At 61.6% G+C, this 53,258-nt stretch carries 38 protein-coding genes and 1 riboswitch; of the genes, 30 read left to right on the forward strand and 8 right to left on the reverse strand.

The features are described from left to right. Positions 1-182: 182 nt before the first annotated feature. Complete coding sequence (putA, locus tag ACF8RA_RS25630) at positions 183-4,136, reverse strand: trifunctional transcriptional regulator/proline dehydrogenase/L-glutamate gamma-semialdehyde dehydrogenase (protein WP_392519688.1); 3,954 nt, start codon at positions 4,134-4,136, stop codon at positions 183-185. A gap of 355 nt (positions 4,137-4,491) precedes the next feature. Here putA and putP point away from each other — a divergent pair, with 355 nt between their 5' ends. The 9 genes from putP (at position 4,492) to ACF8RA_RS25675 (ending at position 15,246) form a co-directional block, all read left to right on the forward strand. Continuing rightward, the gene (putP, locus tag ACF8RA_RS25635) at positions 4,492-5,970 is read left to right on the forward strand and encodes a sodium/proline symporter PutP (protein WP_176683103.1); all 1,479 of its coding nucleotides are present in this window, start codon (positions 4,492-4,494) and stop codon (positions 5,968-5,970) included. Between the two features lie 106 nt (positions 5,971-6,076). Next, entirely contained in the window at positions 6,077-6,913 is an 837-nt protein-coding gene (locus tag ACF8RA_RS25640; RefSeq protein WP_176683104.1) for a 23S rRNA (adenine(2030)-N(6))-methyltransferase RlmJ, read from the forward strand. A 192-nt stretch (positions 6,914-7,105) separates the two neighbouring features. Then, positions 7,106-8,863, forward strand: coding sequence for a carbamoyltransferase (locus ACF8RA_RS25645; RefSeq protein WP_003249431.1), 1,758 nt, complete (start codon positions 7,106-7,108; stop codon positions 8,861-8,863). Then, positions 8,847-9,977 (forward strand): glycosyltransferase, encoded by a 1,131-nt coding sequence (locus ACF8RA_RS25650; protein ID WP_209969666.1) that lies wholly within the window; start codon positions 8,847-8,849, stop codon positions 9,975-9,977. The genes ACF8RA_RS25645 and ACF8RA_RS25650 overlap by 17 nt, the downstream gene beginning before the upstream one ends. Beyond that, complete coding sequence (locus tag ACF8RA_RS25655; protein ID WP_176683106.1) at positions 9,977-10,873, forward strand: antimicrobial resistance protein Mig-14; 897 nt, start codon at positions 9,977-9,979, stop codon at positions 10,871-10,873. The genes ACF8RA_RS25650 and ACF8RA_RS25655 overlap by 1 nt, the downstream gene beginning before the upstream one ends. Next, the gene (locus ACF8RA_RS25660) at positions 10,870-12,273 is read left to right on the forward strand and encodes a PIG-L deacetylase family protein (protein WP_392488222.1); all 1,404 of its coding nucleotides are present in this window, start codon (positions 10,870-10,872) and stop codon (positions 12,271-12,273) included. Before ACF8RA_RS25655 ends, ACF8RA_RS25660 begins: the two co-directional genes overlap by 4 nt. A gap of 48 nt (positions 12,274-12,321) precedes the next feature. Next, positions 12,322-13,278: a glycosyltransferase gene (locus ACF8RA_RS25665; protein ID WP_176683108.1), complete on the forward strand. Its 957-nt coding sequence runs from the start codon at positions 12,322-12,324 to the stop codon at positions 13,276-13,278. 65 nt (positions 13,279-13,343) lie between these two features. Then, a complete protein-coding gene (locus ACF8RA_RS25670) occupies positions 13,344-14,117 on the forward strand; it encodes a glycosyltransferase family 2 protein (RefSeq protein ID WP_176683109.1) in 774 nt (257 codons plus the stop codon). Positions 14,118-14,154: 37 nt separating this feature from the next. Continuing rightward, on the forward strand, positions 14,155-15,246 hold the full coding sequence (locus ACF8RA_RS25675) for a glycosyltransferase (protein ID WP_176683110.1): 1,092 nt from the start codon (positions 14,155-14,157) through the stop codon (positions 15,244-15,246). Between the two features lie 3 nt (positions 15,247-15,249). On the opposite strand, the gene ACF8RA_RS25680 is transcribed toward ACF8RA_RS25675, so the two are convergent. Continuing rightward, a complete protein-coding gene (locus tag ACF8RA_RS25680; protein ID WP_176683111.1) occupies positions 15,250-15,855 on the reverse strand; it encodes a toluene tolerance protein in 606 nt (201 codons plus the stop codon). A gap of 100 nt (positions 15,856-15,955) precedes the next feature. Between ACF8RA_RS25680 and ACF8RA_RS25685 the strand changes: the two genes are divergently transcribed. The 3 genes from ACF8RA_RS25685 (at position 15,956) to hldE (ending at position 20,507) form a co-directional block, all read left to right on the forward strand. After that, a complete protein-coding gene (locus ACF8RA_RS25685) occupies positions 15,956-17,131 on the forward strand; it encodes an O-antigen ligase (protein WP_176683112.1) in 1,176 nt (391 codons plus the stop codon). A 15-nt stretch (positions 17,132-17,146) separates the two neighbouring features. After that, positions 17,147-18,955, forward strand: a complete 1,809-nt coding sequence (msbA, locus tag ACF8RA_RS25690; RefSeq protein WP_084850259.1) for a lipid A export permease/ATP-binding protein MsbA — start codon at positions 17,147-17,149, stop codon at positions 18,953-18,955. Between the two features lie 130 nt (positions 18,956-19,085). Continuing rightward, positions 19,086-20,507, forward strand: a complete 1,422-nt coding sequence (hldE, locus tag ACF8RA_RS25695; protein ID WP_021783834.1) for a bifunctional D-glycero-beta-D-manno-heptose-7-phosphate kinase/D-glycero-beta-D-manno-heptose 1-phosphate adenylyltransferase HldE — start codon at positions 19,086-19,088, stop codon at positions 20,505-20,507. A gap of 81 nt (positions 20,508-20,588) precedes the next feature. Here hldE and ACF8RA_RS25700 read toward each other — a convergent pair whose 3' ends face one another. From ACF8RA_RS25700 to ACF8RA_RS25715, 4 genes are all read right to left on the reverse strand, one after another. Beyond that, entirely contained in the window at positions 20,589-21,557 is a 969-nt protein-coding gene (locus ACF8RA_RS25700; protein WP_209969682.1) for a metal ABC transporter ATPase, read from the reverse strand. Between the two features lie 58 nt (positions 21,558-21,615). Then, positions 21,616-22,428: an aldo/keto reductase gene (locus tag ACF8RA_RS25705; protein ID WP_084850260.1), complete on the reverse strand. Its 813-nt coding sequence runs from the start codon at positions 22,426-22,428 to the stop codon at positions 21,616-21,618. After that, positions 22,425-23,600 (reverse strand): FAD-binding oxidoreductase, encoded by a 1,176-nt coding sequence (locus ACF8RA_RS25710; RefSeq protein WP_176683115.1) that lies wholly within the window; start codon positions 23,598-23,600, stop codon positions 22,425-22,427. Before ACF8RA_RS25710 ends, ACF8RA_RS25705 begins: the two co-directional genes overlap by 4 nt. A gap of 88 nt (positions 23,601-23,688) precedes the next feature. Beyond that, on the reverse strand, positions 23,689-24,021 hold the full coding sequence (locus tag ACF8RA_RS25715) for a multidrug efflux SMR transporter (protein WP_176683116.1): 333 nt from the start codon (positions 24,019-24,021) through the stop codon (positions 23,689-23,691). Between the two features lie 86 nt (positions 24,022-24,107). On the opposite strand from ACF8RA_RS25715, the gene ACF8RA_RS25720 reads away from it, so the two are divergent. The 7 genes from ACF8RA_RS25720 to ACF8RA_RS25750 all read left to right on the forward strand — a co-directional run bounded on the left by ACF8RA_RS25720 (position 24,108) and on the right by ACF8RA_RS25750 (position 37,544). Continuing rightward, positions 24,108-24,998: a LysR family transcriptional regulator gene (locus ACF8RA_RS25720; RefSeq protein WP_003249460.1), complete on the forward strand. Its 891-nt coding sequence runs from the start codon at positions 24,108-24,110 to the stop codon at positions 24,996-24,998. Between the two features lie 11 nt (positions 24,999-25,009). Next, a complete protein-coding gene (waaA, locus tag ACF8RA_RS25725) occupies positions 25,010-26,281 on the forward strand; it encodes a lipid IV(A) 3-deoxy-D-manno-octulosonic acid transferase (RefSeq protein WP_176683118.1) in 1,272 nt (423 codons plus the stop codon). Between the two features lie 238 nt (positions 26,282-26,519). Next, positions 26,520-28,664: a type I secretion system permease/ATPase gene (locus tag ACF8RA_RS25730; protein WP_392519689.1), complete on the forward strand. Its 2,145-nt coding sequence runs from the start codon at positions 26,520-26,522 to the stop codon at positions 28,662-28,664. Next, positions 28,661-30,079, forward strand: a complete 1,419-nt coding sequence (locus tag ACF8RA_RS25735) for an HlyD family type I secretion periplasmic adaptor subunit (protein WP_392519690.1) — start codon at positions 28,661-28,663, stop codon at positions 30,077-30,079. The genes ACF8RA_RS25730 and ACF8RA_RS25735 overlap by 4 nt, the downstream gene beginning before the upstream one ends. Before the next feature lie 244 nt (positions 30,080-30,323). Then, positions 30,324-31,130: a hypothetical protein gene (locus ACF8RA_RS25740; RefSeq protein WP_176683121.1), complete on the forward strand. Its 807-nt coding sequence runs from the start codon at positions 30,324-30,326 to the stop codon at positions 31,128-31,130. Positions 31,131-31,437: 307 nt separating this feature from the next. After that, positions 31,438-32,109 carry a hypothetical protein gene (locus ACF8RA_RS25745; protein ID WP_392514157.1) on the forward strand — a complete coding sequence of 224 codons (672 nt, stop codon included), beginning with the start codon at positions 31,438-31,440 and terminating at the stop codon, positions 32,107-32,109. A gap of 77 nt (positions 32,110-32,186) precedes the next feature. Beyond that, entirely contained in the window at positions 32,187-37,544 is a 5,358-nt protein-coding gene (locus ACF8RA_RS25750) for a S8 family serine peptidase (RefSeq protein ID WP_392519691.1), read from the forward strand. Positions 37,545-37,672: 128 nt separating this feature from the next. Here ACF8RA_RS25750 and ACF8RA_RS25755 read toward each other — a convergent pair whose 3' ends face one another. After that, positions 37,673-39,106, reverse strand: coding sequence for a TolC family outer membrane protein (locus ACF8RA_RS25755; RefSeq protein ID WP_021783855.1), 1,434 nt, complete (start codon positions 39,104-39,106; stop codon positions 37,673-37,675). Between the two features lie 160 nt (positions 39,107-39,266). Further along, a riboswitch (TPP riboswitch) is annotated at positions 39,267-39,373 on the forward strand. 154 nt (positions 39,374-39,527) lie between these two features. Here ACF8RA_RS25755 and thiC point away from each other — a divergent pair. Next, on the forward strand, positions 39,528-41,408 hold the full coding sequence (gene thiC / locus ACF8RA_RS25760) for a phosphomethylpyrimidine synthase ThiC (RefSeq protein WP_021783856.1): 1,881 nt from the start codon (positions 39,528-39,530) through the stop codon (positions 41,406-41,408). A 144-nt stretch (positions 41,409-41,552) separates the two neighbouring features. Further along, positions 41,553-42,836, forward strand: coding sequence for a putative hydroxymethylpyrimidine transporter CytX (gene cytX, locus ACF8RA_RS25765; RefSeq protein WP_332730669.1), 1,284 nt, complete (start codon positions 41,553-41,555; stop codon positions 42,834-42,836). On the opposite strand, the gene ACF8RA_RS25770 is transcribed toward cytX, so the two are convergent. Then, entirely contained in the window at positions 42,805-43,551 is a 747-nt protein-coding gene (locus ACF8RA_RS25770) for an RsiV family protein (protein WP_176683123.1), read from the reverse strand. The genes cytX and ACF8RA_RS25770 overlap by 32 nt on opposite strands. Before the next feature lie 185 nt (positions 43,552-43,736). Between ACF8RA_RS25770 and ACF8RA_RS25775 the strand changes: the two genes are divergently transcribed. The 9 genes from ACF8RA_RS25775 to ACF8RA_RS25815 all read left to right on the forward strand — a co-directional run bounded on the left by ACF8RA_RS25775 (position 43,737) and on the right by ACF8RA_RS25815 (position 53,127). After that, positions 43,737-44,354, forward strand: coding sequence for an NUDIX domain-containing protein (locus ACF8RA_RS25775; protein ID WP_003249478.1), 618 nt, complete (start codon positions 43,737-43,739; stop codon positions 44,352-44,354). Further along, positions 44,345-44,797: a DUF1249 domain-containing protein gene (locus tag ACF8RA_RS25780; protein WP_176683124.1), complete on the forward strand. Its 453-nt coding sequence runs from the start codon at positions 44,345-44,347 to the stop codon at positions 44,795-44,797. Before ACF8RA_RS25775 ends, ACF8RA_RS25780 begins: the two co-directional genes overlap by 10 nt. A gap of 85 nt (positions 44,798-44,882) precedes the next feature. Then, complete coding sequence (cpdA, locus tag ACF8RA_RS25785) at positions 44,883-45,683, forward strand: 3',5'-cyclic-AMP phosphodiesterase (protein WP_176683125.1); 801 nt, start codon at positions 44,883-44,885, stop codon at positions 45,681-45,683. A 242-nt stretch (positions 45,684-45,925) separates the two neighbouring features. Then, positions 45,926-46,534, forward strand: a complete 609-nt coding sequence (locus tag ACF8RA_RS25790; protein ID WP_176683126.1) for a YqiA/YcfP family alpha/beta fold hydrolase — start codon at positions 45,926-45,928, stop codon at positions 46,532-46,534. A gap of 35 nt (positions 46,535-46,569) precedes the next feature. Beyond that, positions 46,570-48,474: a DNA topoisomerase IV subunit B gene (gene parE, locus ACF8RA_RS25795; protein WP_392514155.1), complete on the forward strand. Its 1,905-nt coding sequence runs from the start codon at positions 46,570-46,572 to the stop codon at positions 48,472-48,474. Further along, entirely contained in the window at positions 48,471-49,457 is a 987-nt protein-coding gene (locus ACF8RA_RS25800) for an esterase-like activity of phytase family protein (protein ID WP_209969703.1), read from the forward strand. The genes parE and ACF8RA_RS25800 overlap by 4 nt, the downstream gene beginning before the upstream one ends. Beyond that, positions 49,454-49,972, forward strand: coding sequence for a TIGR02281 family clan AA aspartic protease (locus ACF8RA_RS25805; protein ID WP_176683129.1), 519 nt, complete (start codon positions 49,454-49,456; stop codon positions 49,970-49,972). Before ACF8RA_RS25800 ends, ACF8RA_RS25805 begins: the two co-directional genes overlap by 4 nt. Before the next feature lie 13 nt (positions 49,973-49,985). Further along, on the forward strand, positions 49,986-52,244 hold the full coding sequence (parC, locus tag ACF8RA_RS25810) for a DNA topoisomerase IV subunit A (RefSeq protein ID WP_014859646.1): 2,259 nt from the start codon (positions 49,986-49,988) through the stop codon (positions 52,242-52,244). 172 nt (positions 52,245-52,416) lie between these two features. Next, positions 52,417-53,127, forward strand: coding sequence for a membrane integrity-associated transporter subunit PqiC (locus tag ACF8RA_RS25815; RefSeq protein WP_176683131.1), 711 nt, complete (start codon positions 52,417-52,419; stop codon positions 53,125-53,127). Positions 53,128-53,258: the final 131 nt, after the last annotated feature.

The raw sequence follows: 53,258 nt of genomic DNA on the forward strand, positions 1-53,258 counted from the left end.
TTTACCCGCGAATACGGTAGCGGCGGCAACGGTGAGCGGCAGGTGGAGATTGGCCAGCAGCCCCGGCCCTTTCGCGGGTAAACCCGCTCCTACGACGGCCTGTGTCCAGCCCCTGCTTCGGGACATGCACCCATAAAAAAAGGAGAACCGAGGCTCTCCTTTTTTTCAACAACCCTCAGCCATTAGCCAATGGTCATCAGGCTGGCGTTACCGCCTGCCGCTGCAGTGTTCACACTCACCGCGCGCTCGATGACCAGGCGTTCCAGCGCAATCTGGTGATCACCGCTGGACAGCCCGTGCACCCCAACGATCGCCCCGGCACGCTTGGCTACCTGCTGGCATACGCCGCGCAGCTGGTCCGAGTCGCCATGGTGGATCACGGCGTCGAACGCCACTTCATCCTTGTTCCAGTCCGCGACCAGCTTCACCTTGGCCTGCAGCTCACGCGGCAGGCGGGCGCGCAGGGCCTTGCCCGGTTCACCGTCAACCCACACCGCCGAGCTGCCAACGGCCAGGACTGCGGCGAACTGCGCCAGCAGGTCGGTTTCGTTGTCGGCCAGGCACAGTACGTGCTCACGCGGCAGGATGGTGTAGCTGTTGCGCTCGCCGGTCGGGCCTGGCAGCAGGCGGGCGATGCCGCTCTGCGACTGGCTGGCGAACTGGCTGCACAGCGCGGCCAGGTCGGCCAGCTGGTTGTTCTCGGCCCAAGCCTTCAGGCCGTGCAGCGGCTTTACCAGCTGTTCGTGCAGGGTGCGGTCCGGCGTGCCTTCGCCGTCCTGCTGCTGGAAGTGGCGGCCAATGGCGTCGGCCGGGCGGGTCGACAGCAGGCGGTACAGGTACAGCGGGCCGCCGGCTTTCGGGCCGGTGCCGGACAGGCCTTCACCACCGAACGGCTGCACGCCCACCACTGCACCCACAATGTTGCGGTTGACGTACATGTTGCCGGCATTGGCGGTTTCCACCACTTTGGCAATGGTCTCGTCGATGCGGGTGTGCACGCCCAAGGTCAGGCCGTAGCCGGAGTTGTTGATCTGCTCGATCAGTTGGTCCAGATTGCGGCGGTTGTAGCGCACAACGTGCAGTACGGGGCCGAAAATTTCGCGCTTCAGCTCGTCGAAGCTGTCCAGCTCGATCAGGGTTGGCATGACGAAGGTGCCGCGCTTGATCTCGGCAGCATCGGCAATGGCGACTTGGTAGACCGAGCGGCCTTTCTCGCGCATGCCCTGAATGTGCTTCTCGATGCCGGCCTTGGCTTCGGCGTCGATCACCGGGCCGATGTCCACGGCCAGGCGGTCCGGGCAGCCCAGGCGGCTTTCAGCCATGGCGCCCTTGAGCATTTCGATCACGCGGTCGGCGGAGTCTTCCTGCAGGCACAGCACGCGCAGGGCCGAGCAACGCTGGCCGGCACTGTCGAAGGCCGAGGACACCACGTCGATCACGACCTGTTCGGTCAGTGCCGAGGAGTCGACGATCATCGCGTTCTGGCCGCCGGTTTCGGCGATCAGCGGGATCGGGCGGCCCTGGTTGTCCAGACGGCCAGCGACGTTGCGCTGCAGCAGGCGGGCTACTTCGGTGGAACCGGTGAACATCACGCCTTTGACGCGCTCGTCTCCGACCAGGCCGGCACCGACGGTTTCACCGCGGCCTGGCAGCAGCTGCAACACACCTTCGGGGATGCCCGCTTCCAGCAGCAGGCGCACGGCCTGGGCGGCGATCAGCGGGGTTTGCTCGGCAGGCTTGGCCAATACCGGGTTGCCGGCAGCCAGGGCTGCGGCCACCTGGCCGGTGAAGATCGCCAGCGGGAAGTTCCATGGGCTGATGCACACCACCGGACCCAGTGGGCGGTGGGCGTCGTTGCTGAAGTCGTTACGTGCCTGCACCGCGTAGTAGCGCAGGAAGTCCACGGCTTCACGCACTTCGGCGATGGCGTTGGCGAAAGTCTTGCCGGCCTCGCGGATGAGCAGCCCCATCAGCGGCTGGATTTCTGCCTCCATCAGGTCGGCGGTGCGTTCCAGAATGGCAGCGCGCTCGGCTGGCGGAGTGGCCTGCCAGATCGGCGCGGCGTTCAGTGCGCACTGGATGGCGTTGTCCACGTCAACAACGGTGGCTTCTTGCACGTGGCCCACCACATCGCGGTGGTCCGCCGGGTTCAGTACCGGTGCGGCAGCGCTCTCGCTGGCGGTGCAGGCCAGCAGCGGGGCAGCCTTCCAGTCGTTGTGAGCGGTGGCCAGCATGGCGCAGGACAGCGATGCCAGGCGGTGTTCGTTGGCCATGTCGATGCCGGCCGAGTTGGCCCGTTCAGTGCCATACAGATCGCGCGGCAGCGGGATACGCGGGTGTGGCAGGCCGATACTGCCTTCCTGAGTACCCATGCGCTCGATGCTGACCACCGGGTCGGCGACCAGTTCCTGGATGGAGATCGAGTGGTCGGCGATGCGGTTGACGAACGAGGTGTTGGCGCCGTTTTCCAGCAAACGGCGCACCAGGTATGCCAGCAGCGTTTCATGGGTGCCGACCGGTGCGTACACGCGGCACGGGCGGTTCAGCTTGCCATCGGCAATCTTGCCGACCACTTGCTCGTACAGCGGCTCGCCCATGCCGTGCAGGCACTGGAACTCGTATTGACCCGGGTAGTAGTTCTGCCCGGCAATGTGGTAAATGGCCGACAGGGTGTGAGCGTTGTGGGTGGCGAACTGCGGGTAGATGGCTTCTGGCACGGCCAGCAACTTGCGGGCGCAGGCCACGTAGGACACGTCGGTGTACACCTTGCGGGTATAGACCGGGTAGCCTTCCAGGCCTTCGACCTGGGCACGCTTGACCTCGCTGTCCCAGTAGGCGCCTTTTACCAGGCGGATCATCAGGCGGTGGCGGCTGCGCTTGGCCAGATCGATGACATAGTCGATCACGTACGGGCAGCGCTTTTGGTAAGCCTGGATAACGAAACCGATGCCGTTCCAGCCAGCCAGGGATGGCTCGAAGCACAGGCGCTCGAGCAGGTCCAGCGAAAGCTCCAGGCGGTCGGCTTCTTCGGCGTCGATGTTCAGGCCGATGTCGTACTGCTTGGCCAGCAGCGTCAGCGACAGCAGGCGCGGGTACAGCTCTTCCATCACGCGCTCGTACTGGGCGCGGCTGTAGCGCGGGTGCAGTGCCGACAGCTTGATCGAGATGCCTGGGCCTTCGTAGATGCCACGGCCATGCGAGGCCTTGCCAATCGAGTGAATGGCCTGCTCGTAGGACGCCAGGTACTTCTGCGCGTCCTGCTCGGTCAGTGCGGCTTCGCCGAGCATGTCGTAGGAGTAGCGGAAGCCTTTGGACTCGAAGCGGCTGGCGTTGGCCAGTGCTTCGGCAATGGTCTCGCCGGTGACGAACTGCTCACCCATCAGGCGCATGGCCATGTCGACGCCCTTGCGGATCATCGGCTCGCCGCTCTTGCCGATGATGCGAGTGAGCGAGGAGGTGAGGCCAGTTTCGTTGTGGGTGCTGACCAGCTTGCCGGTCAGCAGCAGCCCCCAGGTGGCGGCGTTGACGAACAGTGACGGGCTGTTGCCCAGGTGCGGCTGCCAGTTGCCGGTACTGATCTTGTCGCGGATCAGCGCATCGCGGGTGCCTTTGTCGGGGATGCGCAGCAAGGCTTCGGCCAGGCACATCAGCGCCACGCCTTCCTGAGACGACAGCGAGAATTCCTGCAGCAGGCCCTGGACGACACCGGCACGGCCGCCGGCGCTTTTCTGATTGCGCAGTTTTTCGGCAATGCTTGCGGCCAGTTTGTTGGTGGCTTCGGCCAGCGGTGCGCTCAGGCGCGCCTGCTCCAGCAGCATTGGCACCACTTCCTGCTCGGGGCGGCGGTAGGCAGCGGTGATCGCCGAGCGCAGTACCGACTGCGGCAAGATGCTCTCGGCAAATTCGAGGAAGCACTGGTGGCTGTGGTCGGCCTGGACTTCACCGGCATCGTCGGCCGGGTTGCTGGCATGACCGTTGAGTTCGGTCAGGGTGGCACCACCCTCGAGCTTCTCCAGGTAATTGAAGATCGCTTGCTTGATCAACCAGTGAGGCGTGCGGTCGATGGACTGCGCAGCTGCTTTGAGTCGCTCACGGGTCGGGTCGTCGAGTTTGACCCCAAGGGTGGTAGTCGCCATTTCTTATCCTCGTTATTGCCACGGTTGTGGCCTAAGCTGGCATCAAGAGTAGCTGTAGGACAATTCGGGTGCAACTAGGTGCAACCTGAATTTTTCTCGTAGAAGGTGCAACTCGTCCGATAGCCATTCCCTCACCCTGAAAAGGGGCGTTATCGGTGCGATTTATTCTGAAAAACCGGTTTTTTACTCCCAAAAGGAGCAAAAAATGGGCTTTGTCGGAAAATGCACGGGCAGGTGCAACTTGCAAAAGAAAAATGGTTGCACCTTCTTTGCGTTGTTGCATAGCATTCGCCGCCTGGGTGCAACCGCCATCGTTGCGGTTGTGCATGATAAAAACAAACGCCAGGGCACACGCATGGGCAATCCACTAACGATCACCTTCGTGATCTACATCGCAGCAATGGTGCTGATCGGCTTCGCCGCCTATCGCGCCACCAAGAACCTTTCCGATTACATTCTGGGCGGTCGCAGCCTGGGTAGCGTGGTCACCGCGCTGTCTGCCGGTGCCTCCGACATGAGTGGCTGGCTGCTGATGGGCCTGCCTGGTGCCATCTACTTCGCGGGCCTGTCCGAGGTCTGGATCGCCGTCGGCCTGACGGTTGGTGCCTACCTGAACTGGCTGTTCGTGGCCGGCCGGCTGCGTGTGCAGACCGAGCACAACGGTGACGCGCTGACCCTGCCGGACTATTTCTCCAGCCGTTTCGAAGACAATAGTGGCCTGCTGCGCATCATTTCCGCCATCGTGATCCTGGTGTTCTTCACCATCTATTGCGCCTCCGGCATCGTTGCCGGTGCCCGTCTGTTCGAGAGCACCTTCGGCATGTCGTACGAAACCGCGCTGTGGGCGGGTGCAGCGGCGACCATCGCCTACACATTCATCGGTGGTTTCCTGGCTGTGAGCTGGACCGATACCGTGCAGGCCACGCTGATGATCTTCGCGCTCATCCTCACCCCGGTGTTCGTGCTGATCGCCACCGGTGGCTTCGACCAGACCTTCGCCGCTATCGAGGCGGTGAACCCGGCACACTTCGACCTGCTCAAGGGCGCTACCTTCATCGGCATCATCTCGCTGATGGGCTGGGGCCTGGGTTACTTCGGCCAGCCGCATATCCTGGCGCGCTTCATGGCCGCTGATTCGGTAAAGTCGATCGCCAAGGCGCGCCGCATTTCCATGACCTGGATGATCCTGTGCCTGGCGGGTACCTGCGCTGTAGGCTTCTTCGGTATCGCCTACTTCTCGGCCCATCCTGAGCTGGCAGGCCCGGTAAGCGAGAACCACGAACGTGTGTTCATCGAACTGGCCAAGATCCTGTTCAACCCATGGATCGCAGGTGTCCTGCTGTCGGCTATCCTGGCCGCGGTCATGAGTACCCTGAGCTGCCAGTTGCTGGTGTGCTCCAGTGCCTTGACCGAAGACTTCTACAAGGCCTTCCTGCGCAAGAATGCTTCGCAGGTCGAGCTGGTGTGGGTCGGCCGTCTGATGGTGTTGGCCGTGGCCCTGATCGCCATCGCCATGGCTGCCAATCCGGAAAACCGCGTACTGGGTCTGGTGGCCTATGCCTGGGCTGGCTTCGGTGCTGCCTTCGGTCCGGTGGTGCTGATCTCGGTGCTGTGGAAAGGCATGACCCGTAACGGTGCGCTGGCCGGTATCGTGGTGGGTGCGCTGACGGTGATCCTGTGGAAGAACTTCGACACCCTCGGGCTGTACGAGATCATCCCAGGCTTCCTGTTCGCCAGCATCGCCATTGTTCTGGTGAGCAAGCTGGGCAGCCCTTCGCAGGCGATGGTCAAGCGCTTCGAAGCTGCTGATGCGGCGTATCACGCCGACAAGTAACACCCGTTGAATTGGCGGCGCCTGCTTTGCGGGTGCCGCCAATCAGCAGCCAGGCCTGACTCCGCCTGCAAGGCAAGGTAAACTTGCCACCCCCGCAGGAGTTGCCATGAACTATCGTCACGCCTTCCACGCCGGCAACCACGCCGACGTCCTCAAGCACATTGTGCTGACCCGCCTCATTGCCCTGATGTCGCGCAAGGAGCAGCCGTTCGCCTATATCGATACCCACGCAGGGCTCGGCCTGTACGACCTGCAGGGTGACCAGGCAAGCCGTACCGGCGAATACCTGGAAGGCGTAGCCCGCCTGTGGAATCGCGATGACCTGCCGGCCATGGCCGACGACTACCTGCGCATCATCAAGCGCCTGAACGCCGATGGCGAGCTGCGCTACTACCCGGGTTCGCCCGAACTGGCTCGTCGCCTGATGCGCCAGCAGGACCGCGCCCTGCTCAACGAGAAACACCCCGAAGACGGGCCGCTCCTCAAAGAAAACATGAAAAAAGACCCGCGCGTGACCGTGCACCTGGGTGAAGGCTGGCATGTGCCGCGGGCCTTGCTGCCGGTGCAGGAAAAGCGCGCGATCATGCTGATCGACCCGCCGTTCGAGCAGGCCGATGAGCTCAAGCGCTGCACCACTGCCATGAAAGAGGCGATTGGCCGCATGCGCCAGACGGTTGTGGCCATCTGGTACCCGATCAAGGACCAGCGTTCGCTGGCCCGCTATTACCAGGACCTGACCAGCACCGGCGCGCCGAAGCTGCTGCGGGTCGAGCTGTATGTACACCACCAGGACAGCCCGCAGGGCCTGAATGGTTCGGGCCTGGCCATCGCCAACCCGCCGTGGGGGCTGGAGGATGAGCTCAAGGAGCTGTTGCCATGGCTGGCCAAAGAGCTGGCACAGACTGCTGGTAGCTACCGCATGGACTGGCTGATCGCCGAGTAGACCTGTAGGCGCGGTTTTACCCGCGAACGCCGGCGACGCCGGTGCCATCCACCGCGTTGCCTGCTTCGCGGGTGAACCCGCTCCTACAAGGGGGCGGTGTGCCCCCGATGTTTGCGTTATAATCCCGCCCTTTAGCCGCCATCCGCCCAAGCGGCCGATGGCGCATTTTTACCGAATGAAGAGGCTAATCCCTTGGCATTGACGATTCTTGGCCTGTCCGGCGCCCTTAGCCATGACCCTTCCGCGGCCTTGTACATTGACGGCAAGCTGATTGCCGCCGCCGAAGAAGAGCGCTTCGTGCGTGACAAGCATGCGAAGAACCGCATGCCCTACGAGTCGGCGAAGTTCTGCCTGGAACAGGCAGGCATCAAGCCGTCCGACGTCGACGTGGTAGCCATCCCGTTCGCCCCGATCAGCCTGTTCGGCAAGGCGCGGTGGCACTATGCCAAGCGCTATTGGTACGCCCCGGATCGTGCACTCGATGCCATCCTGATGGGCAACCGTCGCTACAAGCGCTATCGCAAGAAGATCGTCTGGTGCCTGGAACAACTGGGCTTTGACCCGAAAAAGGTCAAGATCGAGCCCGTCGAGCACCACCTGGCCCACGCTTCCAGTGCTTATCACTGCTCGGGCTTCAAGGAAAAAACCGCAATCCTGGGCATCGACGGCAAGGGCGAGTACGCCACTACCTTCTTTGGCTACGGCGAAAACGGCAAGATCCACAAGATCAAGGAATTCTTCGACCCGGACTCGCTGGGTGGCCTGTACGGTGCTATCACCGAGTTCCTTGGCTTCGAAATGCTCGATGGCGAGTTCAAGGTCATGGGCATGGCGCCGTATGGCGACGCCAGCAAGTATGATTTCTCGCGTCTGGCCAGCTTCGAAAACGGCGAGTTGGTCATCAACACCGAGTACGCCAACGTTATCGGCCTGCGCCGCTATAAAGAGAAGGGCAAGGGCTTCTACTTCTCGCCGAAGCTGATCGAATGGCTGGGCCCCAAGCGCGAAGGCGACATCGCCGACGAGCCGTACATCCATTACGCCGCCAGCATGCAGGCGCTGTTCGAGAAGCTGGCGTTGCAGATGATCGACCATTATCTGGGTGACACCCTGCGTGAAACCGGCAAGCTGGCCTTCGCCGGCGGCTGCGCGCTGAACGTCAAGCTCAACCAGAAGATCATCGCCCGTCCGGACGTAAAGGAACTGTTCGTCCAGCCGGCCTCCGGCGACGCCGGGACTGCCGTTGGCGCCGCTGCCTATGTTTCTCACGCCCGTGGCGTTCCGGTCGAGAAGATGGAGCACGTCTACCTCGGCCCGTCGTACTCCAACGAAGACGTGATCGCTGCCTGCGCCCGTCACCCGAACCAGCCAAAGTGGCGCAAACTCGAGAACATGCCGCAGCAAATCGCCCAGATCATGGTCGATGGCAACCCGGTAGCCTGGTTCCAGGGCCGCATGGAGTTCGGGCCGCGTGCCCTGGGTGGCCGCTCGATCATCGGTTGCCCGAGCGTGGAAGGCGTGGCTGACCGCATCAACCACCAGATCAAGTTCCGCGAACGCTGGAGACCTTTCTGCCCGTCGATGCTCGACACTGTCGCCCCACAGATGATCAAGGTCGACCATCCCGCGCCGTTCATGACCTTCACCTTCGAAGTGGCTGAAGAGTGGAAGACCCGCGTGCCGGAAGTGGTACATGAGGACGGCACTTCGCGTGCCCAGGTGCTCAAGCGCGAGTACAACCCGCGCTACTACGACATGATGAAGGCACTGGAAGACCTGACTGGCAACGGCGTGTCGCTGAACACCTCGCTGAACCGTCGTGGTGAACCGATGATCTGCTCGCCGACCGATGCGTTGAACATGTTCTTCGGCTCGGACCTGCAGTACCTGATCATGGAAGACATCCTGGTTGTAAAGGACGGCGCGGCCCCGTATGACCAGCCGCTCTGAACCGCGCATCCTGCAGTTCTGCCATGGCTATGACGGGCCGTTCCTGGACTGCGCCCGTCAGTACGCCAGCCTGTTTCAAGGGCGTGGGTATCAGGTCACCACGGTGTTCCTCACCGGCGCCGCCGACGCGCAGGTAGCGGCTGGCTGTGCGTCGGACGAGGTGCTGTTCCTTGAGTTCAGTTCCAAGGCCGTGCGTGGCCTGAAACTTGGCGCCATCCGCGCATTGCGGCGCATTGCGGCCGAGCGCAATTTCGCCTTCTGCATCGCCCATCGCTTCAAGCCGATCTACGTTGCCCTGCTGGGGACCGGCCTGCCGGTGATTGGTGTGCACCATGCCTTTGGCGACTACCAGCGCAAAGGCCGCCGCCTGTTCGCGAACCTGTTCAGCAAGCGTCTGAGCCTGTTGGGGGTTTCGGACGCGGTACGTGACGATATGCGCCGTTGCTTGCCGCAGTGGCCGGCCGAGCGCATCCAGACCCTGTACAACCGCATCGACATCGACGCCCTGCAAGCAGCGCTGGTGCCGCGCGCTGATGCACGCCAGGCCCTGGGCCTGGATCCTCAGGCGTGGATCGTCGGCAATGTTGGGCGCCTGCACCCGGACAAGGACCAGGCTACCCTGTTGCGCGGTTTTGCCCAGGCACTGCCGGGGCTGCCTGCCGGCGCCCGCCTGGCGATCCTCGGCAAGGGGCGTCTGGAGGCCAGCCTCAAGGCGTTGGCCGCCGAGCTTGGCATTGCCGGGCAAGTCGACTTTCTTGGCCAGGTACCGGATGCGCGCCGTTACTTCCAGGCGTTCGACGTGTTCGCTTTGAGTTCCGATCACGAACCGTTCGGCATGGTCCTGCTCGAAGCGATGGTTGCCGGTGTGCCGGTGCTGGCCACGGCCTGTGGCGGTGCCCGCGAAGTGGTCGAGGGCGTTGGCGTTCTGTTCCCGCTGGGCGATGCCGCGCAGCTGGCCCAAGGCCTGAAGCACATGGCCGTACTGGAGGCTGAGCAGCGCCAGGCCTGTGCCAGCCACATGCTGCAGCGCCTGCGTGAGCGTTTCTCTGACCAGGCGGTGCGCGAGGCCTTCTGGCACCTCCCGCAGGTGCGCGCGTTGGTGGGGCAGGCCTGATGCTCAATCGTATCCAGGCCTTCCGCGAACGCGGTTGGCAAGCTATTGATGCCAAGGCTTATGCCGAGGCATGGGCGCGCTTTGGCGGCAGTGTCGCCACCCATCCGCTGGTGGTCGAGCAACTGGCGGATCTGGCGCAGATCCCGGTGCGCTATCTGGGCTGGCACCAGGCTGGCGAGCTGAAAGCCGCGATCCCGGCCTGGGGGCGTCACCTGGCGCTGTCCAAGGACGTGCTGAAGCGTGCTGGCAAGAAAGCCCTGTTCGACCTCGGTAATGCCGAGATCATTCTGCCGGCGGCGTCTGATGCCGCTGCGCCGTTGCGCCATACCGTGCGTTACCTGTCCGAGCTGAACCAAGGCCGCTTCAGCGGTCTCAAGGCGCAGAAGGAGCAGTTGGCCATGGCCCGGGCGCCTGAAGACCTGTCGAAGAAGTTCCGCTACAACCAGCGCCGTGAACTGCGCCTGCTGGAAGAGGCGGGTGGTGTGGTGCGCCCGATCAGCGACTTCAGTGCTCAGGAAATCGCCAGCATGTACTGCGACCTGTTCCTGCGCCGCTGGGGCTTCCCTGCCACCGGTGCCGAGCGTATGGCCGATGTGCTGGAGCGCCTGCGTGAGCTGCTGATCGGCTCGGTGTTGCTGCTGGACGGTAAGTCGATTGCCATCCAGCTGGTGTACCGGGTCGAAGCGCCGGAGTGGATCAGCGTCGAGTACATCAATGGCGGCGTCGACCCTGAAACCAAGGCCTTCAGCCCAGGCAGCGTGCTGAGCTTCCTCAATACCCAGGCCGCCTGGGAAGACGCCCGGGCGCGCAACAAGCCGCTGCGGTTTTCGTTCGGCCGTGCTGACCGTGAGTACAAGGACCGCTGGTGTAACCCTGTGCCGGTGTATCAAGCGTGAGCCGCAAGCAGCAGTTGCTCAAGCGCCACCGGCGCAACAAACGCCTGGGGCTGCTGGCGGGCCTGGTTGCGCTGGTCGCCCTCGGGGTATTCAGTTGGTGGTGGCTGCCACTGCTGCTGTTGCCGCTGCTCTGGGCTGCGCATGAGGCCTGGTTTGCCGACCATCTGTTCTATGCGCCGGGCGAGGACTACGCATACGACTTCGGCGATCAGGCGCAGCAGGTTCCTGCCAGCCTGCTCGATGGCTGGCTCAAGGCCGAGTGCACGTTGCAAGGTGACGAAACGCTGGTGCTTGAACTGCGGCTCAAAAGCAGCTGGTTGGGGCGCTTTCTCGACCCTCGGGTCGAGCTGCTGGCCGGTGAGCAGACCGATCGGCAAACGTTCGAGCGTGGCGTCGATGGCGTGCGCTTCCTTAACGTGACCGGTCTTGCTGCACCACTGCAGGCCGGTACGTTGCGACTGCGCGGCCGGAATTGCCGGCTGCAGGGGCAGTTGCGCCTGTGGATAACCCCTTCGGTCGAGTTGCAGCGGCGTCGGGTGATGGTGATCGCGCCACATGCCGACGACGCCGAATTGGCCGCGTATGGTTTGTACAGCCAGGCGGATGAAAGCTGGGTGGTGACTCTGACCGCCGGTGAGATAGAGGCCGAGCACTATCAGCAGATGGGCTTGGCAAAGGCCGAGGCCGCGCGCCTGAAGGGGCGCCTGCGTGCCTGGGACAGCATCGTCGTGCCGCGTTGGGCCGGTGTGCCGGAGTCGCGTTGCATACAGCTGGGTTACTTCTGCCTGCAGCTGCCTGCCATGCAGGCCGCACCCGACCAGCCGGCGGCCTCACGTGAAGCCGACCTGGCCGATATCCGCGTGTTCCGCCAGTTCAACCCGTTCCCGTTACCGGGCGACCGTGATGGCGCACCCACCTGGCACAACCTGCTGGCCGACCTGCGAGCCTTGCTGGAGCTGGCCAGGCCAGAGGTGCTGGTGATGCCCCACCCGCAGCTAGACCCCCACCCGGACCATATCTGCGCTCAGGCGGCAGTGCTGGAAGCCTTGCAAGGTATGGCCTGGCAGCCAAAAACCTTGCTGTGTTACGCGAACCACCTGCACGATAACGACCGCTGGCCGATGGGCGACAGTGGCGATGGCGTGGCCTTGCCGCCGCAATTGAGCGCTGCCCAGGCCTGGGCACCCTGCAGCCTGGTGCTGGATTGCGCGACCCAGCGCGACAAGGCCATGGCCTTGGGCATGATGCACGACCTGCAGCCGCCGGCACCGTTCAAGCGCCGCCTGCGCCGCGTGCTGCAACGCTGGCTTGCCGGGCGACAGCCATCGCCTTATGGGGAGAACGAATTCTTCCGCAAGGCCGTGCGCCGACACGAACTGTTCTGGCGGCGTGAGCTGTAAGCACACCCCATGGTTGACCGCGAAGGCGCAGAGCGCCCAAGGAAAGCAATGAAAGTCCTATTTCTGGTGCAGAAGGAACAGCGGGCCATTCTTGACCGCCTGTACGATGGCGTCGCGGCCAACTGCGAGTGCGACCTGCGCTGGCTGACCAGCCAGGATCAGCGCAACTTGCGCCGTTACTTCAAGCGTGAGGTGCAAGTCGAGCGCTATGACCGCATCGTGTTCTTCCTGCGTTTCAAGCAGGAGATCCGTCAGGTGGCCTTTATCCGCACTGTGCCGAACCTGGTGATTCTCGAGCACGACGCCTACCAGAACTACATCCCGTGCAAGTACACCGGCAAGTTCAGTGCTCATTACCGCCAGTTGCCATGGGCGCGGGTGATCAGCTCCGGCTACATGGTCAGCGAGCGCCTGCGCCAGGAAGGTTTTGACGCGGTGTTCGTGCCCAAGGGCTACGACGAGCAGTTGCTGACCGACCAAGGGCGTGAACGTGATATCGAACTGGCCTTTGTCGGCAGCGTCAACAGTGTGGCCTATAGCGGCCGCAAGGCACTGCTGGACGAGTTGGGGCAGGTCGAGAACCTGTTGGTAACCCGCACCAAGTCGGGCGAGGACTACTGCAACACGCTCAACCGTATTCGTTTCTTCGTCAGTGCCGATGTCGGGATGGGCGAATACATGATCAAGAACTTCGAAGCCATGGCCTGTGGCTGTGTGTTGCTGGCATACGACCAGGGCGAGGAAGAGAACCGTGCGCTGGGCCTGCAAGACATGCACAACGTGGTGTTCTATGACAACATCCCGACCCTTCAGGAGAAGCTCCGTCGTTTGCGCGCGGACCCCGAGCTAGCCCGGCAGATTGCAGAAAATGGCCGCCATCTGGCGGTTTCCCGTTTTAGTTTCGGCGCAGTTGGACGTAGCATCGTCGACCACATGCGCCCGGCGCTCAGGCCCCATCCGCCATTGTCTGCATGGCAGCGGCTGCGTCTGAAGCTGGGCATCTAAACAAGAGCTTTCACGCCCAGGAGCGGGTCGTTGAAGGCCGATAGTCGTAATGCGGAGGGAATCCGGTGCGCTTTTCAAATGAGAGTGATGTCACGCTCGTCGTGACCAGTTGTGGGCGGTTCGATCTGCTCAAAGACACCCTTGAGAGTTTCGATCGCTACAACACCGCGCCCATTCGCGAGGTATTCATCACCGAAGACTCTGGCGACGATGCTGTGCATGCCGCTGTACCGGGACACTGGAAGCCGCATTGCAAGGTTTTCGTCAATCGGCCCAAACTTGGCCAGTTGCCGTCTATCGACCTGGCCTACAGCCACGTCAAGACACCGTACATTTTTCACTGCGAAGACGACTGGCAATTCTACCGGCAAGGCTTTGTCGAAGACTCGCAGGCCATCCTGGATGTCAGCCCCAACCTGCTGCAAGTGTGGCTGCGCAGCCATGCCCACGACTTGGCTATCCACAGCCCGTACATCCACTTGGGCGATCGCCAGGTGATCGCCGGGGTGCCGTGTTATCCGCTGCTGTCCGACAAGGCCGAGTGGCAGGCGTTTTCGCTCAACCCAGGGCTGCGCCGATTGAGCGATTACCAGCGCTGTGCGCCATTTGCCGCCTATGCTGGAGAAAAGGCGCTTTCCCGTCGCTACGCTGAGTTAAATCTGACAGCGGTCACCTTGGAGGGTGATGCAGTATTGCACACTGGTTTTGGCAATCACGTGACCTTGCCCATTGAGGTGGAGCGTAAGGCCAAGCGTCGTCAACGTGATCGGATGAAGCTGGCATTGACGCTGTTAGCGGGTGCCTTGATCGGCATGGGAATCACCATTTTTGTTCAATGAAGTCGCTGTCCCACCTGACTTGAGCGGGAGAGGGCCCATGAACATCGTCAATATGATGTGGGCGGGTGGAACGCCGTACATGTCCATCCACAAGGTGCATCGGCAGGTCTTGTCGAACGCGGGTGCCGATGCCCGGATCAGTAACTGGCTGTTGCTGGGAAGCGGGCTCTGTTGTGGGCTCGGTTCGACCCGGGAATGGCATATGCCGTCACGTGCGCTCAAAGGGCGGCACTTGTGGCGCTTGCTGCGCCCGTGGCTGCGCATGCGCTTGCGCAAGGCACTGGCCGAGGCCGGGGCAGAAATCGTGCTGCTCGATGGTATTGGTGTCGCCCGGTTGGTGCTGCCGTTGTTACAGCGCATTCCGCACGTGCGTGCAAAGGTACTGTTCCATGGCAAGACGCGTCTGCATGCCAGCGATATCCGCTTGTTGCAGATGTTTCCGTCTGAGCGTCTGAGTATTGCAGCGGTATCACAGACCTTGGCCGAGTCGCTGGCGTGTGACCTGGGCAGGCCGGTGCAAACGCTGCGCATGGCGCTTGACCCGCTTGCATTCGTCGAGCCTTTGTTGAGCCGGGACCAGGCCAGGCAGGCGCTGCGGTTGCCTCAGGGTGCTGGAGTGATGCTGGGTGCGGTAGGGCGGTTGGTAGAGAGTAAAGGCTTCGAAATGCTGATTGGAGCATTCGCCAAGGCCAGTGCACGGCAGCCGGGCTTGCAGTTGGCGATCATTGGCGAGGGGCCGCAGCATGCCATGCTGCAGCAGCGTATCAACGCGCTGGGCCTGGCTGAGCGTGTTCATCTGCGCGGTCACCGCGAAGACCTGCAGCAGCTGTATCGGGCATTCGACTGGCTATTGGTGCCTTCGCGTTCCGAGGGTCTGGGGCTGGTGGTGCAAGAGGCGGTGATGGCCGATGTACCGGTGGTGTGCAGCGACCTGGAGGTGTTCCGCGAACAGCTGCGCGACACCGGTGGCTACCTGCCGGTTGCCGACGAAAGCGCCTGGGCTGAGGCGATCGAGCGCTGTACGGCGCTCAGTGCATCGATGATAGCCGCGAAGCAGCGCCAGGCACTGGCACCGGAGCAGGCCTGGCAGGCGTTCTGCAACGGCTCGCAGAGCCTGTTGCGCAGTTGACGCTCAGCGTGTCAGCAAGGCTGACTCGAAGGCGGCTAGGGGGAACCGATCGCCCAGGTTCTCCCGCTCGATATAGCGCACCATGTGCTGCACATTGCGTCGAATCATGCGGGCCGACAGTGGCGGGCGCAGAAAGCGCATGTCGGCCACGTCGATCAAGCCCAGATGCTGGTCGGGGGTGACCACCACATTGCCCAGGTGCAGCGAACGGAAGTAAACGCCGCTGCGGTGCAACTGACGGATCAGTTCGATCAGGCGTGGCAGGTAAATGTCCCAGCTGAAGCCGTCATCGCGCGACATCTGCAGCAGCGTCCGTCCTGGTAGTGGGCGATACAGCACCGCAGTGCGGCCTGGCAGGTCGAGCTTGTGCTGGCTGATCACTTCGAGGGTGGGGATGCCCAGTTGCGCCAGGCGCGCGGCGTTATCGACGAAGCGCTGCGAGTAAGGACGTAGCAGTGCAGACGAAATCAGCCGCTTCCTACGAAAAACCTTGAGGAAATTTCCATCTGTGAGCAGGTAGACTTTGGCGCCATGGCTGTCTGCCTCAAGCACCTGTGCGCCGAGTGTCAGCTGATCGAAGTCGACCTGGGTGAGCCGGGAGCATTGCATGAATAGAGCCTTGTCGTCTGGCGAGCAAAATGACCGGCAATAATGCCGAAAATAATGCTGTAGCACCATGGATGGTGTTTTTGATTCATCGGGGGAAAGGATGTTGTATCAAAAAAACTGGGCACAGGCCTGGTTAGGTTTGGGCCTGGTCTGGTTCCTGGCGGCGATTGCCCTGGCACCCAGCAACAAGGTTTATCAGCAAGGTCTGGTGTTGTTCTTGTGGCTGCCAACGCTGGTATTGGCCTGGTCAGCCCGAGGAGTGCTGGTGCAAGCCTGGAGGCGCCAACCGGCGCTGTGGGGGAGTGTGCTGCTCCTGCTGGCCTGGAGCGGCCTGAGCCTGGCATGGTCGCCCGCCGAGGAACCCGGACGCGAGCTCAAACGCTTGCTCTACATTCTGGTGTTCCTGCTGGCGTTTCCGCTGTTGGCCCAGTTTGGCCAGGCCCGCATTCGTCAGCTATTGCAGCTTGGTAGCGTGCTGCTCGCCATCGCTGCGTTGCTCTCCATCATCAATTTCTATGGGTTGCAGCGTACGCCGCTGCTGGTCAGGCTGGCGGGTATCGGCGAGATATCCCACCCTATCCTGGGGGCGTATGTCATTGGTTCGGCCGTACTCTTGATGCTCTACGAGCCACCTCGGCAACGTGGCTTGCAGTTGTTATGGCTGGCGGCACTGGCTTGCCTGGGGGCTTTCGCCATACTTAGCCAGAGCCGTGGCGCTATTCTGGCACTGGTGATTACCGTGGTGATGGCGCCGCTGTGGTTCCGTGACCGCCACAGCCGGGTGTTTTCTGTTCTGGCGCTGCTTGCCACCGGCCTGGCCTTTTTGGCCGTGTACGACCTTATCGCCCAGCGGGGCTCGTCCTTCCGGCCGGAAATTTTCCATGCCGTGGTCGAGATGATTGCCGCGCACCCTTGGGCTGGTCTTGGCCTGGGGGCTGATTACAAAGTGAGCGCCGTCGGCATGCACTTCGATCACACCCACAACATGTTCACCCATGTTGCCGTTGAAGTGGGCTTGCCCGGCATGTTGCTGTGGGTAATGGTATGGCTGTTCACGCTGGGCGAAATCGTGCGCGCACGCGGTACCCTGCTGGGCAAGGTTCTGCTGGGCTTCTGGGTGTACTCGACCCTGGCCATGCAGTTCGATGCCGCCAGCCTCACCGGTACGCCACGTGCCGAATGGTTCATCAGCTGGCTGCCGGTGGGCCTTGCCATGTTGCTGCCATGGGGGCGTGCCGAAAATGACGCCTGTGGTAAAATTGCCGGTTCAACCTGAACAGCGAGCTCGATAATGGCCGAAACACCGCGACCAGCGGAGCACACCTCCAGCCTGAAGATCTACTTCCGGCTGTTGAGCTATGTGAAACCCTATGTCGGCATTTTCCTGCTGAGCATTGTCGGTTTCGTGATCTTTGCCTCGACCCAGCCAATGCTGGCCGGCATTCTCAAGTACTTCGTCGATGGGCTGAGCAACCCCGAAGCGGTATTGTTCCCCAACGTCCCCTACCTGCGTGACCTGCAATTGCTGCAGGCGGTGCCGCTGCTGATCATCCTGATCGCTGCGTGGCAGGGCCTGGGCTCGTTCCTCGGCAACTACTTCCTGGCGAAGGTCTCTCTGAGCCTGGTGCATGACCTGCGGGTGGCTTTGTTCAACAAGCTGCTGGTGTTGCCCAACCGCTACTTCGACAACCACAACTCCGGGCACCTGATTTCGCGCATTACCTTCAATGTGACCATGGTCACCGGCGCCGCTACCGACGCCATCAAGGTAGTGATCCGCGAAGGCCTGACCGTGGTGTTCCTGTTTGCCTATCTGCTCTGGATGAACTGGCACCTGACCTTGGTGATGGTCGCCATCCTGCCGGTGATCGCGGTAATGGTCAGCATCGCCAGCAAGAAATTCCGCAAGCAGAGCAAGAAGATCCAGGTAGCCATGGGCGACGTCACCCACGTTGCCTCGGAAACCATCCAGGGGTACCGCGTGGTCCGTAGCTTCGGTGGCGAGGCTTATGAGGAGCGGCGATTCGACCAGGCCAGCCAGAGCAACACCGACAAGCAACTGCGCATGACCAAGACCGGCGCGCTGTACACACCGATGCTTCAGCTGGTGATCTATAGCGCCATGGCTGCGCTGATGTTCCTGGTACTGTTCCTGCGCGGGGATTCTACTGCCGGTGACCTGGTGGCTTATATCACCGCTGCCGGCCTGCTGCCCAAGCCTATTCGCCAGTTGTCGGAAGTCAGCTCGACCATCCAGAAGGGCCTGGCAGGTGCCGAGAGCATCTTCGAGCAACTGGACGAAGCACCCGAAGTGGACACCGGTACTGTCGAGAAGGAACGCGTGGAAGGGCGCCTGGAAGTGCGTAACCTGAGCTTCACTTACCCGGGTACCGAGCGTGAAGTGCTGAGCGACATCAGTTTTGTCGCCGAGCCCGGGCAGATGATCGCCCTGGTCGGCCGCTCTGGCAGTGGCAAGTCTACCCTGGCGGCCCTGATCCCGCGTTTCTATCACCACGACAAGGGGCAGATCCTGCTCGATGGCGTGGAGATCGAGAACTATCGCCTGCGCAACCTGCGCCGCCATGTTTCGCAGGTCACCCAGCATGTCACCCTGTTCAACGACACCGTGGCCAACAACATCGCCTATGGTGACCTGGCTGGCGCGCCGCGCGCAGACATCGAGGCCGCCGCGGCCGATGCCTATGCCAAGGAATTCGTCGACCGGCTGCCAAAGGGCTTCGATACTGAAGTGGGTGAGAACGGTGTACTGCTTTCTGGTGGCCAGCGCCAGCGCCTGGCTATTGCCCGTGCGCTGCTTAAAAACGCGCCGTTGCTGATCCTCGACGAAGCCACTTCGGCGTTGGATACCGAGTCCGAGCGGCATATCCAGGCCGCTCTGGACCATGTGATGCAAGGCCGTACCACGTTGGTGATTGCTCATCGCCTGTCGACCATCGAGAAGGCCGACCAGATCCTGGTCATGGACCAGGGCCGCCTGGTCGAGCGCGGTACTCACGCCGAGCTGCTTGCGGCTAATGGCCATTATGCCCGCCTGCATGCCATGGGGCTGGATGAGCCGGCCAAGGCCGATATCACCTGAACCCTCCTTGATCGGGGCCGTCATGGCCCCGATTGTCACGGGAATTTTCCAGGGATGATCTGGCCATAAAGCCATTGACTACCCTGTGCTAATATCCTGCCCCTGTTCATTATTTCCATATGGGTTGCCCATGAAGTTGTCCATGCCGCGTTTCGATCAAGCCCCGGTACTGGTGGTCGGCGATGTCATGCTCGACCGCTACTGGCATGGCGGTACTTCGCGTATTTCGCCCGAAGCGCCAGTCCCGGTGGTCAAGGTCGATCAGATCGAGGATCGCCCCGGCGGTGCGGCCAACGTTGCCTTGAACATTGCTGCGCTGGGCGCGCCGGCTTCGCTGATCGGTGTTACCGGCCAGGATGAAGCTGCCGACAGCCTGGCCAACAGTCTGCAGGCTGCCGGTGTCCGTTCGGTATTCCAGCGCATCGCGCACCAGCCGACTATCGTCAAGCTGCGGGTCATGAGCCGTCACCAGCAACTGCTGCGTATCGATTTCGAAGAGCCGTTCGCCACCGACCCGCTGTCGCTGGGCGCGGAGGTCGATGGCCTGCTCGAAGGCGTCAAGGTGCTGGTGCTGTCCGACTACGGCAAAGGTGCATTGAAGAATCACCAAGACCTGATCCAGGCGGCGCGCGCCAAGCGTATTCCGGTGCTGGCCGACCCCAAGGGCAAGGACTTTTCCATCTACCGTGGCGCCAGCCTGATTACCCCGAACCTCAGCGAGTTTGAGACCATCGTTGGCCGTTGCGTCGATGAGGCCGAGCTGGTCGCCAAGGGCTTGCAGTTGCTGCAGGACCTGGATCTGGGCGCCTTGCTGGTCACCCGCGGTGAGCATGGCATGACCCTGTTGCGTGTTGGTCAGCCGGCGTTGCACCTGCCAGCGCGGGCACGCGAAGTGTTCGATGTGACCGGTGCCGGCGATACTGTTATTTCCACCCTTGCCGCGGCCATTGCTGCGGGTGAGGACCTGCCCCATGCGGTGGCCCTGGCCAATCTGGCGGCGGGCATCGTGGTCGGCAAGCTGGGTACGGCTGCCATCAGCGCCCCTGAACTGCGCCGGGCCATCCAGCGTGAGGAAGGCTCCGAGCGCGGCGTGCTCGGCCTTGAGCAACTGCTGCTGGCCATTGATGACGCGCGGGCGCACAACGAGAAGATCGTCTTTACCAATGGCTGCTTCGACATCCTGCATGCCGGGCATGTCACCTACCTGGAGCAGGCGCGTGCCCAGGGTGATCGCCTGATCGTTGCGGTAAACGACGATGCCTCGGTAAGCCGCCTGAAGGGGCCGGGCCGGCCGATCAACAGCGTTGACCGGCGTATGGCCGTGCTGGCCGGTCTGGGCGCGGTGGACTGGGTGATCAGTTTCCCGGAAGGCACCCCGGAAAACCTGCTGAGCCAGGTCAAGCCGGATGTGCTGGTGAAGGGTGGCGACTATGGCATCGACCAGGTGGTGGGCGCTGATATCGTCAAGGGTTATGGCGGCACCGTGAAGGTGCTGGGGCTGGTCGAGAACAGCTCGACCACGGCGATTGTCGAGAAAATTCGCAAGAATTGATCTGACCTTGGGGCCGCTGCGGCGGCCCTCTGCAGGGGCGGGTTTACCCGCTCCAGCAAGCAGGTGTAAGTTCCCGGGACCTCACTTGTTCAGCGAGGTCCGCGCCCGCTCCAGCAGCGCTCGCGCCTTGTCGCCAAACCGTTGCAAGTGCGACGCACGTGCGGGCTTGCTTTCCACCAAACCCTGCTGCTTCACCCAATCCTTCCAGCGTACCCGTTCATCTGCCACCACCCAGCCTTCCTGCCGGGCAAAACTTTCTGCCAGGTACAGCCCACGCGTACTCGCCGGCACCAGTTCATCCTTTTTCAGCGTGTACAGCTCTGCCAGTGGCTGGCCGTCCTTCAATGGCATCAGGTACAGGTCGGGCCGTTTGCGGTTGAGTCGCGCCACCAGTTGGTCGCCCTCCAGCCGCTCGTCAACGTGGAACAAGCTGAGTTTCTTGGCGTCCCGGGGCACTTGCAGGCGCATGTCATAGATCAGCTGTAGCGAAGCGGTGGGCAGGTGCACATAGGCCCGTGGGCGCTCCAGTAGCATCAGCTTGCCGCAATGCACCGGGCGTGCGGCACCAGACTGAGGTGCCAGCACGAAGTGGGGTGTTTCGCGGTAGTGCAGGGCGGCGGCGTAGGGTACGGGCAGCCAGGTGTCGTTGAAGCGCCCGCCCAGCCAACCTTCCGGGGTTTCCAGCAGACACTCCTCGGCCACTTCCTGTACAGCCGTGTGCAGCGGCAGGTTCAGCTCCTGTGCCGGTACATAACCGGAAATCAGTTTCAGCACCACATCGCCACGGTCTTGGCGGCGCTGGCGCACCAGTACCCAGTAATCGCGGTTCTGCCAATGCAGCGTGAGGCGCACTGACACGCCCAGGTTGGCCAGTTCGACCACGAAATGTTGCGCGTCGGGTAACTGGATGGCCTTGCGCCGTTGCTGGGTCTGGGCAAAGTTCAGCGGCATGCCGATGCTTTGGTAGATCAAGCCTTCGGGCGTGGCCTCGACATGCAGTGGCAGTGTCTTGAAGTTGCTCGGGTTCTTGCGGATCAGCGTTCGCGCCACGAGGCTCCTCCTTGCGTCGGGTCCGTCTCCAGGCCCTGAGTCGGAGGCCTGAGGTAACTCAATGCTGGCCCAGGATGCGGGCGACGGTGGCCACGTTGTGGGCCAGGTGCAACGGGTTGATGGTGCCGACAATAGCACTGCTGACGCCCGGGTGGGCGAACAGCAGCTCGAAGCTGGCCTGCACCGGGTCGACGCCCGGGGCCAGGCAGATGTGCCCGCTCGCCAAGGCCTTCTTTACCAGGATGGCCTTGCCGTGTTCGGCAGCGTAGTCCAGCACCGGGCGTTCTGCCTGTTCATTTAGGTTGTAGGTGACCATGGCGCAGTCGCCTTGCTCCAGCGCCTTCAGGCCGCCGGCGACGGTCTTGCCGGACAGCCCGAAACCGAGGATCTTGCCCTCCTGCTTGAGTTCGGCCAAGGTCTGGTAGACCTCCTGCTGTTCGAGGATGGCCAGGTCGTTGCCATCGGAATGCACCAGCACCAGTTCGATGCGGTCGGTTTCGAGCCGGCGCAGGCTGCGCTCCACCGAGCGGCGGGTGTGGGCGGCGCTGAAGTCAAAATGCGACAGGCCCTCCTCGAACTCTTCACCGACCTTGCTGACGATTACCCATTCATCACGTTGGCCGCGCAGCAGCGGGCCCAGGCGTTCTTCGCTGTGGCCATAGGCCGGGGCGGTGTCGATCAGGTTGATGCCAAGCTCGCGGGCCTGGGCCAGTAACAGGCGGGCGTCTTCATCGCCGGGGATCGTGAAGCCCGTGGGGTACTTCACGCCCTGATCGCGGCCCAGCTTGACCGTGCCGAGGCCCAGTGGCGAGACCTTGAGGCCGGTGCTGCCCAGCGGGCGATGGAATTCGTGCAGGGTTGGCAGGCTCATGGCAGCAGTTGCTCCCAGGCCGGTACGCCCAGCGGAGGGCGTGGCAGGTCGGTCAGGTCGGCCTGTGCTTGTGGACGAATGCCGTCGCGCTCCAGGTGGCTGATCACCCGGTCGCTGAAGTCCGGTGCCAGTGCCAGCTTGGTCGGCCAGCCCACCAGCAGACGCTGCTGGTCGGCAAGGAAGGCGTTGTCCGGGCGTACCAGGCCAGATTGTGCCGGCTCAGCGCGGTCGACGCGCAGTGTGGCCCAGCGCACCAGGCTCTGGTCGACCCATGGCAGCAGGCTGGCGATTTCCTTCTGCGCTGCAGCAATCTGCGCTGCAGGCTCGCGCGCCACGCCATCGGCTTCGGCCAGGTCCCCACCGAGGTACCAGACCCACTGGCCATCGGCTGCCGGATGGGTGGTCACCGTTACCCGCGGCTTGGGCCCGCCGCCGAGGCAGTGGGCGTACAAAGGTTTGAGGTTCGGGCCCTTGGCCATGACCATGTGCAGCGGGCGGGTTTGCATGGCCGGCTGATCCAGGCCCAGCGCCTGCAGCAAGCCTTCGGTGCCGGCTCCGGCGCTCAACACGATGCGCTGGGCACGGATTTCCCGGTCGTCCACACGCAGGCCGACCAACGCATCAGCTTCACGCAAGGGTTCGATGCGTTCACCTGCCAGCAAGGACTCGCCGGCCAGCTCGGCCAGGTTGGCCAGCAGGCTGGGGACATCGACCACCAGTTCCGCCAGGCGGTACACCTTGCCCTTGAACGCGCGGTCCTGCAGTGCCGGTGGCAACTGGTCACCCTTGACCTGGTCGACCCGACCGCGCACGGCTTTGCTGGCGAAGAAGCTTGTGAGGTTGCCGGCCAAGGTGCCCGGCGACCACAGGTAGTGGGCATCGGAGAGCAGGCGGGTACGCCCGAGGTCGAGTTCACCGTTGCCGGCCAAGGCCTCGCGCCAGCGGCGCGGCATGTCGGCGATGGCTTCCGAGGCGCCGGTCAGGGCGCCGTGCAGGGCGTATTTGGTGCCGCCATGGATGATGCCCTGCGACTTGATGGTCTGCTCGCCGCCAAGGCTGGCGCGCTCCACCAGTACTGTCGAGTAGCCCAGGCGGCGCAGGCGGGCATTGAGCCAGAGGCCTGCGACCCCGGCGCCGACGATCAGCACGTCAGTGGAAATGGCAGATGGCATGGCGGTACCTCGAAGACTGGGACAGCTGGCAAGTATACAGGCTATACCTGTGAGGGCCCTATCGTCGGCGAGCCCCGCACACGGGCTCTCAATGCCCAGCGGTCTTCGAAAACAGCTGAATCACCACCACGCCACCCACGATCATGGCCATGCCAAGCATCGCCGGCATATCCAGCTTCTGCCCATAGATCACCAGCGCCGCCACACTGATCAGCACAATCCCCAGCCCCGACCAGATGGCATAGGCAATCCCCACCGGAATGCTGCGTACCACCAGCGTCAGCATCCAGAACGCAATGCCATAGCCAACCACCATCAGCAGCAGTGGCAACGGCGTGCTCAGGCCTTTAACCGCCTTCATCGAGGCGGTAGCGACGACTTCGGCGCAGATGGCAATGGCGAGGTAGGTATAGGCATTCATGGCGGGATCCTCCGTTACTGAGCGGGCATTCTAGACGTTGCCTGGATGGGGTAAAGTCATTACCTATCAATTGGGGAGATAGGTTGATGGCCGAGCAATGGAACCTTGAACAATTGCGTACCTTTCTGCGCGTTGCAGAACTGCGCTCGTTCTCCGCGGTGGCACGTGAGCAGCACAAAGCCCAGTCGGCGATCAGCAGCGCCATCGCGCTGCTCGAAACAGACCTAGGGGTCACCCTGTTCGAGCGCAGCAGCGGCCGGCAACCGAAACTGACCGAAAACGGCAGCGCCTTGCTGGAAGACGCCCGCGAATTGTTACGCCAGTGCGAACGCCTGGATGGCCGCGCCCTGGCCCTGATGCGCGGGCAGGAGGCCTTGCTGCGGGTCGCTCAGGACGAAGCCATGCCATATCAGCCGGTGATCGACAGCCTTGACGAACTGGCTAGCCGCTACCCGTTCCTGGAGGTGCAACTGGCCAGCGGAGCCCAGGGCGATGTGGCGCGCAAGCTGGTGGAGCGCCGCGCCGATCTGGGCCTGTTTTTCCTCCACGAAAGCATCCCGGCTTCCTTGGAACGCCGTGCCTTGGGCAGCGTGGAGATGGTCACGGTGTGCGCGGTCGGCCACCCGCTGGCGGGCGAAGGCCGGGTTACCCGGCAACAATTGGCCCGCCACCGGCAGTTGCTGATCACGCCACAACAAAGCGGTTACCCCGGCGGCGAAGCGATCAGCCCGCAGGTCTGGCGTGCCGACAGCTTCTACGCCATGGCCGAACTACTGATGCGCGGCCTGGGCTGGGCCTGGTTACCCCGGCATGTGGTGCAGTACCCGACCTACCAGGCGCACATGGTCGAACTTGATAGCGACTGGCGGCCGCCGGCCTTGGTGGCAGAGCTGGCCTGGCGCCGCGATGAACCTCTGGGCCCGGCTGCGCAGTGGCTGGCCGAGCGCTTTGCAGTGCACCTTCGCGCGATCGGGTAGACTTAGCCGCCATGAACAGAACTCTCTATACCTTGCTGTTTCACCTGGGCCTGCCGCTGGTTGCGCTGCGCCTGTATCTGCGCGCGCGCAAGGCACCGGCCTACGGCCAGCGTATCGGCGAGCGCTTTGCTTTCAAGCTGCCGGCCATGCGCCAGGGTGGTATCTGGGTACACGCAGTATCGGTGGGCGAGAGCATTGCGGCCGCACCCATGGTGCGTGCCTTGCTAAAGGCTTACCCGGAGCTGCCGATCACACTGACCTGCATGACCCCTACCGGCTCCGAGCGCATTCGCGCCATGTTCGCCGACGAACCGCGCGTGCAGCATTGCTACCTGCCCTACGACCTGCCTTGGGCGGCGGGGCGTTTTCTCGATCATGTGCAGCCCAAGCTGGGCATCATCATGGAAACCGAGCTTTGGCCCAACCACATTCACCAGTGTGCCAGGCGCGGCATTCCGGTGGCGCTGGCCAATGCGCGCTTGTCTGAGCGCTCGGCCCGTGGCTATGGGCGCTTTGCCAGGCTGACCCGGCCGATGCTGGCCGAGATGAGCCTGATCGCCGTGCAGACCGAAACCGAGGCCCAGCGCTTCCGTGACCTGGGTGCACGCCCTGAGCGCGTGCAAGTCACCGGCTCGATCAAGTTCGACCTGACCATCGACGAACAGCTGCTGCCGCGCGCCAGGGCATTGCGTGAACAGTGGGGGGGCGGCCAGCGTCCTGTGTGGATCGCCGCCAGCACCCACGAAGGTGAAGATGCCTTGATCCTGCAGGCGCATCGGCAGTTGTTGCAGGTGCATGGCGATGCCTTGCTGATCCTGGTACCGCGCCATCCCGAGCGCTTCAATGCAGTGCATGCGCTGTGCAGCGAGCAGTTCACCACCGTGCGCCGCTCTGCCGGCACGCTGGTCGATGCGCAAACGCAGGTATTGCTGGGCGACACCATGGGCGAACTGCTGTTCCTGTATGCCCTGGCCGACATTGCCTTCGTCGGTGGCAGCCTGGTGCCGACCGGTGGGCACAATCCGTTGGAGCCTGCGGCGCTGGCCTTGCCGGTGCTCATGGGGCCGCACGTGTTCAACTTCCTCGAAATCAGCGCGATGCTGCGCGAGGCGGGTGCGTTGCAGCAGGTGGATGATGCTGACGGGCTGGCCGGCGCGGTGCGCCGTCTGGTGGAACTGCCGCAGGACGCCCAGCGCATGGGCGAGGCGGGCAAGGCGGTGATGCGGGCCAATCAGGGGGCTTTGCAGCGATTGCTCGAGGGTCTGGGGGCCTTGATCCGCTGATAACCGACATATCCACTCAAAGACCCGGTCTAGAGTGGGTATGTCTGATTCTGGTTATTTATTCCTACGGCGTAAGTTATAACTTCCTACACTGGATTTCTCGCCGTTAGGAAACTTCCTACGAATAGACTTTAAAAGTCAGAAGTGTCACACGCTTGCGTCGGAAGCTTGTAGGACGTTTGTCCTATTGCTTCGGGCTAGTATCGCCTCATGTCCGGTTTTCATAAGAGGTGGCGTGATGGCTGATTTATCTGATGGCAATGCCAACACTATTGAAAGTGGGCTGGTGTGTCTTATCACGCTGGCGCGTTACCATGGTGTTGCCGTCTCTGCCGAGCAGTTGCAGCACGATCATGCAGCAGCGGGTGAGCGGTTCTCTACCGGCACACTACTTCGGGCATTTCAGCAACTTGGCCTCAAGGCCAGACACCGCAGCGTCGATCCGGCCCGGCTGCAGCATACGCCTTTGCCCGCTATTGCAGTGGATACGCGTGGTGAGTACTTCATCATCGCGCGCGTGGAGGGCGAGCAGGTTCTGGTGCAGGACCCGCACTCCCGCGCGCCGCAAGCGCTGACCCTCGCGGAACTGGTGGTGCGCTGGTCGGGAGAACTCATTCTGGTTCGCTCCGATGCCCAGTTGCCCCTAGGGCTGTCGCGCTTCGACTTTACCTGGTTCATTCCTGCTCTGGTGAAGTACAGGCGGCTATTGGGCGAAGTGCTCGTGGTTTCCCTGGTCATTCAGATACTGGCTTTGCTGACGCCTTTGTTCTTTCAGGTGGTAATGGACAAAGTCCTGGTGCATCGCGGTTTGACCACGCTGGATGTTATCGCCTTGGGTTTATTGGTCGTCGTTCTGTTTGAAACATTGCTGAGTGGGTTGCGTACCTATGTGGCAGCTCATACAGCGTCAAGAATCGATGTCGAACTGGGTGCAAAACTGTTCAGGCATTTGATCGATCTTCCAACCGCCTATTTTCACGCCAGGCGAGTCGGTGACTCGGTTGCCCGAGTGCGAGAACTGGAGAACATCAGAAGTTTCCTGACCAACAACAGCATCACGCTAGTGCTGGATGTGCTGTTCTCGGTGGTCTTCATCGCTGTCATGTTCCTCTATAGCGGATGGTTGACGCTGGTCGTCGTTGGCTCGCTGCCTTTCTACTTTCTCGTATCCCTGGTCGTTACTCCGCTACTGCGGGCGTTGATTGATCAAAGCTTCCAACGCGGCGCCGAGAACCAGGCTTTTTTGGTCGAGGCGGTCAACGGCATCGACACACTGAAGTCGATGGCCGTGGAACCTCAGGTGACCCGGCGCTGGAATGATCAGTTGGCCGCTTATGTATCTGCCAGTTTCAAGACCCAGAACCTTTCCAGTCTGGCCAATGAAAGCGTCGGCCTGATCGGCAAGCTGGTCACGGTAGCCACCTTGTGGCTGGGGGCCCGGCTGGTCATCGAAGGCGCACTCACGGTGGGCGAGCTGATCGCCTTCAACATGCTCGCAGGGCGCGTGTCGCAGCCCATCATCCGCCTGGCCCAACTCTGGACCAGCTTCCAGCAGACAGGGGTATCGATTCAACGCCTGGGTGACATTCTCAACACCCGTACCGAGGTCAACCAAGGCAAGGGCACGGTGCTGCCCACACTTGTCGGGCAGATCGAACTCGATCGTGTGTGTTTTCGCTATCGGCCGGACGGGGGCGAAGTGGTGCGCGATGTCAGCCTGAAGATCGCCGCCGGAGAAGTGATAGGCGTTGTAGGTCGCTCGGGGTCAGGCAAGAGCACGCTGACACGCTTGATTCAGCGGCTGTACTCACCTGAGCGGGGGCGGGTATTGCTCGACGGTGCTGACCTGGCGGTAGCCGATGTGGCGTCACTGCGTCGGCAGATCGGCGTGGTGTTGCAGGACAACGTGCTTTTTCGGCGCACCGTGCGCGAGAACATTGCCCTCGGCAACCCAGCAGCACCGCTTGAAGAAGTGATCGCCGCAGCGACGCTGGCGGGTGCTCACGAGTTCATCCTCGAATTACCGGATGGCTACGAAACCCTGATTGGTGAGCACGGCGCCAGCCTGTCGGGTGGGCAGCGACAGCGCATAGCCATCGCCCGAGCGCTGTTCGGCAACCCACGCATCCTCATTTTCGACGAAGCCACCAGTGCGCTGGACTATGAGTCCGAACGGATCATCCAGCAGAACATGGCGCGGATTTGCGCGCAGCGCACGGTCATCATCATTGCCCATCGGCTTTCGGCAGTACGCCATGCCGACCGCATCGTGGTCATGGAGCGTGGGCAGATCATCGAGCAAGGGACTCATGATGAGCTGCTGGGTTATCCACAGGGCACCTATGCCTACCTGCATCAACTGCAGCTCGGGGCCGCCGTATGAGTGTGGCGTTCAAGGACCTTGCCGAGCGCTACCGGGATGCGTGGAGGACGGCATGGCGAAAGCGCCGGTGCATGGACGGCCCCGTACGTGAAGCCGACGAACTGGCCTTTTTACCTGCGGCACTGTCCTTGCAGGAAACGCCAGTGCATCCCTTGCCGCGCTACCTGCAGTGGAGCCTGCTGATGTTCATCGGGCTGGCGCTTGCCTGGGCTTGCATCGGTGAGATCGATGTCATCGCCAGTGCCGAAGGCAAGATCGTGCCCAGTGGCAGTAGCAAGTTGATACAGGCCAGCGAGGTCGCGGTGGTGCAGTCGATCCACGTCGTCGATGGCCAGCCGGTGCGCAAAGGCGATGTGCTGGTCGAACTGGAAGGGCAGTTGACCGAGGCTGATATCAAGCGCCTGGGCAGCGAACTGCTGGCTGCACAGATCGACCAGGCCCGCGCCAGCACACTGCTGAGTGCGCTGGACGGCGATGTGGCACCTGCCTCCCTGGCACCATTGATACCGCAGGCCACGGCCGCGCAGCAGGCAGGCGCGCAGCGCTGGCTGGAGGGGCAATACCTGGAGTTGCAGGCCACGCTGGAACAGGCCGATGCCGAAATCGGTCAACGCGCTGCCGAAATCCGTTCCGCCCAGGGCCGGGCTGACGCGCTCCGGCAACTGTTGGTGATCACCCGCCAACTGACGGCGGATTACAAGCTGTTGTTCAGCGAATCGGCCGTGGCCAAGCACACCTACCTGGAAAAGGAGCAGGCCCGCCTGGAGCAGGAACGCGAACTGGCACTCCAGCGCTCGCGCATCGACGAACTGAACGCTGCACGGCTTGCTGCTCAGCACCGCCGTAGCGGTGCCATTGCCCAACTGCGCAGAGCCATGCTCGACCTTCACGGTGAGGCGCAACGGCGCATTGCAACCCTTGAGCAGGAGTTGAACAAGGCCGAGCAGCGGCATCGCCTCAAGGTACTGACATCCCCCGTTGACGGCACCGTCCAGCAGTTGGCGATCCATACACAGGGCGGGGTGGTTACACCCGCGCAGACACTGATGGTCATTGTGCCGACGGGCGAGCCGGTGGAAGTGGAAGTGAAAGTCGAGAACAAAGATATCGGCTTTGTTTTTCCGGGTCAGCACGTGGAAGTGAAGATCGAGACATTCACCTTTACTAGGTATGGCGTTGTACCGGGGGTGGTGGAGAGTATTTCCGATGATGCCATTGAGGATGACCGGCACGGTCTTTTGTATAGCGCTCGAATCAAGTTGGCCAAGGAAGCTTTGCGCGTAGGGGATAATGACTTGCCGTTGACGGCAGGCATGGCTGTGCGTGCAGAAGTGATTGTGGATAGGCGCAGGGTTATCAGTTTCTTCTTGAGTCCCCTGCAGCGGCATGCAAAGGAAAGTCTGAAGGAGCGATGAATGAAATATAAAAATGCGTGCATTGTATATAGAGCGGCTTGGAGCTTAATGCGGATCTGTAGTGCCAATAATATTGGCTGGCATGGCGAGTTGCTGTGCTGTCGGTCTCGGTGGTTCAGATGCGTTTGGGGCTGGGAGCAGCATTTCCGTGTTGTGCGAAAGAAATTTTGGAGAAGTTCATGCATTGTCTGAAGCGAAGTTTGCTTAGTGGCTGATATGGGCAGACTGGCTCTAGGGAGGGGTGATGATTGGTTGCAGGTATATCTTTCTCTTTGTGAAGGTGCTGTTCGGAAAGCTAATTGCGCTGTGTAGAAGATTTGGTTTGGTGCTGTGGGGTTTTAGCAAATTGTTGTTGTTGCTAAGTGTGGCGTGGTTGTTGGTCGCCATTGTTGTTACCCCGACTTGGGCGCCGAAGAAGCTGACGACCCCTAATCCAATGGTGTGTGGAAAGGTCTCGGGTGTTGTTTATGAGCTCCCTAGGAAGTATGTGATCTATTGGTCTGGGGATGAGGGCAAGAGTTCTTGGGAGCCGGTATTTATAAATATCAAAAAAGGCTGTGGTGCAAACTTGGCGTCACTCTATATGGCAATGAGTTGGCCGGAGATGCAGCCCGTCTCTTACGGTGAGGCGACGTCTTTTCGCTTTGATGGGATATCGGTCGCAATTGGGCCTTGGCTGCATGGGGAAGCAGGGTTGAGAAAACAGCTCCAGCATTATCTTCGTGAAACACCCGCGGCTCTAGTTAAGGCTAGCAAGCTGAACGAAGATCTCGGCCTGAATTTTCTCGAGGGTGTTGATAGTGAATTTCCTAATCGGCGCAAGGGCTTTTTCTGGCTGGAGGCCAAGGGACGCATGCAATACATCGGTTATTGCAACTGGGTGGAACCCAAGGCCAATTACTCGCGTTGCTATTTGAAGTTTTTGATACCCGGAGGGGATGCAATTGTTAATGTGGAATTTTTATGGGAGAGGCTTGGGGAGTGGCATAACATTGCTTTGGCAGTGGGTGAGTTTTTCATGAATGCTGCGAGGTATCGGGTCGATAAATAATCAGGATGGAAATGTCCGATGTGGAAGAGGCGCGTCAGGCTTAGCGTGATAAGAGGGCAGGCTCTTGTGAGTGTTGATTTTTTGCGGGGTGAGTTGAGGTGTGTGGTTAATAGAATTGAAGAATTGCAAGGCGAGGTGTAAGGCAAGGAGAAGGGAAATGATCAAAGTTAGATTCTGCCCTCTTTTGGTTGCATGTCCGAGAAAGCTGAAGGAGCGCTAAGTCATTATGAGAAAAATACCATGTTTGTTTTTCCTATGGGCTTGGAATTTTTTGAGGCTTTGCTCCGCTGTACTCTTGTTGACTCCCGTGCTGGTGATGATAGTTGTGGCTTGGAAAAGCGAACCTTGGAAGCCAGGGGAGGTAACGTTTGATCCTTTCGTGTGCGGCAGAATTTCAGGGGAAGTGTACAAGTTCTCTAGGTTGTACTTTCCATTTTGGCCAGAATATGAGGGAAAAAGCTCTTTTGATCCTGGCTTTATTTATAACAAAAAAGGCTGTGACGCAAACCTGGTATCTGTATTTTTGTCAATGACCTGGCCAGAGCTCGAGCCGGCGGATGACAGTCTAGTGTTCCGGCAGGGCTTGGAGCATGAGGGGCTGTTGGTCGCAGTGGGCCCGATAACTGCAAGAGAGGGGGATTTACGGCGTCAACTCGATTTTCTTTTGCGGAAAAGCCCAGCAGAAACAATAACGCTTGCTGAGTACGATGAGTCAAGCAGCCTCTATCGTGTAGAGGCGCGTGACACGATTTTTGAAAATCACAAGAAGCTTATCTATTGGCAGGGTGAGCTCGATGACTTGGCTGCTGTGGGGTATTGCAGCTGGCGCCCGAAAGTGCCGAATTACTATTCGTGCGGAATGACATTTGTAGTGTTTGGAGACGTACTCGTCAAGGTGATAATGCGCCCTGATAAGTTAGTGCGGTGGTTGGAAGTGAGGCGCTCAGTGGTCGATTTTTTAATCAATAGCAGAAGATGAGGTGGCAAATGTCGGGGTTGACAAAAGAAGATATAGCGGTTGCGCGTAAAATTTTTGAGTCCAAAGGTGTTGGGGATATGTATGACTATATGGCTATGAAGGGGGATCGATATGCCGTGCTTGCCAATGGCGTTGCTAAAGGCAACTCCATAGCAGGGTTGGCTGCTATAAATTTCATGAAACGAACTGAGGCAGATGCCGGGCGCCCCATGAGCGAGGCAGATGTTGAAGAAGTAAGATTGGAAATGGGGAAAGCTTATTTGGAGCTTCAAGAGCGCAGGGTGATGGATGGTACGTTAGATGGTGATCCAAATCATATGGAGGTTTGGGATTTCCATAGTGACGTATTTAAAAGCTTGGGTAGGTCGAAAGATGCCTGGACTTTGAACTCTGTGTTTGAGTTAACCGATCCGGAGTATCGCGAGTCATATTGGAAAAAGGTACTGGATGCGGCGGGAAGCCCGGGTAGTGAGTTTTGGTTGTCCATTCAGACTGATAGTAGAATGGCTAATAGCACTGTAGTGGCTCCGGATGATATGCGTGGCATGGCCAAGTACTGGAAATCTCGTATTGATTCGCCGACCGCCATTGCATCTTTTCTTTATTCAATAGGAGAAGTTGCGGGAAATGGCTTGGCCAGTGTGATCTCCGAACTCGTAGATTCTGAGAATCCAGGGGCTATAGATCCATCCTTGAACATCGAAATCACCCCCACAACCGAATCCCGCCGCGACCTCCAAGGCCAGGACGATATCCGCAATGACGTCTCCAACGGCTACGTCGATCGTCGCCTGACCCACAGTATCGCATTCACCGACAGCACCCTCGACAACACCGACTTCACCTCCGCTCAGTTGGGCAGTTTGGCCACCGGTGGTGTTCGCCCCGGCGAGCTCCAGATCGACCCCAACGTGCGACCCAATCAGCACCTGGCTCAGTTCTATCGTGATGGCAATGAACAACCGGATTTCAGCCTGCGCAATGCCGTGGTACTCAACGGGTTGGCAGCAATGACTACGGTGAACACGTTTGTCGACCCGCTCTTGCTCGACCTCAGCGGCAAGGGCGTTGGTCTGACGGGTATCGAGGAAGGCGTACTGTTCGATATCGATAACAGTGGTTCACTGCGCCGCACCGGCTGGGCAGACCGGCTGACCGGCATGCTGGTGCATGACAACGGTACCGGCCAGGTGAGCAACGTCAGCCAGCTGTTCTCCGAATACTACGGCGGCAAGGCAGGCAGCGATGGCAGCTCTGGTGAAACGCCGTTCAAGGATGGCTTCGCCGCCCTGGCAAGTGTTGACGCCAACGCCGATGGCGTCATCAATGTTGAAGACGCCGTCTGGGCGCAATTGAAGGTGTGGGTCGATGGCAACCACGACGGGCGTGCCGATGCCGGTGAGCTGAGGGCATTGCAGGAGCATGGCATTAGCCAGATCAAGCTCGGCCAGGTCGAGCCGGTAGGAGAGGTGCGTCAGGGTAACGAGGTCATTTCCCGAGGCGCTTTCACTGTTAATGGTGAGGACCGGGAAGTACTGGCGGTGAGGTTTCTCGCCGATACCGTCGGTAATCGGATCGAGGCCCAGGAGGGTGGCACTCTACTGACTTCGTCAAGCGGGCCCACTTCCCGAAGGGCCTACATCAGCCAGAGTGCTCAAGGCAGCACGCTGGACGCCGCAGCGCTCGGCGTACAGACGCTGTACGGCAGCGCGGGCGATGATGTCTTGACCGCGGCCCCAGAGGGCAGTTGGCTGGTTGGTGGCGGTGGCAGCAACACCTATCACGGCGGGGCGGGCGACGATGTATTCGTGATCAGTGCCAGCGACGATTGGGCGAACATGCAGGGCAATGGTGGGCGCGACACGGCACTGATCGTGGGGGAGCATGGCGTTGGGCTGAACATGGCCAAGGCCGGGCTGACCATTGCGCAAGGCGGGCGGGGTAAGGACATCATCGCCAGCGGCGGTCAACGCGGAGTTTTCATCAAGGGCGGCTCGGGCGACAGCTTGCTGATTGGCGGTGGCGGCAACGATGTGCTGGTTGGCGGTACGGGCCGTAACGACATCATTGGTGGTACCGGCAAGTCGGTGATCTATGCGGGCCCCAAGGGGGATCGCATCCGGGCCTCGGCGGGCGGAAGTATCATTTACGCCGGTGGTGGCGCTGATCAGATTACGGGCGGTGCTGCCGATGACGTGATCGAGGCCGGACGCGGCGATGCCACGATCGACGGAGGCGCGGGCACCAACCTGGTCAGTTTGCATGGTGCTCACGACGAGTACCTGATCACACGTACCGAATCGGGCCACCTGATCACCGACACCGTGGCGGGACGAGATGGCCGTCTGAGTTTGAGCAACATCCAGAAACTCAGCTTCGCCGACATTGCTGCCGTCGATCTTCTCGGCGGGGGCGCCATGCCAATCGGCGACAGGCTCTCGCCTGAGCAACTGGCTACATTCGCCACCACTGATACGGCGCTAATAGTCCCTGCAACGGCGCTGCTGGGCAATGATCAGCCACTTGGCAGCAGCGGGCCATTGCGCATCGCCTCAGTCAGCGCTGGCAAGGGTGCAACAGTGCGGCTGAACGAGCAGGGTGATGTGGAGGTCACGCCGTTACCAGGCCATGACGGTGATGTCAGTTTCCGCTACGACTTGGTCGATGCTGCCGGCAACGCGTCCATGAGTGTGACCGAGGTGGGCAGTGCTGCATCAGCACCCTTGCGGGCAACGGTAACGTTGCGCCATGAACAATCCCCCGCTGACCCGCTGTCGGGGCGGCAGTGGTATCTGGACGAGATCAATGTCGCGCCGGTATGGCGTGACTTCACGGGCAAGGGGGTGAGGATAGGGCAGTTCGAGCCGGGAGGGGAGTTTGCCGTGGCGCCGGAAATCTTCGACATCGGGCACCCCGATCTCAAGCCGAATATCGATCCCATCTGGCTGCAAACCCAACGCACCAATGGCACGCTGCCCGCTCTGGCGTCCAATCATGCCACTCAAGTGGCTGGGGTCATGGTTGGCGCGCGCAATAATGATCAAGGAGGGATCGGCATCGCATATGAGGCGAAGATCGGCGGGCACTACCTGGCCAACAAAGGCGATGACCTGACCAATCTGGGGCAAATGGTCAACTACGACATAGCCAACAACAGTTGGGGTTTCAAAACGGACTTCGGGCTCACAAATGTTCCAGAAGGAAAAGTCGATACTGCTCTGGCGCTGGCATTCAGCACTACGCTTGCCGCCACCAACGGCCGTGGCGGGCTAGGCACCATCGTCGTTGCCTCTGGTGGCAACCAGCGCCATAAAGGCGGTAATGCACAGGGCTCGCTGACCAACAACAACCGCCACGCCATTGAAGTGGCGGCCATCAATGCAAAGGCAGACCTCTCGGTGCTGCAAGCTGCCACGGCACCCTTTTCCAATCCAGGTTCCAGCTTGCTGGTCGCTGCACCGGGGAGCCATGTTTTATCCAGTGGCGTCAGCCTTGAAGCGGAGCGCGGTGCGTCGGTCGGCAGCGCCTACAGCACGACTCAGGGCACCAGCTTCGCCGCGCCGATCGTCTCAGGCGTGGTGGCGTTGATGTTGCAGGCCAACCCGGGGTTGGGTTACCGGGATGTTCAGCAGATCCTCGCACTGTCTGCGCGCAAAGTGGATGACGCATCAACCCAATGGGCTTACAACGCAGGGCGCAATTGGAATGGCGGTGGCATGCACGCCAGCCACGACTATGGCTTTGGCATGATCGACGCCCGCGCCGCGGTGCGCCTTGCCGAGTCCTGGGGGAGCCGGGCGACCAAGGCCAATGAACGGCTGCTGACAGCCAGCAGTGAACCAGTGGCTCAACAGGTTGCGGCGGGGCAGGTTGCGACTTTGTCTTTGACCCTGCCGGCTGATTTGCTGGTGGAGCATGTGGAGGTCGATGTCCACTCGATGGTCGGCCGCCTTGGCGACATGACGCTCACGCTGGTGTCGCCTGGCGGCACGCGCAGCGTACTGCTCGATCGCACAGGCAAGGCGCCGGGCTCGGGTGATGACGATCTGGGCGATTCGCGTTCAGGGGCGTTCAAATATGGGTTCATGTCGACCCATCATCGCGCAGAGCGCTCGGCTGGGGAGTGGAAGCTTGAGGTGCGTAATGCTGTTGCTGGCTTACCGCTAACGCTTGATCGCTGGACGCTGCGCCTCGTCGGCAGCCCCGGCACCACCGATGATGTCTATTACTTCACCGACGACTACGCGAACCTGGTGGCAGAAAACCCAGGGCGCGCGAAGCTTGACGATGCCATCAGCGGCACCGCTGGCGGGCGCAATACGTTGAACGCGGCTGCAGTAAGTCGCAGTATCTCGGTGGATCTGGCCAGCGGCAGCGCCAGTATTGCCGGTGCGGCGCTCACCATAGCCCCTGGTTCGGTGCAAAACCTTATCAGTGGTGATGGCGACGATACCTTGATTGCCGGGACCGCCGGGGCATTACTGGATGGTGGCCGTGGGTACAATCTCCTCAAGGGGGGTGAGGGTACCGACCGCTTTGTCATCCACAGGCGTGCAGGCGGTAATGATGTACTCAAGCAGTTCGAGACTTCGCGTGAGGTGATCGACCTGGTCGGCTTTGGTGGTTCAGGGTTTGCTGACTTGCAGATGCAACAGGACGGCAATTCGACTGTGCTCGACCTTGGCAGTGGGCAGAAGCTGACGCTTGCGGACACTACGATTGCCGAACTGCGGTCAGCGAACTTCCGTTTCCTTGACGCTTTCACCGCTGCACCAGGTTATTTCGAGGGCAGCCCTGAAGAGCAGACGACCCCGCCTGTCAGCGCGAATGTTCTGCTTACCGGTGGTGCAGGTGGCGTGTCGCTTGCCAGTGACGCCTCCGGGCAGTTGGTGGCTTCGTTGGCAGGCACGATATATTCCCCGCCGACGGTTGCGCCCAGCGTGTTTCTGGTGACAAAACAAGAAGGTGTGAGCGATTACAAGAACACCCTTCGGGGGTTCCGACACGGTATCGACAAGATTGACCTGACCCAGGTAGGCATCAGTCGCTTCGAGGATCTGCACGTCAGCAAAGTCCAGCGCTTCAAACTCAATGACTTTGCGCAGATCCACGGTGTAGCCGTTGATACCCAGGCAGTGCCGGGGCAGGAAGGTATTGTGAAGATGCTGTACCTGGATGCGCTCGAAGTTGCGCAGGTGACAGCGGAGGACTTTATCTTTGCGCAGCCGGCAATGGTCACATCTGAAGCGGTTGCCGTGCCAGAGGTTTCAGCCCTTTCCGCAGGGGCGTCGCTGTTTGCTGTCGAGCACTCGCTACCGAACCTGGGGAATCTTGTTGATGCAATGGCTGCGTTCGCCCCTGAACCTGCGGGGCCTGCGCTAATTGGTGATATGTCGGTTCAACGCATCGACTCGACGATTGCCGTAGCCGCCTAGGCGTTGTCGTTCAGGGCTGGAGATTTTGGAGGCCTATCTCCAGCGAGCCAGCTCCCACAGGTGCATCATGCCTTCAGGCCTGGCACCGTGTGGGAGCGGGCAAGCCCGCGAAGAGTCCAGCCCCTATCTCAAGGCCTGCGCTCGAAGTTCTTGGCCGCTGCTGCCGCCAGGTCCGGCGGCAGGAAGTCCTTGTCCGGGTTGTAGTCAGGTTTCAGGTAGCGCTTCAGGTCCTGCAGGTCTTGCGGGCTCAGGGTGCCGGCTGCCTGCTTCAGGCTCAGGTTGTCGAGGATGTAGTCGTAACGGCTATTGTTGTAGTCGCGCACCGAGGTGTACAGCTGGCGCTGGGCATCAAGCACGTCGACGATGTTGCGGGTACCGACCTGGTAGCCGATTTCGGTGGCTTCCAGCGCGCTCTGGTTGGAAATGATCGACTGCTTGCGCGCCTGCACCTGTTCCACATCGGTGTTCACTGCGCGGTGCAGGTTGCGGGTGTTTTCCACGACCTGGCGGCGCAGGCTTTCACGCTGTTGCTCGCTCTGGCTCAGGCGCTGGTAAGCCTCGCGTACCTGCGAGCTGGTCAGGCCGCCGCTGTAGATCGGTATGTTCAGTTGCAGGCCAACGCTGGTCTGCTCGACATCGCCGCTGTAGCGCACCCCCAGTTGCGATGGGTTGGTGAAGCCAAGGCTATCGTTGTCACCCTTCTGGTACTTGGCCACGGCATCCAGGGTCGGTGCATGCCCGGCCTTGCGCTGACGCAGGGTTTCTTCTGCGGCAGAAACCGCGTAGTTGGTGGCCAGCAGGTTGAGGTTCTGGCGCCCGGCGGTTTCGACCCAGGCCTTGGCATCGTTGGGCGTTGGCACTTGTACCGGCAGGCTATGCACCACGCCCTGGATAGAGGTGTACTCACGGTTGGTCAGGGTCACCAAGGCCTCGAAGGCATCCTGCACCTGGCGTTCGGCGATGATCCGGTTGGCGCGTGCAGTGTCATAACTGGCTTGGGATTGCAGCACGTCGGTCTTGTCCGAAAGGCCCACGTCGAAACGCTCGTTGGACTGATCCAACTGGCGCTTGAAGGCAGCTTCTTCTGCCTTGGTGGCGGCCAGGTTGTCCTGGGCACGGAGGACGGCGAAGTAGTTTTGCGCGGTTTGCAGGATCAGGTTTTGCTCGGTCGCCGACAGCTCCAGGGCTGCCTGTTCGTTGACTGCTTCGGCGGCTTGCAGCTGGAACCAGCGATCTGCGCGGAAGATCGGTTGAGCCAGGGTCGCGCTCCAGGAGTTGCCGCTGCGATTGGACGTCATGGACGGCTCGTCCAGCTTGGTGCGGGTGTTCATCATCTCGGCACCGGCCGACAGGTTTGGCAGCAACCCGGCGCGGGCCTGCGGCACCACTTCGCGGCGCGCACCGTAATCGGCGCGTGCGGCAGCCAGGTCGGCGTTGTTGTCCACTGCCTCCTGGTAGACGCTGACCAGATCGGTCTTGACTGTCGAGGGCACGTCCGCTGCCCAGACCACTCCGTTGGACGCACAAGACACGGCTATCGCCAGTGAGAGTTTGCGCAGCATAGAGGCAATCCTTGTACGAAATTTAATTACTGAACTGTTGAGTATCGAGCGATGGGCCAGTGTAGTGCCATGCGCACCCGGCAACAATCGCTCGGTGTGCCTTTCATCATCCGCGCATTTACCTGCTTGGCTTTGCTGACCACTCCAGTCTAGACTGCGCATGTTCTTGTCGGGGTGCCTTGAAGCAAAGGCTGAGATCGCAGAGGTGCGGATCCCGTTGAACCTGATCAGGTTAGCGCCTGCGTAGGGAACAAGATTGCTCACCTTCCCGGGGAGCCTCTTGTGCCAGGTCCGGGATTGTCACAGCTGCATACAGCTTCAGGCACCCCCATATCCGGCACTGCACCCAAAGAGGGTGCGTCCGCGCGTTTCAGGTTCACCCCGACATTCCACTGCTAGGAAGCCGTCAGGAGAGCCTGTGATGACCAAACAAGAAAAAACGATCAACCTCAGCGAATCGGCACAAGTCGATCAGCAGTCCGTACAACCGTTCCCGCGTTCGCGCAAAGTGTATGTCGAAGGCTCGCGCCCGGACATCCGCGTCCCCATGCGTGAAATCAGCCTGGATGACACTCCGACCGATTTCGGCGGCGAGGCCAACGCCCCGGTGCTGGTGTATGACACGTCTGGCCCGTACACCGACCCCGACGTGATCATCGACGTGCGCAAAGGCCTGGCCGATGTGCGTTCGGCGTGGATCGAAGCCCGCGGTGACACCGAGCGCCTGGAAGGTCTGAGCTCCGACTTCGGCCAGCAGCGCTTGAACGATGCAGAGCTGGCCAAGCTGCGTTTCGCCCATGTGCGCAACCCGCGCCGGGCCAAGGCCGGCGCCAACGTCTCGCAGATGCACTATGCCCGTCAGGGCATCATCACCGCCGAAATGGAATACGTGGCCATCCGCGAAAACATGAAGCTACAGGAGGCCCGCGCCGCCGGCCTGCTGAATGAGCAACATGCCGGCCACAGCTTCGGTGCCAACATCCCGAAAGAAATCACCCCGGAATTCGTTCGCCAGGAAATCGCCCGTGGCCGCGCGATCATTCCGGCCAACATCAACCACCCGGAAGTCGAGCCGATGATCATCGGCCGCAACTTCCTGGTGAAGATCAACGGCAACATCGGCAACAGCGCCCTGGGATCCTCGATCGAGGAAGAGGTGGCCAAGCTGACCTGGGGCATCCGCTGGGGCTCGGACACGGTCATGGACCTGTCCACCGGCAAGCACATCCACGAAACCCGCGAGTGGATCATTCGCAACTCGCCGGTGCCGATCGGTACCGTGCCGATCTACCAGGCCCTGGAAAAGGTCAACGGTGTGGCAGAGGACCTGACCTGGGAACTGTTCCGCGACACCCTGATCGAGCAGGCCGAACAGGGCGTGGACTACTTCACCATTCACGCCGGTGTGCTGCTGCGCTATGTACCCCTGACCGCCAAGCGCGTCACCGGCATCGTCAGCCGTGGTGGCTCGATCATGGCCAAGTGGTGCCTGGCGCACCACAAGGAAAACTTCCTGTACACCCACTTCGACGAAATCTGCGAAATCATGAAGGCCTACGACGTCAGCTTCTCGCTGGGCGACGGCCTGCGCCCTGGCTCGATTGCCGACGCCAACGACGCCGCGCAATTCGGTGAGCTTGAAACCCTCGGCGAGCTGACCAAGATTGCCTGGAAGCACGACGTGCAATGCATGATCGAAGGCCCCGGCCACGTGCCGATGCAGTTGATCAAAGAGAACATGGACAAGCAGCTGGAGTGCTGCGACGAGGCGCCGTTCTACACCCTCGGCCCACTGACCACCGACATCGCGCCGGGTTACGACCACATCACCTCGGGCATTGGTGCGGCGATGATCGGCTGGTTCGGTTGCGCCATGCTCTGCTACGTTACGCCGAAAGAGCACCTGGGCCTGCCGAACAAGGACGACGTCAAGACCGGCATCATCACCTACAAGATCGCCGCGCATGCCGCCGACCTTGCCAAGGGCCACCCGGGTGCACAGATCCGCGACAACGCCCTGTCCAAGGCGCGTTTCGAGTTCCGTTGGGAAGACCAGTTCAACCTGGGCCTCGACCCGGACACCGCCCGTGCTTTCCACGACGAGACCCTGCCCAAGGAATCGGCCAAGGTCGCGCACTTCTGCTCGATGTGCGGGCCGAAGTTCTGCTCGATGAAGATCACCCAGGAAGTGCGTGAGTACGCTGCCAAGATCGAGGCCGTGGATGTGACGGTCGAGCAAGGCATGCGTGAGCAGGCCGAGCGGTTCCGCCAGGAAGGCAGCCAGCTGTACCACAAAGTCTAAACCGCAGCACCTTACCCTGTGGGAGTGGGCTTGCCCGCGAAGCAAGCACTGCGGTGCATGGCACCGGCTTTGCCGGTGTTCGCGGGCAAGCCCGCTCCCACAGGGTGGTGCATGCCACTCACCATCATTCCTGCGGACATGACAATGACATCACCCAGCCAGTTCTCTCCCGACCATCCAATCCCCATCCAGCAGCGCATCTTCGGTGCTCGCGACCTGTTCTCACTGTGGTTTTCCCTCGGCATCGGCCTGATGGTGCTGCAAGTCGGTGCCATGCTGGCGCCAGGTCTGGGCCTTGCTGGCGCGGTGCTGGCCATCGCCCTGGGCACCGGTGTCGGTGTGCTGTTGCTGGGTGCGGCGGGGGTTATCGGCAGTGACACCGGGCTGTCCGCCATGGGTACCCTGAAACTCAGCCTGGGCAGCCATGGCGCGCGCTTGCCGGCGCTGCTCAACTTGCTGCAACTGGTGGGTTGGGGCGCTTTCGAGATCATCGTCATGCGCGATGCTGCCAGCTTGCTGGGTGCACGGGCGTTCGGTGAGGAAAGTGCCTGGAACAGCCCCATGCTCTGGACCCTGTGCTTCGGTGCCCTGGCCACCCTGCTGGCTGTCAGCGGGCCACTGGCCTTCGTGCGCAAGGTGCTGCGCGCCTGGGGCATCTGGTTGTTGCTGGGCGCCTGCCTCTGGCTGACCTGGAACCTGTTCGCCAAGGCCGACCTGGCGGAGCTGTGGAACCGTGCCGGGGATGGTTCGATGTCGCTGGCGGTTGGCTTCGATATCGTCATCGCCATGCCGCTGTCCTGGCTGCCGCTGATCGCGGACTACTCGCGTTTTGCCCGCAATGGCAAGCATGTGTTCGGCGGTACGGTAGTTGGCTATTTCATCGGCAACACCTGGCTGATGAGCCTGGGCGTGGCCTACACGCTGGCGTTCGCCGCCAGTGGCGAAGTCAATGCGCTGTTGCTGGCCCTGGCGGGCGCCGGCATGGGGATCCCGCTGCTGCTAATTCTGCTGGACGAGTCGGAAAAGGCCTTCGCCGACATTCACTCGGCAGCGGTTTCCACCGGTGTGCTGCTACCGCTGAAGGTCGAGCACCTGGCGTTGGCCATCGGCGTGTTGTGCACCCTGATCGCCCTGTTGGCGCCACTGGCACAGTACGAAAACTTCCTGTTGCTGATTGGCTCGGTGTTCGCACCGCTGTTCGGTGTGGTGCTGATGGACCACTACGTGGTCCGTCGACGCCGTTTGCCAGCCCAGGTCAATGGCTTGCACTGGCAGGCGTTGGTGGCCTGGTTTGCCGGGGCGGTAGCCTATCACCTGATTGCCGCCAAGGCGCCGGAACTGGGCGCGACCCTGCCCGCATTGCTGCTGGCAGGTGTGCTGCATGGGTTACTGAGCCTCAGCCGCGGCCGGGAAACAGTTCAGGCTTGAGTACGCCATTCAGGCGCGGGTAGGGGATCTTCAGTTCCACGTGGCCCATGGAATAGGGCGCGATGGCATAGACCTCGTACTTGACCACTACCGCGCCGTACGTCAGGGCGACGTGCGGCGATTTCTTGAACGGCCAGGTCTTGACGAACTCGGCATCCTTGTCCATACCCACGCTCATCAGCCAGGCACGGTGCGATTCTTCGACGGTTTTCCAGAAGGTGTCTTCCTGGCCGGGCACCAGCATGTCCTGCAGGGTCAGCACCTTGTCCAGCTTGCGTGAATAGTTGATGAAGCCGCGCCCGGGCATGCCGTGGGCGCCACCGCTGTCCAGGTAGCTGGACAACTCGATGATCACCAGCCCGTCATGCTGCTCGCGTACCTTGGCTTGCAAGTAGCTGCTGTTACGTTTGTCGGCACTGGCCAGATATTGCTGTTCGTAGGCCTGCAGGGTGCCTGGTGCGGTGCCATGCTGATTGTCTTCGGTCAGTTGCAGCAGGCGTTTTTCGACGATGCCGTCGAGCTTGGGCAGCGCCGGGAAGTGGATCATGTCGATGTTCACCAGCGGGCAGTCGCTCTCGCTGCAGCCGGGTTTGACATGCTCCCAGGCGTCGCGCTTGACCTCGAGCGGGGCCCGGTAGTTGGGCGTGAACAGGCTCTGGCAGGCGCCCAGAGCGAGTGCCAGCACGGCCACGGAAGTCAGTTTGACAAGTGTCATGATGATCCTTGCAGAACAGGGAAAAGTCGGCCTTTGACCGTCTGCGCGGCCTTCAGTTCGCCACTAAGCTAACAGAGTGAAGGGCTGCTGTCCCGAGTGCGCCAGCGGTTGCTGGAAAGGGATGAAACCAACAGGCGTGCGGAGTAGGATGGCGCGAAGCAGTATTCGAGGTAATGAGGATTTCCATGTCAGACGCGTTGAACGCTGTGCCCAAGGGCTTCGAAATCATCGAGCGGGCCAATTGCTTCCAGGGCTTTTACAAGCTCGACAAGTTACGCCTGCGTCACGAGCTATTTGCCGGTGGCATGGGGCGCGAGATCAGTCGCGAGCTGTTTGTGCGCCACGATGCGGTATGCGTGCTGCCGTACGACCCTGCGCGCGATGAAGTGGTGCTGATCGAACAGTTCCGCGTGGGCGCACTGGACAAGGTCGCCAACCCTTGGCTGATCGAGATGGTTGCCGGGCTGATCGACAAAGACGAGCAGCCCGAGGAAGTCGCCCATCGCGAGGCTGAAGAAGAAGCCGGCCTGACCTTCAGCGCCCTGTGGCCGATGACCCGCTACTTCCCGTCGCCTGGCGGCAGTGACGAATACGTTCACCTGTTCCTCGGCCGTTGCAGCAGCGAGGGCGCGGGAGGGTTGCATGGCCTGGAAGAGGAGGGCGAAGACATTCGCGTACGCGTATGGGCGTTCGAGGATGCCCTGCAGGCGGTGCGCGACGGGCGCATCTGCAACGCGGCAACCATCATTGGCCTGCAATGGCTGGCGCTGAACCGTGACGAAGTAAGAGGTATGTGGAAGTGAACCTGCTGCGCGAGCGCTATCGAGTCGACCTGGTCGGGCTGCAGGCAGCCTGCGAGGCCAACTACGCCCGGCTGATGCGCTTGTTGCCCGACATGCGCACCACCCAGAGCTCGCGCCGCATCGGCATGACCCAGGGCGACCAGATGCTCGGCGTGCTGGTAATCGACGTGGTGCTGGCCTGCCCGTACACCACCACCCTGCATGTGCGCCAGGAACACAGCCTGCCCTGGTTGCCAGTGCCACACCTGGAAGTGCAGGTGTATCACGATGCGCGCATGGCCGAAGTGGTCAGTGCCGAACACACCCGGCGCCTGCGCAGCATCTACCCGTATCCGAACGACGCCATGCACCAGCCGGACGAAAAGGCCCAGCTCAACCTGTTCCTGGGTGAATGGCTTAGCCACTGCCTGGCTTGCGGCCACGAACTGGCAAGTGTTCGCTGAATTGTGACGTGAGTCGGTTGCGGGTGTTTGCTCGTCACCATCGCCCAGCCATAATCCCCGCTGAATCCATTCGAGGAGATGGCCGTTGTCGCCGCCAGACCAATCCCGCCCTGTGCACGTGGTGCAACTGACCGATGCCCACCTGTTCGCTGACCCGGCTGGCAGCATGCTGGGCCTCAAGACCCGCGACAGCCTGCGCCACGTGGTGGCCCAGGTGCGGCGCGAGCAGCCGCTTGTCGACTTGCTGCTGTGCACGGGCGACCTGTCCCAGGATGCCAGCGTGGCATCCTATGAAGCGTTTCGGGAGCTGACCGCACCGTTTGCCGTACCCACTCGCTGGCTGCCGGGCAACCATGACGAGGCTCAGGTGATGGCGCAGGTGGCGCCGGAACTGGTGCAGGCGGTGACCGATATTGGCGCATGGCGGGTGGTCATGCTCAACACCGCCGTGCAGGGTGCTACCCACGGGGTTCTGCAAGATGACCAGCTGGCCGTACTGGAATCCGCCTTGAAAGAGGCCGGCGAGCGGCATTGCCTGGTGTGCTTCCACCATCAGCCAGTGGACATCGGCTGCGCCTGGATCGCGCCGATCGGCTTGCGCAATGCCCAGGCGCTGTTCGATATCGTTGAAGGATATCCACAGGTACGGGCTTTGTTATGGGGGCATGTGCATCAGGAATGGGATGAAGTCCGAGGGGGGCGGCGCCTGCTGGCCACGCCGTCGACCTGCATTCAGTTCGCGGCGCGCAGCGAAGACTTCCAGGTGAGCGAAGAGCATCCGGGGTACCGCTGGTTGCGCCTGCATGCCGATGGGCGGCTGGAGACCGGGGTGGAGCGGGCGCTGGATTTCGAGGTGCAGCTCGACTTCGATAGCCCTGGCTATTGATGATTTTGGGGGCTGCTGCGCAGCCCTATCGCGACACAAGGCCGCTCCCACAGGAGATCGCGTACCCCTGTGAGAGCGGCCTTGTGTCGCGACAGGGGCGCAAAGCACCCCCGGCACTTTCAAAGCTGTTGAAGAATTTGTTGCTAAAACCCCTGTGCGGCGCCAAAACCCGGCGAACGCGCTACACTGCGCGTCCCTGCGCCCGCATTATCAGGCGCGAAGCCACAGATTCCGGGGGCAGCATGTCGGGTTCCATCCTCTATATCCATGGCTTCAACAGTTCGCCGCTTTCGACCAAGGCGCGTCAGCTGGAGGCAGTCATGCAGCAGCTCGGCCTGGCCGACCAGCTGCGAGTGCCGGCCCTGCACCACCACCCACGGCAAGCCATGGTCCAGCTCGAAGCGGCCATCGCCGAACTGGGGGCGCCACTGCTGGTGGGCAGTTCGCTCGGCGGCTACTATGCCACCCATCTGGCCGAGCGCCATGGCCTCAAGGCCCTGCTGGTCAACCCGGCGGTAACCCCGCACAAGCATTTCGACGGTTACCTGGGCACCCAGCGCAATCATTACAGCGGTGAAACCTGGGAACTGACCCACGATCACGTGCAGGCCCTGGCCGAGCTGGAAGTAGCGGCCCCGGCCGATGCCGACCGCTATCAAGTGTGGCTGCAGACCGCCGATGAAACCCTGGACTATCGACACGCCGAGCACTATTACCGTGCTTGTGCCCTGCGTATCCAGGCCGGTGGCGACCACAGCTTCCAGGGCTTCGCCGAGCGCCTGCCGGCACTGCTGGCGTTCGCCGGCATTGCCCGTGGGCAGTATGCGGCGCTCGATTTTTCTGTATTTTGACTTTTTTGCATTCACCAGACTGACGACGAGACCCTATGGCCAATCCCAGCGCTAGCGCCTATAACGCAGACGCCATCGAAGTCCTCTCGGGCCTTGATCCGGTCCGCAAGCGGCCGGGCATGTACACCGATACCAGCCGCCCCAACCACCTGGCCCAGGAAGTCATCGACAACAGTGTCGACGAAGCACTGGCCGGCCACGCGCGTTCGGTGCAGGTCATCCTGCATGCCGACCATTCGCTGGAAGTCAGCGACGACGGCCGCGGCATGCCGGTGGACATCCATCCGGAAGAGGGCGTGTCCGGGGTCGAGCTGATCCTCACCAAGCTGCACGCCGGCGGCAAGTTCTCCAACAAGAACTATCAGTTTTCCGGTGGCCTGCACGGGGTGGGCATCTCGGTGGTCAACGCCCTGTCGACCCAGGTGCGCGTGCGCGTCAAACGTGACGGCAACGAATACCAGATGACCTTTGCCGATGGCTTCAAGGCCAGCGAGCTGGAAGTGGTCGGCTCTGTCGGCAAGCGCAACACCGGCACCAGCGTGTACTTCAGCCCCGACCCGAAGTACTTCGACTCGCCCAAGTTTTCCATCAGCCGCCTCAAGCACGTGCTCAAGGCCAAGGCGGTATTGTGCCCGGGGCTGCTGGTCAGCTTCGAGGACAAGGCCAGCGGCGAAAAGGTCGAATGGCACTACGAAGATGGCCTGCGCTCCTACCTGGTCGACTCGGTCAACGAATTCCAGCGCCTGCCCGACGAGCCGTTCTGTGGCAGCCTGGCGGGTAACAAGGAAGCGGTTGACTGGGCTTTGCTGTGGCTGCCCGACGGCGGTGACAGCATTCAGGAAAGCTACGTCAACCTGATCCCCACTGCCCAGGGCGGCACCCACGTCAACGGCCTGCGCCAGGGCCTGCTGGATGCCATGCGTGAGTTCTGCGAGTTCCGCAACTTGCTGCCGCGCGGGGTAAAGCTGGCGCCGGAAGACATTTGGGAGCGCATCACCTTCGTACTGTCGATGAAGATGCAGGACCCGCAGTTCTCCGGGCAGACCAAAGAGCGCCTGTCATCACGCGAGGCCGCCGCGTTCGTCTCCGGCGTGGTCAAGGATGCTTTCAGCCTGTGGCTCAACGCCCACCCCGAGCTGGGCATGCAACTGGCAGAACTGGCCATCAGCAACGCCGGTCGCCGCCTCAAGGCCAGCAAGAAGGTCGAGCGCAAGCGCATCACACAGGGCCCGGCATTGCCCGGCAAGCTGGCCGATTGTGCGGGCCAGGACCCGATGCGTGCCGAGTTGTTCCTGGTCGAGGGTGACTCGGCCGGTGGTTCGGCCAAGCAGGCGCGGGACAAGGAATTCCAGGCCATCCTGCCGCTGCGCGGCAAGATCCTCAACACTTGGGAAGTGGACGGTGGCGAAGTCCTGGCCAGCCAGGAAGTGCACAACATTGCCGTGGCCATTGGTGTCGATCCGGGTGCCACCGACCTTGCGCAACTGCGCTATGGCAAGATCTGCATCCTCGCCGACGCTGACTCCGACGGCCTGCACATCGCCACACTGCTGTGTGCGCTGTTCGTTCAACACTTCCGGGCACTGGTTGAGGCTGGGCATGTTTATGTGGCCATGCCGCCCCTGTACCGCATCGACCTGGGCAAGGAAATCTACTATGCCCTCGACGAAGCCGAGCGTGACGGCATCCTCGACCGCCTGGTGGCCGAGAAGAAGCGTGGCAAGCCTCAGGTAACACGCTTCAAGGGCCTGGGCGAGATGAACCCGCCGCAGTTGCGCGAAACCACCATGGACCCGAACACCCGGCGCCTGGTGCAACTGACCCTGGACGATGTAGAAGCTACCTGCGAGCTGATGGACAAGCTGCTGGCCAAGAAGCGCGCCGGTGACCGCAAGAGCTGGCTGGAAACCAAGGGCAACCTGGCTGAGGTCATGGTTTGATTCGGCAAGTCCTTGCCGTTTGCCTGGCGCTGGTTGCCCTGCCTTGCCTGGCGGGCAACTGGCCAGAGCTGAAGATGAGAGCCGAGCACCCGATCGACGGTATGCGCGGTGGCAACCTTTCGGGTCTGGTGGAATGCCGGGGCGGGTTGTGGGGCGTGTCCGATCGTGACGACGACCGTATCTACCGCTTCGATCAGCAGAACCCCACCTGGCGCGCGCAGCCGCTTACCTTCACCCCGCCGGCTGTCCCGGAAAGCGGCCTGCCATGGGGGTTGAAGTCGCGCAACTGGGCGGCATCGTACATTCGCGGTGGCGAGCTGGATTTCGAAGGTATCACCTGTGATCAGGCGGGTAACCTCTATCTGGTCAGCGAAGCGCATGCCGCGGTGCTGCAATTGCCGCTGGAAGGCGAGCCGGACTGGTTGAGGATCGACTCGGCCATGGTGCGCCAGGCCCGGGCAAGCGGCATGCTGCTGAACTTCAATGCCCTGTTCGAAGGTGTGGCGATCAACCCGGCGGGCGACCGCCTGTGGCTGGCCGCCGAGCGTGAGCGCCGTGGCCTGGTGGCCATTGAGCGCCGGCAGTCGGTATGGACTTGCGGGCGCAGTTGCGTGCTGCTGAGCGAGGCCGGGGTCGAGATGCAACCGGCGCAAATGCCCAATGCCCGGGCCCTGTCGCGCGACTTCGCGGACCTGGCCTGGTTCGAGGGCAAGCTGTTTACCCTAGAACGTAACGCCTACCGGGTGTGCCGGCGTGATGCCGACAGTGGCAAGGTCGAGCGTTGCTGGTCGTTCGCTGCCGATGCGCTGGTCGAGTCACGGCGTTACGCGCAGCCGTTTGGTCTGGCCGAAGCACTGGTGATCGATGCCAAGGGTGCCTGGATTGGCCTGGACAACAACAACAGCGCCCGAGCCGATGGCGAAACCCGCCCGGTCGTCTGGCGCTTCGACGCACCGCAAGGCGGCTGGAGCGCCAAACCATGAGCCAGGCGCCGGGCAAGCGCGCGGGCAGGGTGCTGATGATCGTCGCCTGGGCGGCGGCGCTGTTTCTTGCCACGCGCTTTTTCGGCCAGTGGGAAGACAGCCAGCGTAACCCCAACAGCCAGGTGCAATCCGAGCATGGTGCAGGCTATATCGAAGTGCGCCTGCTGAGTAATGGCCAGGGCCACTTCGTGGTGGATGGTGCCATCAACGGGCAGGTGGTGCATTTCATGCTCGACACCGGCGCCACCGACGTGGCGATCCCGGAGGCGTTGGCCCGTGAACTGAGCCTGGAGCGCGGTAGCCCCGTGCTACTGAGCACCGCCAACGGCCGCACCGAAGGCTACCGCACGCGCTTGGCCAGCCTGCAACTGGGCGATATCCGCCTGCAGAACGTACGCGCCATCGTGGTGCCGGGCCTGGACGGCCCCACCGTACTGCTGGGCATGAGTGCCCTGCAACAACTTGAATTTACCCAGCGCGGTGGCACCATGCTGCTGCGCCAGAACCTGAAATAATGACGAGGCCCGCATGAGCGACTCACTGGAACTCAGCCTGGACGGCGTCGAACGCCGCTCGCTGGCTGACTTCACCGAACAGGCCTACCTCAACTATTCCATGTACGTGATCATGGACCGTGCCCTGCCGCACATCGGCGACGGCCTGAAGCCGGTGCAGCGACGCATCGTCTATGCCATGAGCGAGTTGGGGCTCGATGCCGATGCCAAGCACAAGAAGTCGGCGCGTACCGTCGGTGATGTGCTCGGCAAGTTCCATCCCCATGGCGACTCGGCCTGCTACGAGGCCATGGTGCTGATGGCGCAGCCGTTCAGCTACCGCTACACCCTGGTCGATGGCCAGGGTAACTGGGGTGCGCCGGATGATCCGAAGTCGTTCGCCGCCATGCGCTATACCGAGGCGCGGCTGTCGCGCTACGCTGAAGTGCTGCTCAGCGAAGTCGGCCAGGGCACCGTGGACTGGGTGCCGAACTTCGACGGCACGTTGCAGGAGCCGGCCGTGCTGCCCGCGCGCCTGCCCAACATCCTGCTCAACGGTACCACCGGTATCGCCGTGGGCATGGCCACCGATGTGCCGCCGCACAACCTGCGAGAGGTGGCCAGTGCCTGTGTGCGACTGCTCGATGAGCCCAAGGCGACCATCGAGCAGTTGTGCGAGCACATCCAAGGGCCGGATTACCCGACCGAGGCAGAGATCGTTACGCCGCGGGCAGAAATTCTCAAGATGTACGAAAGCGGCCGCGGCTCGATCCGCATGCGCGCCGTGTACCGCGTCGAAGATGGCGACATCGTCGTCACGGCGCTGCCGCACCAGGTCTCCGGGGCCAAAGTGCTGGAGCAGATTGCCGCGCAGATGCAGGCCAAGAAGCTGCCGATGGTCGCCGACCTGCGCGACGAGTCGGACCACGAAAACCCGTGCCGTATCGTCATCATCCCGCGTTCCAACCGCGTGGATGTCGACGAGCTGATGCAGCACCTGTTCGCTACCACTGACCTGGAAAGCACCTACCGGGTCAACGTGAACATCATCGGCCTGGACGGCCGTCCGCAGTTGAAAAACCTGCGAACCATATTGGTAGAGTGGCTGGAGTTCCGCACCAATACCGTTCGTCGCCGCCTGCAGCACCGTCTGGATAAGGTCGAGAAGCGTCTGCACCTGTTGGACGGTTTACTCACCGCGTTCCTCAACCTGGATGAAGTGATCCACATCATCCGTACCGAGGAATACCCCAAGCAGGCCCTGATCGAGCGTTTCGAGCTGACCGAGATCCAGGCCGACTACATCCTCGAGACCCGCTTGCGGCAGTTGGCGCGCCTGGAAGAGATGAAGATCCGCGGTGAGCAGGATGAGTTGCTGAAGGAGCAAGCCAAGCTGCAGGCCCTGCTGGGGAGCGAGGCCAAACTGCGCAAGCTGGTGCGCAGCGAGCTGATCAAGGATGCCGAAACCTATGGCGATGATCGTCGTTCGCCGATCGTAGCGCGTGCCGAAGCCAAAGCGCTGTCGGAGAATGAGCTGATGCCGACTGAGCCCGTCACCGTGGTGCTGTCGGAGAAAGGCTGGGTGCGCTGCGCCAAGGGCCACGATATCGACGCCACTGGCCTTTCCTACAAGGCCGGCGACGGCTTCAAGGCTGCCGCGGCCGGGCGTTCCAACCAGTTTGCCGTGCTTATCGATTCCACCGGTCGCAGCTACTCGCTGGCCGCCCACAGCCTGCCATCGGCGCGTGGCCAGGGTGAGCCGCTGACTGGCCGTCTGACGCCGCCACCGGGGGCGACTTTCGAATGTGTGTTGTTGCCTGACGACGATGCGCTGTACGTGGTGGCTTCGGATGCCGGTTACGGCTTTGTGGTCAAGGGTGAGGACCTGCAGGCCAAGAACAAGGCCGGCAAGGGCTTGCTCAGCTTGCCCAACGGGGCCAAGGTCATGACCCCGCGCCCAGTGGCTGATCGCGAGCAGGACTGGTTGGCGGCGGTGACCACCGAAGGCCGCCTGCTGGTGTTCAAGGTCAGCGACTTGCCACAGTTGGGTAAAGGCAAGGGCAACAAGATCATTGGCGTGCCGGGTGACCGGGTGGCCAGCCGTGAAGAATTTGTGACCGATCTAGCCGTGATTCCCGAAGGTGCGACCCTTGTATTGCAGGCCGGCAAGCGTACCCTGTCTTTGAAGGCGGACGACCTGGAACACTACAAGGGCGAGCGCGGTCGGCGCGGCAGCAAGCTGCCACGCGGGTTCCAGCGTGTCGATGGGCTGCAGGTGGAGGTGCCGACATAACCGGTTGTAATGCCTGGAACGGCAATTTCAACGCCGTTTCGGGCAGAAACGCTGGAGTCGTACGGTTATTTCGCGGATGATATGCCCCTTGCGGTGCCGGCGTAGCCGTGTGCCCGTTTGAATATACATGTATCACTGCGGTGTGCCTTGTGGCAGCCGCCTGGATGGGATGATGAAATTTCTGCGCCTTCCATTTGCGCTGTTGATGACTGGCCTGCTGGGCCTTGGCGGGTGCACCATGCATCAGCCGGTTGCCCTGTATCAGCTCGACAGTGGTGATCCTGGCCAGCCTTCGCAGAGTGCGGGTATGGCCGTTGTACTCGGCCCGGTATCGGTGGCCGATTATCTTCAGCGTGAGACGTTCCTGCAGCGTCAAGCTGATGGCAGCCTGAGCGCGGCGACCGACGGTCGTTGGGCTGGTAGCCTTTCATCGGATATCGACCAACTGCTGGTGCGTCAACTGGCCTGGCGCTTGGACAGCCAGCGCGTAGTACTGGCCCCGGCGACCGAAGGCTTCACCCCGGACGTGCAAGTGCTGTTGTCGATCACTCGCCTGGACTCGGGCAAGAACCAGCCGGCCATCCTGGATGCCCAGTGGCGTTTGCTGGACCGCCGTGGCCATGTGCGTGACAACCGCATCATTCACCTCGAGCAACAGCACGAGGGCAGTGAGTCGTCGCAGGTGCAGGCCCAGGGGCAACTGCTGCAGAAGTTGGCCGAACAGTTGAGCACAGCGGTGAAGCCGCTGGCCAACCAGCCGGCGATTGCCGAAGAGGCACCGAAAAAGTCCGCTGCACCGAAGCAGGTGAAGAAAGGGCCGGAGAAACCCAAAATCCCGATGGCCTCGCCGATTCGCACCGATATGGAAGTTTATCGGTTCTGATCAAACGGCCAGATACGACAAAGCCCGCATTCGCTGCGGGCTTTTTTGTATCTGCCGGTCTTCGTAGGAGCGGGTTTACCCGCGAAGAGGCCGGCCCTGCTGGCCAATTTCCACCCGCCGTTCACCGTTGC

The organism is Pseudomonas sp. FYR_5 (assembly GCF_043106315.1).
In the GTDB taxonomy this organism is placed as follows: domain Bacteria; phylum Pseudomonadota; class Gammaproteobacteria; order Pseudomonadales; family Pseudomonadaceae; genus Aquipseudomonas; species Aquipseudomonas putida_Y.

Bases quoted from the DNA above. Each gene is read 5' to 3' on its own strand.
- parC (WP_014859646.1), top strand. From the start codon at position 49,986: ATGAGCGACTCACTGGAACTCAGCCTGGACGGCGTCGAACGCCGCTCG.
- ACF8RA_RS25710 (WP_176683115.1), bottom strand. From the start codon at position 23,600: ATGCCATCTGCCATTTCCACTGACGTGCTGATCGTCGGCGCCGGGGTC.
- cytX (WP_332730669.1), top strand. From the start codon at position 41,553: ATGACATCACCCAGCCAGTTCTCTCCCGACCATCCAATCCCCATCCAG.
- ACF8RA_RS25805 (WP_176683129.1), top strand. From the start codon at position 49,454: ATGAGCCAGGCGCCGGGCAAGCGCGCGGGCAGGGTGCTGATGATCGTC.
- ACF8RA_RS25755 (WP_021783855.1), bottom strand. From the start codon at position 39,106: ATGCTGCGCAAACTCTCACTGGCGATAGCCGTGTCTTGTGCGTCCAAC.
- ACF8RA_RS25705 (WP_084850260.1), bottom strand. From the start codon at position 22,428: ATGAGCCTGCCAACCCTGCACGAATTCCATCGCCCGCTGGGCAGCACC.
- hldE (WP_021783834.1), top strand. From the start codon at position 19,086: ATGAAGTTGTCCATGCCGCGTTTCGATCAAGCCCCGGTACTGGTGGTC.
- ACF8RA_RS25715 (WP_176683116.1), bottom strand. From the start codon at position 24,021: ATGAATGCCTATACCTACCTCGCCATTGCCATCTGCGCCGAAGTCGTC.
- ACF8RA_RS25685 (WP_176683112.1), top strand. From the start codon at position 15,956: ATGTTGTATCAAAAAAACTGGGCACAGGCCTGGTTAGGTTTGGGCCTG.
- ACF8RA_RS25680 (WP_176683111.1), bottom strand. From the start codon at position 15,855: ATGCAATGCTCCCGGCTCACCCAGGTCGACTTCGATCAGCTGACACTC.
- ACF8RA_RS25735 (WP_392519690.1), top strand. From the start codon at position 28,661: ATGAGTGTGGCGTTCAAGGACCTTGCCGAGCGCTACCGGGATGCGTGG.
- ACF8RA_RS25790 (WP_176683126.1), top strand. From the start codon at position 45,926: ATGTCGGGTTCCATCCTCTATATCCATGGCTTCAACAGTTCGCCGCTT.
- msbA (WP_084850259.1), top strand. From the start codon at position 17,147: ATGGCCGAAACACCGCGACCAGCGGAGCACACCTCCAGCCTGAAGATC.
- ACF8RA_RS25750 (WP_392519691.1), top strand. From the start codon at position 32,187: ATGTATGACTATATGGCTATGAAGGGGGATCGATATGCCGTGCTTGCC.
- ACF8RA_RS25720 (WP_003249460.1), top strand. From the start codon at position 24,108: ATGGCCGAGCAATGGAACCTTGAACAATTGCGTACCTTTCTGCGCGTT.
- waaA (WP_176683118.1), top strand. From the start codon at position 25,010: ATGAACAGAACTCTCTATACCTTGCTGTTTCACCTGGGCCTGCCGCTG.
- ACF8RA_RS25730 (WP_392519689.1), top strand. From the start codon at position 26,520: ATGGCTGATTTATCTGATGGCAATGCCAACACTATTGAAAGTGGGCTG.
- ACF8RA_RS25775 (WP_003249478.1), top strand. From the start codon at position 43,737: ATGTCAGACGCGTTGAACGCTGTGCCCAAGGGCTTCGAAATCATCGAG.
- ACF8RA_RS25740 (WP_176683121.1), top strand. From the start codon at position 30,324: ATGATTGGTTGCAGGTATATCTTTCTCTTTGTGAAGGTGCTGTTCGGA.
- ACF8RA_RS25655 (WP_176683106.1), top strand. From the start codon at position 9,977: ATGCTCAATCGTATCCAGGCCTTCCGCGAACGCGGTTGGCAAGCTATT.
- parE (WP_392514155.1), top strand. From the start codon at position 46,570: ATGGCCAATCCCAGCGCTAGCGCCTATAACGCAGACGCCATCGAAGTC.
- thiC (WP_021783856.1), top strand. From the start codon at position 39,528: ATGACCAAACAAGAAAAAACGATCAACCTCAGCGAATCGGCACAAGTC.
- ACF8RA_RS25770 (WP_176683123.1), bottom strand. From the start codon at position 43,551: ATGACACTTGTCAAACTGACTTCCGTGGCCGTGCTGGCACTCGCTCTG.
- ACF8RA_RS25640 (WP_176683104.1), top strand. From the start codon at position 6,077: ATGAACTATCGTCACGCCTTCCACGCCGGCAACCACGCCGACGTCCTC.
- ACF8RA_RS25675 (WP_176683110.1), top strand. From the start codon at position 14,155: ATGAACATCGTCAATATGATGTGGGCGGGTGGAACGCCGTACATGTCC.
- putP (WP_176683103.1), top strand. From the start codon at position 4,492: ATGGGCAATCCACTAACGATCACCTTCGTGATCTACATCGCAGCAATG.
- ACF8RA_RS25815 (WP_176683131.1), top strand. From the start codon at position 52,417: ATGAAATTTCTGCGCCTTCCATTTGCGCTGTTGATGACTGGCCTGCTG.
- putA (WP_392519688.1), bottom strand. From the start codon at position 4,136: ATGGCGACTACCACCCTTGGGGTCAAACTCGACGACCCGACCCGTGAG.
- ACF8RA_RS25665 (WP_176683108.1), top strand. From the start codon at position 12,322: ATGAAAGTCCTATTTCTGGTGCAGAAGGAACAGCGGGCCATTCTTGAC.
- ACF8RA_RS25650 (WP_209969666.1), top strand. From the start codon at position 8,847: ATGACCAGCCGCTCTGAACCGCGCATCCTGCAGTTCTGCCATGGCTAT.